We start from the raw sequence: 54,851 nt of genomic DNA, 5'->3' as shown, positions 1-54,851 counted from the left end.
GCTTCTTTCATGGGGTTGGCCGCCGGGTGATCGCGCTGGTCACGCTGGGCGGCAAGCGCATCCCTTCCTCGCTCCGCACCGTGCCCAAGGGCGTCCATGCACGGCCTCGCCGGTCGGACTGGCTGGCGCTCTGGATCGGCATCCTGTCCTGGATCGCCCTGTTCATGGGCATCGGCATCGGCGTCTCCCATTTTCTTTGAGGGCGAAAGCGCGTAGGGGCCGCTGATGCCCCGCCGCCCTGCCCCCCGTTCCGCCGCGCCCCGCGCCGACGATGTCCCCGGCTTTCCCGCGCGCCGCGCCGCTTTGCGGCTGCTGGACGCGGTGCTGCGCCGGGGCGATCCGCTGGAGCTGGCGCTGCATGGCGCCGCGCAGGGGCTGCCGCCCGCCGACCGCGCGCTGGTTCACGCGATCGCCGCCGAGGTGCTGCGGCACCTGCCCGATCTCGACGCGCTGATCGACGGCGCGACGAAGCAGGTGCTGCCCGACGATGCCAAGGCGCGGATGGTGCTGCGCATCGCGCTCGCGCAGGTGCTGCGGATGGACACCCCGCCCCATGCCGCGATCGCCACCGCCCTGCCCCTGGTCGATGGCGGCCCGCGCAAGCTGGTCCATGGCGTGTTCGGCACGGTGACGCGCAGTGCGCCCGCCCTCCCCGATCCGCCGACCCTGCCCGCACCGGTCGCCGAGCGCTGGGCGCGCCAATGGGGCGAGGCGATGCCGCAAGCGGCGGCGCGCGCCTACGCCGTGCGCCCGCCGGTCGACGTCAGCCTGCGCGATGCGAATGCGACAGCGACATGGACAGATGAACTGGGTGGCGTCTCCTTCGCGCCCGGCCATGTGCGCCTGCCCACCAATCCCGATCAGGGCGGCGCGGCCATCCCAGACCTGCCGGGCTTCGCCGAGGGCGCCTGGTGGGTGCAGGACATCGCCGCCGCCTGCGCCGCGCGCCTGCTGGGACCGGGCACCGGCGAAGATGGGCCGCGCCATGTGCTCGACCTGTGCGCCGCGCCCGGCGGCAAGACGATGCAGCTCGCCGCCGCAGGCTGGCGCGTTACCGCCGTCGACCAGTCGAAGAAAAGGCTGGAGCGGCTGGCCGAGAATCTCGCCCGCACCGGCCTGTCCGCCGACATCGTGCAGGCCGACCTGCGGCAGTGGCAACCCGACGCACCGGTGGACGCCATCCTGCTCGATGCGCCCTGTTCGGCGACCGGCATCTATCGCCGCCATCCCGACGTGCTGCACCGCATCGGTCCGCGCCAGATCGCGGAACTGGCGGAATTGCAGGGTGAGCTGCTTGCCCGCGCCGCGGCGTGGGTCAAGCCGGGCGGGCGCATCGTCTACGCCACCTGCTCGCTCGAACCGGCGGAGGGCGAGGAACAGGTCGAACGCTTCCTGGCCGCCCATCCCGATTTCACGCTGCTGCCGGCCGAAGCGGGCGAACTGCCAACAGGCATGGCGCCGACGCCGCAGGGCTGGCTGCGCAGCCTGCCCGACATGCTGGACGCCCAGGGCGGCGTCGACGGATTCTTCGTCGCGCGACTTGCAAAGCGGGCCAACTAAGCCTTAACCATAAGGGCTCAGAATGGATCGTCCGTTTCACAAGGTGCGCCGCCCATGCGTCCGACCGAGCCATTGCCGCTGAACCATAGCTGGCCGCTCTATGCGCTGCGCGACCATCTGTCGCCGGTGCTTCTCGATCCGACCATCGCCCGCAACGATATCGCGCTGGCCGAACGGGGCCTGGGCCTCTGGTTCTGCGACCTCCAGGACAACCGTCTGAGCTGGACCGCCGGCGTCTACGACATATTCGGACTGGAGCGGGATCTGGACGTGCCCCGCCCGCTCGCCGTGTCGCTCTACGCTCCGGATTCGCGCGAGCCGATGGAGCGGCTGCGCGCCTATGCGATCCGCCACAAGCGCGGCTTCACCCTGGACGTGGACATCCAACAGGCCGACGGCATGGGCGCCTGCGCGATGCGGCTGATCGCCGCGCCGGTGGTGGACCGCGAAGGGAGCGTGGTCGCGCTCCATGGCGTCAAGCAGTTGCTGCCCCAGGGCGCGGCATCCTCGCCCCGCCTGGACCCGACGATTTTCGTCATGCTTTGAAGGCGGTTGCGCGGGCGCTGGCGAACAATCGCGACTCGTCCCCAAATCCCCGTTGCCCTTGCCCCCGGTGGCGATTAAGGCGAACGGTTAATGACCCGTCCGATCCTCATCTCGCCCTCCATCCTCTCCGCCGACTTCGCCCGCCTGGGCGAGGAGGTACGCGCCATCGACGAAGCCGGCTGCGACTGGGTGCATATCGACGTCATGGACGGCCATTTCGTGCCCAACATCACGATCGGCCCGGCGGTGGTGAAGGCGCTGCGCCCGCATACGAAAAAGACCTTCGACGTCCATCTGATGATCTCGCCGGTCGATCAGTTTCTGGACGCCTTCGCGGCGGCCGGGTCCGACATCATCACCGTCCATCCGGAGGCGGGGCCTCATATCCACCGCACCGTCCAGCATATCAAGTCGCTGGGCGTGAAGGCGGGTGTGGTGCTCAACCCCGGCACACCGGCCAAGATGCTCGACTATCTGATGGATGATGTCGACCTGATCCTGGTGATGAGCGTCAACCCCGGATTCGGCGGCCAGAGCTTCATCGAGAACCAGCTGCGCAAGATCGAGGCGATCCGCAAGATGATCGACAAGTCGGGCCGCGACATCCATTTGCAGGTGGATGGCGGCATCGACTTCACCACGGCGCCCAGGGCGATCGAGGCCGGCGCCGACGTGCTGGTGGCCGGCACCGCCACCTTCCGCGGCGGCGCGCAAGCCTATGCCGACAATATCCGGAAGCTGCGGGGCGGGTGAGCGAGCCCCGGCGCATCTCGGCCCGTTCCCGGCCCGAAGCGCCGTCCGCCGATGCCGGCGCCGACGGCATCGAGCAGGGCAAGCGCCTGATCCGCGTTGCGGATGACAAGGGGCTGTCCCTGGCCCAGCGGATCGCCAATCATTTCTACCTGCTGAGCTGGAAGACGCCGATCCACGGCCGCAAGCTCAAGGGCAAATATCCGCTCAAATTGCTCGCCGTGCCCGATGACGAGGTGCCGGGGGACGGACGCGCCGGGGCGGCGATCCGGGCCGGCTATTTCCTGTTCCGGGGGCAGAAGCAGCCGATCGCCACGCTCGACTTCGCCCGGCTTTCGGCCAGCCCCGCCTTTGCCGACTATCTGCACGGCTTCCGCTGGCTGCGCGATCTCGCCGGCAGCGCGTCGCGGGAGCAGGGCGCCCCGATCGCCGAGGCGGTGATGCGCAAATGGCTGGACGCCCATGCCGAAACCCCCAGCGAACCGGCCTGGCGCGCCGACAATGCCGGCTGGCGCCTGCTCTTCTGGACCGCCCACGCGCCGCTGATCCTTTCCTCCAGCGACCTCGTCTACCGATCGCTGGTGCTCAACTGCATCGCGCGCACCGCCCGCCATCTCGACCGGAGCGCCGACAAGGCGCCGATGGGCCTGCCGCGCCTTGTCGCCTGGAGCGCGATCCTGGCCGCCGCGCTGCTGATCCCCGGCGGGGAAGCGCGACGGATCTTTGGCGAAGCGGGCCTCAAGCGCGCGATCGAGAGCAGCTTCCATCCCGATGGCGGCATCGTCTCGCGATCCCCGCTGGCGCAGCTGGAGGCGATCATGGCGCTGGCCATGCTGCGCGCCGTCTATGACGTGCGGCGGGAAAAGGCGCCCGCCTGCCTGACCGACGCCCTTACCCGCGCAGTGCCCGCGCTGCTGGCCCTCACCCATGGCGATGGCGGGCTGGGCAACTGGCAGGGCGCGGGCGCGATCGCGCCGCAGACGGTCGAGGCGGTGGTGCAGGCCAGCCGGGTGCGCGCCCGGCCGCTGCGTCAGGCCCGCGACTGGGGCTATCAGCGGATCGCCGCCGGCACGACCGTGATCCAGATCGACGGCGCCCCGCCGCCGGTCGCGCGCCTCGCCGAAGCGGGCTGCGCCTCCACCGGCGCGATTGAGATCAGCGACGGGCCGGCGCGCCTGATCGTCAATTGCGGCGGTGCCGGGCTGGAAGGCGCGTGGATTCCCCGCGACCTGGCGCAGGGGCTGCGCACCACCGCGGCGCACAGCACGCTCGTCCTCAAGGACAGCAATTCCACCGCCCTGCTGCCCGACGGCACGCTGGGCAAGGGCGTGACCGAAGTCGAGCTGAACCGGCAGGAACTGGACAATGGCAGCCGGCTGGACCTCTCCCATGACGGTTATGTCCGCCGACTGGGCTATATCCATCGCCGCCTGCTGTTGCTGAGCGGCGACGGCAAGGAAATCCGGGGCGAAGACATGCTGACCCCGGCCGAGCGACGGCGCAGGCCCGGCAAGCAGCCGGTGGAACTGCGCTTCCACCTCGCGCCCGGGGTGGAGCCGACGCTGACGGCGGACAATCAGGGCGCCCTGCTCCGCCTCGATCTCGGCGCACCCTGGCAGTTCCGCACCGGGACGGGCCTGCTCAGCGTCGAGGAAAGCCTCTGGGTCGATGGCGATGGCCGTCCCCATACCACCCGGCAGCTGGTCGTGACCAGCGAGGCGCTGCCCGGCGGCTCCAGCATCGGCTGGCTGCTCAAGCGGATGGCGTGAAGAGGGGCATCAGGCCGCCCGATCAGCCGCACAGATAGTCGCCGCTCTCGATCCGCGCCAGCCCGGCCGGATCGCGCGCATAGACATAGACCCAGGCCTCGACTGGCCCCGTCGGCCCCTCGACCACCATCCGCGCGCGCCGATATTCGTGCGGCGCGGGGGACAGCGGATCGCATTCCTCATAGCGATCCAGCCAGGCGAGGGTGGCATCGGCATCCTCCAGCGCCAACAGGTCGCCCGCCACCGGCCCGCCCGCGCCCGGCACGAAGCCCGGATAATCGGCGACCCGGTATAGCGCCCCGCCGATGCTGGCAGGCCCGACAAGCCGCGCCTCCGCCCATAGCCGCCGCGCCATCGCCCCGTCGAACCCGGCGCGAAGCGTCCCATAGACGAAGAGAAGGGGAGCACTCATGAAACCTCCGGAATTTTTCGCCACATTGCGGCAATTTTCCCCAAAAGGCAGAATTTTTTACACACGTCCAATTGGACTGGATCGAGGAAATGCGCGCAATTCCGCCAGAAACCGAAATTGGCACGCTCCCTGCAAAACTGCCGGCATCAAGGCCGGATGGTCCGGCCACTACATCAAGGAGTATCAGCCATGTCCATCGCCAAGTTCCAGAACGCCGCCCTCGCCCTCGTCGGCGCCGTCATGCTCGCCAGCCTGTTCGTCGGCGCAGCCGTCCCGGTGGTGCCGATCGCCTGATCGGCTCCGCCTCCCCATCCTAATATATCCAAGCAGAAGGCCAGACTCATGAACAACAGCTTCACCCTCGACCGCCGCAACGGCAAGATCATGGGCGTGTGCGCGGGCATCGCCAACCGCACCGGCATCGATGTCACATTGCTCCGCGTCGCGCTGGTCCTGCTGACGCTCTGCGCGCTGGGGCCGATTGGCGTCGTGGCCTATCTGCTCGCTGGCTGGCTGGCGGAGGGCTGATGCCTTCCCGGCCCGCGGTCGTCCCCATTCACAGTCGCTGCAAAGTAAAAAGGCCGCCCTGGTTCAACCCAGGAGCGGCCTTTTGGCATCCCGAACAGTCGGGATGAAGATCGCGGTCAGACCGCGATCAGGCATAAAGCACCGAATAGAAAGTCAGCATCTGCACGCCGACCGCAACGGCCAGCACAGCGCCTTGAAAAGCCTGACGCATATTTTGCTCCATAGTTACAAGACTCGACCCCCCGTCCTGAGGGATGCGGGCCATTACGCCCGTCATACTCCTGTAACAATCGCAAAGGACGGCTTTCCGATTGCATCAAATGCAACAGACCTGTTACCCTAAAGCCACCATCATCGCCTGGGCTGCGGCCGGATTGCGCGCCTTCGCGCCGCTGATGAAGAAGGTGAAGACGTCGCCCCGCTCCGCCTGCGCCTTCGCCCTGTCGGTCCAGCGGACAAGATCGTCGCGAGCATAGCCGGTCGGCTCGTCCTCGCTGGCGCGCATCAACCGCATGTAGGAAAAACCGACATCATGGCCGGTGATCGCGGGATATTCGTCATGGTCGGCCAGGACCACCGCCGCCCCGGCCTCGCGCGCCAGTGAGAGAAAGGCCGGATCGTCGAAACTCTCGTGCCGCACCTCCAGCGCGTGGCGCAGCGGAACGCCCGCGACGCTGGCGGGCAGCAGTTTGAGGAAAGCGCCGAAATCGTCGGGATCGAACCGCTTGGTCGCCATGAACTGCCACAGGATCGGGCCCAGCCGATCGCCCAGTTCGGCGATGCCCTGCTCGACGAACCTGGCGATGGACTCGCCGGCTTCGGCAAGGACTTTCCGGTTGGTGCAATAGCGCGACGCCTTGACCGCGAACTGGAAGCCGTCGGGCACCGCACCAGCCCAGCCGGCGAAGGTCGCGGGCTTCTGGCTGCTATAATAGGTCGCATTGATCTCGGTCGCGGTGAGATGCTGCCCGACATAGGCCAGTTCGTCCTTCTGCCGCAGCCCCTGCGGATAGAAGCTGCCGCGCCATGGCTCATAGACCCAGCCGCCGATCCCGACCCTGATCCGTCCCGCCATCGCGCCGCTCCTCTGCCGCCTGTCCGGTCTGCCCACTTCTGATCGCGCCAGCCGATCAGAGCCAGCGGAAAAAGCGGGTGGCAATTATTGCGAACGACTCTTATTTGCAAATCAACCAAGGAGACGCCACCATGTCGCTCGACCTCATCAAGACCGGGACTTACCTGACCATCCACCTGACCGTCGGCTTCACCGTCGCCTATCTCATGACGGGGTCGGTCGCGCTGGCGGGTGGCATCGCGCTGATCGAACCGGTGATCAACGCCGTCGCCTTCTTCTTCCACGAACAGGCTTGGAAGAAGATCCAGGCCCGGCCTCCCCGCGGCAGCGGGCGGGATTGGCTGCGCGGTCAGGCCGCCTTCGCCTGATATTGTCTATTTCGCTGTCTGCCGTTTCAGCCCGATCAGCCAGGGCTTGACGCCGCGCGTCGGCCGGGGCGTGCCATCCAGCCGGCGCGCGCGCAGGATCGCGATCGGCTTGACGATCATCTGCCCGCGCATCGGCCCCGACCCGCAACAAGTCGGAACGGCCAGTATCCGCCGCACCACGTCCATCCCGGCCACGACATGGCCGAAGGCGGCGTAGCCGATATAGTCGCCGCGCGCGTCCATGTTGGGCGTCGGGCCGATGGTGATGAAGAAATTGCCCATCGCCGAATTGGGCCGGTTGGGTCGCGCCATCGACAATGTGGCGTCGAGGTGGCGGATGCCCGTGCGGGTCGTCGGCTCGTGCGGGATCGGCGGCAGCGACCGGCGCGCATCGGTATCGATCCCGCCCTGGATGAGACCATATTTCGGATCGCTCTTGCGCCGCGCTGCCCGATAGAAGGTGACGCCGTCGAACCGCCCGTCGTCGACATAGGCCAGGAAATTGGCCGAGGTGCGCGGCGCACGCTTCTGGTCCAGCGCCACGATGATCCTGCCCACCGATGTCTCGATCGCGACGCGGGTAAAGCCGGGCGTGGGCCGGTTGGCGGGCAGCGCCGCCGCGGAAACCGGCGTTAGGCCCAGCAGCAGGACGAACAGGCAGAACAGGCGATGCATCGACGGACAGGCACTCGAAGCGGGCAAAAGGGAAGCCGCAGCCGTAGAGCCGCCGCAGGCGCCGCGCAACCGGCGCCACGCCCCCGCCCGGCGTCACCCGCCGTCGCGCGCCATCGCGTCCACGCGCGCCCCTGTGACATGCCCCTCGGCCCAGCGTGCGGAAATGGGCACCGGATCGAATATGTGCCGCCCCAGCGCAACCAGCCCGGCGCCCACGCTCAGACTCAGGAAGCCGGATGCCGCGAGCAGATATTCGACCGGCGTCGCGCCATGCCGATGCGGCATCGGAACCAGCCGGCATAGAAGATGCACTGCGACACCGCCGACGATGGCAAGCAGCAGCCCGCCCGTCCGCAGCCCCAGATCCTGACCCCGCTTTCCGTGATTCGACATGCCGCTCTCCCTTGGTAGCGGCCCTCCATCTATCCAGCGGCGCATAGGGATTCGAGACGGGGCTAGCGCCCATCCCATAGTGTTTTCATAGCGAAGGCGGGCGGCTCAGCCCTCGGCGATCAGCCGATAGCCGATGCCCAGCTCATTGACGATGAGCGCAGGCCGGGTCGGGTCCGCCTCAAGCTTCTGGCGCAGGTTGCGCACGACGATGCGCAGATAGTCGATGCGGCGGTCATGCTCCAGCGGCCAGGCTGCCTGCAATATCTTCTGGTGGGTCACGACCCGCCCCGGATGCAGCGCCATCTGGCCCAGAACGTCATATTCCTTGCGGGTCAGATGCACCTCCTCGCCGTCGCGGGTGACGGTCCGGTTCGCCAGGTCGATGACCACCGCGCCCGATCGCACCGCCGGCGGCGCGCCCTGCGCCTCGATGCGATCGCGGAGCGACGCGCGAAGCCGGGCGAGCACTTCCTCGCTGTCGAAGGGCTTGGTCACATAGTCGTGCGCGCCCAGGTCCAGCGCGGCGACCTTCTGGTCGGTCGCCTCGCGCGCCGACACGACGATGATCGGCGCGGGGCCGATGGCGCGGAGCAGCTGGATGATCTCCAGCCCGTCCCGGTCGGGCAGGCCAAGGTCGAGCAGGATCGCGTCCGGTTTCGCCCGCCGGGCCTCCTCCAGTGCCTGCGCGGCGCTGGTCGCCTCCACCATATGGTATCCCGCGCGCGCCAGCGTGCCCTGCAACAGCCGGCGGATATGGATTTCATCGTCGACGACAAGAATCTGCTGCCCGCTCATAGATCGCTTTCCATCGCTGTCGCGCTCACCAGCAGTTCCTCCGGGAAATGGATGCTGAACGCCGCGCCGCGCCTGTCCTCCCGGTTCGCCGCGCGCACGGTCATGCCCATGCCTTCGGCAAATCCCTTCACGATGGCAAGGCCAAGGCCCGTGCCGCTGATCGACCGGTCCGATCCTTCCAGTCGGCGGAACGTCTCGAACACCTCCTGCTCGCGCCCCGGCGGCAGGCCCGGCCCTTCGTCCAGCACCGACAGGATCAACTCGCCATAGACCCGCTCGGCGCGGATCGTGATCGGCGTGCCGGGGTCGGCGTAGCGGCCGGCATTGTCGAGCAGGTTGAGCAGGCAATGGTGGAACAGCTGCGGGTCGACATTGACCAGCGGCAGGCTGGGCAGCACGTCCAGCCGGATCGGATGTCCTTCCAGCGACCGGCGCGCATCATGCGCCGCCGCGCCGACCGCATCGGTCAGGTCGACCGGCTCGACATGCAGCCGCAGCGCCCCGGCTTCGACACGCGCCATGTCGAGCAGATTGGCGACGAAGCGGTTGAGCCGCATCGCCTCGCTCTCGATCGTGTCGAGCAGCGGGTCGTCGATTCGCTTGCGCAGTTCCGCCGCTGCCCCCAGCACCGACGTCAGCGGGGTGCGCAGGTCGTGGCTGACCGAGGATAGCAGCGCGGCGCGCAGCCGGTCGCGCTCGCGCACCTTGTCGAGGTCGCGCATCTCCGCCTCCAGCCGCAGCCGTTCCAGCGCCAGCGCCGTCTGTTCGAGCAGGCTGCCGAGCAGCGCGAGCTGGTCCGACCGGATGGGGTCTCGCCCGTCGTCGCGGGCCAGGCCCAGCACCGCCAGCACGCGATCCCCGGCCTTGAGCGGCTGGAACTGCCAGTCCGACGCGGTGAGGCTCCCGGTTCCCCGTCCGGCGGCCTGTCCCGTGTCCCATACCCATTGGGCGGCGGCCAGCTCCATCGTTTCCATCCGCGCGCCCGCTTCGCTGGTCGCCTGCACCGTCAGGCCGGTGGCACCCATCTCCAGGATCACCACGCGCAGATTCAGGAGATGCGCGATCTCATGGCAGGCCGCGCCCATCACCTCGTCCAGGCTGCCCCGCGCGGTCAACCGCCGCAGATAGCCGGCAAGCGCCGCATTCATCCGGGCGCTCGTCGCCGCCATGTCCGCCTGCGCCCGCACGCGCGAGGTCAGCTGGCTGGTGACGACCGCGACCCCCAGCAGCACGAAGATCGACACGATATTCTCGGGATTGCTGACCGTCAGCGTGCCGGTGGGCGGCAGGAAGAAGAAATTATAGGCGAGGCTGGACAGGATGCCCGCGAACAAGCCGGTGCGCAGGCCGAACAGGCTCGCCGCCACCATGACCGGCACCAGGTAGAGCAGGCCGACATTGCCCAGGTCGAGGACGTGGAACAGGCCCGTCCCGCCCATCGTCACCAGCGCGACGAGCAGGATCGTCCACGCATAGCCCGATGGCGCGCCCCAGTCGCCCCGCCGGATCGCCGACAACGGCCGGAAGCCGGGGCGCCTTCCGTCGAGCGGAAGGACATGGACGGCGACCCCCGGTGTCTCGCGCACCAGCCGGTCGACCACCGATCCATGCCGCCATTCGAACCAGCGCGATCGCATCGACTTGCCGACCACCAGCTGGGTGGCCCGCGCCTCGGCGGCATAGGCTTTCAGCCCCTCGACCACCGACGCGCCAGGCACCGTCGCCACAGTCGCGCCCAGGCTGGACGCCAGGTTGAGCGCGGACGCGATCCTGCGCCTGTCCTCTTCACCAAATTGCTGCGCGCGGGGCGTTTCAATGTGGATCGCGCTCCACTGCCCCCGCGCCGCGTCGGAAATCCGCTTGCCAGCGCGGACCAGCTCTTCCGCGCCCGACAATTCGCTGACCGCCACCAGGATGCGCTCGCCACCCGCCCAGGTGCCGCCCAGCGCCTGCGCGCGCAGATCCTCCAGCATCTGCGCGTCGACCGCCTGCGCGGCGCGGCGCAGCGCCAGTTCGCGCAGGGCCGACAGGTTGGTCTTGGAAAAAAAGTGAGCGAGCGCGCGCGTCGCCTCCTGGGGCAGATAGACCTTGCCCTCCTTCAGCCGCTCGATCAGTTCGGCGGGCGGAATATCGACGACTTCGATCTCGGCCTGTTCCAGGATGTTGTCGGGCACGGTTTCCCGCACCCGGACACGGGTGAAGGAGGCGACGACATCGTTCAGGCTCTCGACATGCTGGATGTTGAGCGTCGAATAGACGTCGATCCCCGCGTCGAGCAGTTCCTCAACATCCTGGTAGCGCTTGGGGTGGCGGCTTTCCGGCGCGTTCGTATGCGCCAGCTCATCCACCAGCGCCAGCGCCGGACGCCGCTCCAGCAGCGCGTCGATGTCCATTTCGGTGAGGACATGCCCCTGATAGGCAATCGACCGGCGCGGCAGTATTTCGAGCCCTTGGGTCAGCGCCTGGGTCTCGATCCGGCCGTGGGTCTCGACCACACCGACGACGACATCGGCGCCCGCTTTCTGTCGCGCGGCGCCCTGCACCAGCATTTCATAGGTTTTGCCGACCCCCGGCGCCGCCCCAAGGAAGATCTTGAGCCGGCCGCGGCCTTCCTGCGCGGCGGCGCGCATCAAGGCTTCGGGGTCGGGCCGGTCGCGCTCGTTCAACGCGACGCGCGCTCGGGCACTGGCGGCAGCCGGTCAAGCTCCCGGTTGAGCGCCAATATATTCACATGATCCTCGCCCAGAAAGCCCAGCATGGGATGTTCGATATGACGGCGCACCAGATCGCGCAACCGCAGTTGCGAAACGCCGCGCACGCGGGCGATGCGGTCGACCTGCGCCAGCGCGGCGGCGGGCGACAGGTCGGGATCGAGGCCCGATCCGCTCGCCGTCACCAGATCGGCGGGGACCGGGCCGGTCACGCCCTCGCCCCGCCGCTTGTCGACATCGGCCTTGACCCGGTCGGTCAGGGCCTGCGCCGCCGGGCCGAGGTTGGAACCGGCCGAGGCCAGCCCGTCATAGCCCTTGCCCGCCGCCGAGGGCCGGGTCTGGAAATAGCGGTCGGACGTGAAGGCCTGGCCGATCACGGTCGATCCGATGATCGTCCCGCGCTCGTCCCGGACAAGGCTGCCATTGGCCTGCGCGGGCAGGACGGCCTGGCCGATACCGGTCAAGGCCAGCGGATAGGCGATACCCAGCAGGATGGCGAACAGGATCGTCATGACGATCGCGGGCCGCAGCGAGGAGAGGAAGTCTTTGCTCATGTCATGGCCTCCTTCAGGCCAGACCCAGGCCGGTGACGGCCAGGTCGATGATCTTGATGCCGGCGAAGGGCGCGATCAGCCCGCCCAGGCCGTAGACGGCAAGGTTGCGGGCCAGCAGCGGCCCCGCGCCCATCGGCCGGTAGGCGACCCCCCTGAGCGCCAGCGGCACCAGCAGCGGGATGATCAGCGCATTGAAGATGATGGCCGAAAGGATCGCGCTCTGCGGCGTTCCCAGTCCCATCACGTTCAGCACCCCAAGGCCCGGATAGAGCGCCACGAACATGGCCGGGATGATCGCGAAATATTTGGCGACGTCATTGGCGACCGAGAAGGTGGTGAGCGCGCCGCGCGTCATCAGCATCTGCTTGCCCAGCCCCACCACCTCGATCAGCTTGGTCGGATCGCTGTCCAGGTCGACCATGTTGCCCGCCTCGCGCGCGGCCTGCGTGCCGGTGTTCATCGCAACGCCGACATCGGCCTGTGCCAGCGCGGGCGCGTCGTTGGTGCCATCGCCGCACATGGCGACCAGCCGCCCGCCCTGCTGCTCGCTGCGGATCAGCGCCAGCTTGTCCTCGGGCGTCGCCTGCGCCAGGAAGTCATCGACCCCTGCCTCGGCCGCGATCGCGGCGGCGGTCAGCGGATTGTCGCCGGTGATCATCACCGTGCGGATGCCCATGCGGCGCAGTTCGGCGAAACGTTCGCGCACCCCGGCCTTGACGATGTCCTTGAGCGCGATCGCGCCCAGCAGCCGGCCGTCCTGCGCGACCGCCAGCGGCGTCATGCCGGCGCGGGCGATCTCGTCGGTCATGCGGCGCAACTCGGTGGCGGCGGCCGTCTCGCCCAGGCCCGGATTGGCCCGCAGGATCGAATCGACCGCGCCCTTCTGGATCAGCCGGTCGCCGATCCGGACGCCGGAAATGCGCGTCTGGGCGGTGAAGGGGATGACTTCGGCGCCTTCGGGCAGGGCGGTGGCGGACACATGGAATCGCTCGCGCGCCAGCAGGACAACCGATCGCCCCTCGGGCGTCTCGTCGGCCAGGCTGGCCAGCAGGGCAGCTTCGGCCAGTTGCTCCGGCCGTGTGCCGCCGACCGCGCGGAACTCCGACGCCTGCCGGTCGCCGATGGTGATCGTCCCGGTCTTGTCGAGCAACAGCACGTCGACATCGCCCGCCGCCTCGACCGCGCGGCCCGACTTGGCCAGCACGTTGAAGCGCACCAGCCGGTCCATGCCGGCAATGCCGATCGCCGACAGCAGGGCGGCGATGGTGGTCGGGATCAGCGTGATCAGCAGCGCAGCCAGGATCGCGACGGGAATGGTCCCGCCGGCATAGGCCGCGAACGCCGGAATGGTGCCGACCGCGATCAGGAAGATGATGGTGAGGCCCACCAGCAGGATGGTCAGCGCGATCTCGTATGCCGTCTTCTGCCGTTCCGCTCCCTCCACCAGCGCGATCATGCGGTCGAGAAAGCCCTGCCCCGGATCGACCGTGACGCGCACCTTGATCTCGTCGGAAATGACGCGGGTGCCGGCCGTCACGGCGGAACGGTCGCCGCCCGCCTCGCGGATCACCGGCGCGGATTCGCCGGTGATCGCCGCCTCGTTCACCGACGCGACGCCCTCGATCACCTCGCCATCGGCGGGGATCAGGTCGCCCGTGGTGACGAGCACCAGGTCGCCCGCGCGCAACTGGCTGGCGGGCACGTCCTCCGTGCCGCCATTCTTCACCCGGCGGGCGGTCAGTTCCGCCTTGGTGGCGCGCAGCGACGCCGCCTGCGCCTTGCCGCGTCCTTCGGCCAGCGCCTCGGCGAAGGTGCCGAACAGCACCGTCAGCCACAGCCACAGCACCAGCTGAAGCTTGAAGCCGACCGCCAGCCCGTCGCCGCCGATGCCGAGCAGGACGGTCATCAGCAGCGCGACACAGGCGGTGACGAACATCACCGGGTTGCGGATCAGTTCCTTGGGATTGAGTTTCTTGACGGCGTCGCCGATCGCCGGAACGATCAGTTCGGCCGTGAACAGGGATTTACTGGTAGCGCGTGCCATCCGGCGCCCCTTCTCAGGAAAGTTGGCCATGGATCATCGCAAGATGATCGGCGATGGGACCGAGCGCGAGGCTCGGCAGGAAAGTGAGGCCGCCGACAATGAGCACGATGCCCACCAGCAGCCCGATCCACAGCGGACCCGTGGTCGGGAAGGAGCCGGCGCTTTCGGGCACATGCTTCTTGGCCGCCAGGCTGCCGGCGATCGCCAGCATCGGTACGATCACGAAGAAGCGGCCCAGCCACATCGCGATCCCCAGCAGGCTGTTGTAGAAGGGCGTGCCTGCGGTCAGCCCGGCGAAGGCGGAGCCGTTGTTGCCGGTGGCCGATGTGAAGGCGTAGAGTATCTCCGAAAAGCCGTGCGGTCCCTTGTTGAGCGGACCGGCGAGACCGGCGGGCAGCACTGCGGCGATGGCGGTGAAGCCAAGGATGCAGAGCGGCAGCACCGCGATCGCTAGCACCGCCAGCTTGACCTCGCGCGCCTCGATCTTCTTGCCGACATATTCGGGCGTGCGTCCGACCATCAGCCCCGCGACGAACACGGCGAGGATGGCGAACAGCAGGAAGCCGTATATGCCCGCGCCGACGCCGCCGACCACGACTTCGCCCAGCTGGATGTTGAACAGCGGGATCATGCCGCCCAGCGCGGTGAAGCTGTCATGCATGGCGTTGACCGCGCCGCAGGAGGCGGCGGTCGTGACGACGGCGAAAAGGGCGGATGCGGCGATGCCGAAGCGGACTTCCTTGCCCTCCATATTGCCGCCGGGCACGCCCAGACTGTGCAGGATCGGGTTGCCCGCCGCTTCCTGCCAGTAGGTGACGGTCACGCCCGCCAGGAACAGGACCAGCATGGCCGACAGGATCGCCCAGCCTTGCCGCGTGTTGCCGACCGCCTTGCCGAAACACCAGGTCAGGCCGAAGCCGATGACGAAGATCGACAGCATCTGCACCAGGTTGGTCAGGGCGGTCGGATTTTCGAACGGATGGGCGCTGTTGGCGTTGAAGAAGCCGCCGCCATTGGTGCCCAGCATCTTGATCGCTTCCTGGCTCGCGACCGGACCGAGCGCCAGCGTCTGCTTCGCGCCTTCCAGCGTGGTCAGGTCGACCGAGGCGGCCAGCGTCTGCGGCACGCCCGACGCGATCAGATAGACGCCATAGACGATGGAGATCGGCAGCAGCAGATAGAGCGTCACGCGGGTCACGTCGGCCCAGAAATTGCCGATCGTCTTCGCTTCCCGCCGCGCAAAGCCCCGGAAGAAGGCGAAGGCGAGCGCGATGCCCGTCGCAGCCGATAGGAAGTTTTGGATGGTCAGGCCCAGCATCTGGCTGAGGTTCGACAGTGCCGCCTCGCCCGAATACCATTGCCAGTTGGTGTTGGTGGTGAAGCTGATGGCGGTATTGAACGCGCCGTCGGCGCCCACGCCGCCATAGCCCAGGCCATTGAGCGGCAGCAGGCCCTGAAGCCGCAGCACCGCATAGGTGAAGAGCGTCAGGACGAAGTTGAACAGCAGCATGTGCACCGCATAGCGACGCCAGCTCTGTTCCTCGTCCGGGTCGATGCCGGCGAGGCGGTAGAAACCGCGCTCGACCGGCCCCAGCACGGCGTGCAGCGGCGTGCGCCGCCCTTCATACAGCGCGAACAGCCATGCGCCGACGGGCTTCGTCACGGCCAGCAACAAGCCGACGAAGAGAAGGATGAGAATCCAGCCCTGGATGGTCATCGGTCCGGGCTCCTTTCTAGAAGCGCTCGGGGCGGATCAGCACCGCCACCAGGTAGAGGAGGAGGCCAAGCGCGGTCAGCGCCGCGAGCCAGAGGTCAATCGTCATGGCCGCACCTCATGCGCCATCGCACAGACGGGCATAGGCCAGCGTCGCCGCCAGCAGCCCGGCCATGACCCCGATCCAGAGCAGATCCTGCATATGCGTCTCCCTAGAATGAAGCGGTCAGCGCCACGACCAGCGTGGGGTCGGCGATCGAGCCGGCGCCGTCCTGGCCCTTGCTGAAACTGGGTTGCAGATAGGCGGCCTCGCTGCGGCCGATGTCGGTGTCGACATAGGACAGGCCCAGTGTCAGGTTGCGCCAGGTCGCGTCCATGCCCAGCGACCAGTCCCAGTAGCTGCCGGTCGGCGCCACGCTGGTCGCATTGGGGCCAAGCCCACGATTGCCGTCGCTGTGGCCGACATGCGCCTTGGCGGTGAAGGGGGTGCCGGCGATCGCCATCGCCGCGTCGCCCCACAGATAGAGATTGTCGTCCTTCGCGCCCGGATCGGTATAGACGCCCGAAGCGGCGTCCGCGCCGGTCGCATACCAGCGGCCCAGCGCCTGTTGCCGGGGCGCATAGGCGACGCCCGCCGTCAGCGTCGCAGGACCGGCGGTGCCGCTGAGCTTGACATAGGGTTCGGCGAAGTCGGTCTTGTCGGCGCCCGACGGATACATGTACCAGGTCAGGCCGACGTCGATCGCCGCGCCGTCCGCCAGCGGCAGCTTGTAACCGGCGATCAGGTCCAGTTCCATGTTCGCCCCGCCGAACGTGCCCCAGCCCGCCAGGTTGGAGGCCCATGCGCCGGCATAAAGCCCGCTGCGATGCGCGACGGTCAGCCCGCCCTGCACCGCCATCGCCTTGTCGGTTTGGGAAATGCCGCGGAAGCGATAATCCGACGCCAGCGCCACCGATCCGCTGACGGTGACGTCGGACGGGCCGGGATCATCCTGCGCGAAGGCCAGAGGGGCATGGGCGGAAAGAAGAAGGACGGCCGCGAAGGCCGGTAGGCGTATCATGCAAATATCCCCCAACAGACGCGCCGCGAGGGTCCGGGCACGATTCGTGAGGCCATTCAGATATTGCCGACCGCCATTAAGTATCGAGATGGAGCCAGGGCGATCTCCATAGTATTTGCATATAGTCGGCACGCAGGCCGACGGATCGCCGACGCGTGCGGGTGAAAGCGCCGCGCACCCGCTGCAACAATCGACGCTCGCCCGCCCGCGCGGCAGCGCAGGGCATTGCGTCGGATCTGTAGATATCGGAGGATCTTGACTGCCACGCACTTCGCCATTGGAGACGAAGGTGGTGACCCCTACGGGAATCGAACCCGTGTTTCAGCCGTGAAAGGGCCGCGTCCTAACCGCTAGACGAAGGGGCCGTTCGTCGGCGCCGCCGTTGGGCAGCGCTGCGAAGCGAGGGCGCAATTAGGCGGCGACGGCAAAAGGGTCAACCCCCTAAAGACAAGAAAATGACAATCCCGCTCAATCGGCCCAGGCGGCGTCCTCCAGATGCAGCTCGGCGGCGGGGCGGCTGCCCCAGTCGTCGATCTTGGCCTTGCCCGCGACCCAGAGCCGCCGGTCGCGCGGCGCCCCCAATATCGCCTGGCCCAGGTCGGTTTCGGCCTGGCGGAAGGCGATGGTCTTGATCGAACGGCCATCCTCTCCGCTCATGATCGCGCGCAGGTGGCCATTGCCCACGACATCGGCCTTGATCACGCGCATAGGCCCGGCGGCGATCAGCGGCGCGGGCCAGCCGGCGCCATAGGGCCCGCCCTGTTCGATCGCGGCGACGAAGTCGGGATTGACCCCCGCCGGCGCCAGCACCGCGTCGATCAGCAGCGCCCGGTCGTCGCGCGCCCTGGCGACGGCGGCGGACAGGCGATCATCCAGATAGTCGGCCAGCGCGTCGATCCGGTCCGCCGCCACCGTCAGCCCGGCCGCCATGGCGTGGCCGCCGCCGGCAACCAGCAGGCCGCTGTCCTTGGCCGCCAGCACCGCCGCGCCCAGGTCCACGCCCGAAATGGAGCGGCCCGATCCCTTGCCCACGCCCGCTTCGTCGAGCGCGATGACGATGGCGGGCCGGCCCGCCTTTTCCTTGATGCGGCCAGCGACGATGCCGATCACGCCGGGGTGCCAGCCCTGGCCGGAGATCACCGCCACGGCGCGGTTGCCCTGGGCGGCGAGCAACGCCTCGGCCTGTTCCTGCACCGTCGATTCGATCGCTCGGCGCTCCTCATTATACTGGTCGAGCTGCGCCGCGATGCGCGCGGCTTCGGCCGGGTCTTCCGTCGTCAGCAGCCGCACGCCCAGGTCCGCCTGACCCACGCGCCCGCCCGCATTGATGCGCGGGCCAAGCGCGAAACCCAGATCATGGCACAGCGGCGCGCGGGTGAGGCGGCTGGCGTCGATCAGCGCCGCCAGGCCGATGTTGCGCCGCTTCGCCATCACCTTCAGCCCCTGCGCCACGAAGGCGCGGTTGAGGCCGCGCAGCTGCGCGACATCCGCCACGGTGCCCAGCGCGACGATGTCGAGCAGGTCCAGGATGTTCGGCTTGCCCCGGCTGGCGAACCAGCCCCTGGCATCCAGCAGCTTGAGCAGCCTGGCGCCCAGCAGAAAGGCTACGCCGACCGCCGCCAGATGGCCGTGGACGGCCGCGTCGGGATGTTCGTCCAACCGGTTGGGGTTCACCAGCGCAAAGGCTTCGGGCAGTTGGGTCGCGCATTTATGATGGTCGACCACCACCACGTCGACGCCGGTCGCCCGCGCCATGCTCAGCGCCTCGAACGCCTGCGCCCCGCAATCGACGGTGACGATCAGGGTCGCGCCCTCGCCCGCCAGCCGCACAAGCGCCTCGCCAGACGGGCCATAGCCTTCCATCAGGCGGTCGGGGATATAGGGCTTCGCCGCCAGGCCCAGGTCGCGCAGCAACCGGATCAGCAACGCCGCGCTGGTCGCGCCGTCGACGTCATAATCACCGAAGATGCGGACATCCTCGCCGCGCTGCACCGCGTCGGCTAGTCGCTCGGCCGCCGCGTCCATATCCCGGAACAGGCTGGGATCGGGCATGAACTGGCGAATGGTGGGGTTGCGATGCGCTTCCACCGCGTCGCGCGGGCAGCCGCGCGCCAGCAGCAATTGCGTCACCAGATCGTCGGGCAGATAGGCTGGGTCGCGCGCGTCGGCGCCGGCGCCCCGCCAGCGCCAGGGCTGGCCCGAAATGGATCGCGAGATATTGAGCGCAAATGTCATGCACCGGCTCTAGACGCTGGCGCGCGCGGAGGGAAGCATCCGCCCGCCGCGGCAAATCCCCTTCCGGCGGGAACCGCCGCAACCCCTTGAGCGTATTGCCAGTTTGCGAGCCTTCTATATGGCTGGCGGCGAAAGGGGCTTCGCAACCATATGAGCAGACGGCAGGCACATCATGTCCGGCGCATGTTGAGCCTGATCCTCCTGACGGGCTCGCCCCTGCCGCTGGTCGCGCAGACACCGCCCGCCCCATCCCCGCCGGCCCAATCCGAACCCGAAGAGCCGATCCTGCCCGACGACCAGTTCGAGGCGCGCCTGCCCGGCGTCGAAGGCGCCGACCCGAACGCCCCCCTGCCCTCGATCGACAGCTGGATCGACCAGCAGATGCCGCAGGCCTCGACCGCGCCCGCTGACCTGCCTCCGGCGACCGAGCCGGCCGAGGAACGGGAACTGGCCCAGCCGCTACCGCCGCTCGACAGCGTCACCGTGCCGGCCAATGCGGCGGCGAATGACGATCCCGCCGCCAAATTGCCCGACATCCGCTACGCGACCAGCATCGAGGGCTTCGGCAAGACCGGGCTGGGCGACGAGTTTCGCGCCGAATCCGCGCTGATCGACGGCGATGGCAAGGCCGACACCGCCGCCATGGTCCAGGCGCGGGCGCAGGAGGACGAGAAGCTGGCGGTGCGCCTGCTCCAGTCGGAAGGCTATTATGACGCGACCGCGCTCGCCAGCCTCGACCAGACGGGCGACGGCACGCTCAAGGCGGTGATCTCCGTCACGCCGGGCCAGCGCTACCGGATCGGCGACATCGTCGTCACCGCAACCCCCACCGTCCCGCCGACGCTGGTGCGCGACAGCCTGCCGCTCCAGACCGGCGACCCCATCATCGCCGCCAATGTCGAGGGCGCGGAAGCCAATGTCGCGCTGAAACTCCCCGAAAATGGCTATCCCTTCGCGACAGTGGGCCAGCGCGACATATTGCTCGATCCCGCGACGGTGACCGGCGCCTATACGCTCCCGGTGGAGGTCGGCCCGCGCGGCAGCTTCCGCCGGATCACCACCAGCGGCGCGAAACAGGCGTTCGGCGCCGACCATATGGAGGTGATCCGCCGCTACCGGCCCGGCGACCTCTATGACAGCCGCAAGGTCGATGATCTGCGCAAGGCGCTGGTCGCGACCGGCCTGTTCGCCAGCGTCGCGGTCGATCCGGTCCGCACCAACGAAGCCGCGCCGGACGGCACCGAATATGTCGACCTCCATGTCGAGCAGGAGGCCGGGCCGCCCCGCACCCTTGCGGGCGAGGCAGGCTATGGCACCGGCCAGGGCTTCCGCGCCGAAGGGACATGGACCCATCGCAATCTGTTCCCGCCCGAAGGCGCGCTGATCCTGGGCGCGGTCGCGGGCACGCAGGAGCAGGGCGCGTCGGCAACCTTCCGCCGCTCCAACGCAGGCAAGCGCGACAAGACATTCCAGACCGGCATCACGCTCAACCACCAGAATTACGACGCCTATGAAGCCTATACCGCAGGCCTCAACATCGGCTGGTCGCGCCAGTCGACGCCGATCTTCCAGAAACGCTGGACCTACAGCTATGGCGCGGAAATATTGCTGACCAACGAACAGGTCGTGACCGATCTGCTGACGGCGGACAAAACGCGGCGGACCTATTTCATCGGCGCACTGCCGGTGCAGGTCGGCTATGACCGCTCCAACGACCTGCTCAACCCCACCAGCGGCTTCCGCGCCAGCCTGCGCGTATCGCCGGAAGGATCGTTGCAGGGCAATTTCTCGCCCTATGTGCGCAGCACCTTCGACCTCAGCGGCTATTATCCCGTGTCCGACAGCCTGGTGATCGCGACGCGCACGCGGCTCGGCACGATCAACGGCGTGGACCGCGACGATGTCGCCCCGTCGCGGCGCATCTATGCCGGCGGCGGCGGATCGGTGCGCGGGTTCGGCTATCAGGAACTGGGGCCGAAGGATGTCAACGCCGACCCGATCGGCGGCCGGTCGGTCAATGAATTCGCGGTCGAGGGCCGCTATCGCTTCGGCAATTATGGCGTCGTCGCCTTCGTCGATGCGGGGCAGGTCTATGAAAGCCAGATCCCGCAATTTTCCGACATGCGCTATGGCGTCGGGCTGGGCGGCCGCTTCTACACCAATTTCGGACCCTTCCGCGCCGACATCGCCATGCCGATCAACCGGCAACCGGGCGAATCCAAATTCGCGCTCTATATCGGCATCGGACAGGCCTTCTGATGGCGCAGGACGACACCCCTCCCCCCGCTTCCGACACCGTGGTGATCCGCGAGAAGCGCCCACTGTGGCGGGCGATCGCGATCGGCGCGGTCGGGCTGGTGGTCGCTCTGGTCGTACTGGCGGCGGGCCTGCTGTTCGGCCTCGACACCCAGCCCGGCAAGCGTTTCCTGATCCGCCAGATCGCGGCGCTCCAGCTCGAATCGGGGATGAACATCGAGGTCGGCCGGATCGACGGGTCGATCTACAGCGACATGGTGATCCACGACCTCGTGCTGCGCGACCCCAAGGGCGTGTTCGCGGTCAGCCCGCAGGTGCATGTCGTCTGGCGGCCCTTCCGCTACGTCAACAACCACATCTCGGTCAGCCTGCTGGAAACGCCGCTGGTCGTGCTGGCGCGTAGTCCGCAGTTCAATGTGGTGGAGAGCGATCCCAACGCGCCGATCCTGCCGGACCTCGACATCGACGTCGACCGCATGAAGATCGGCAATTTCGTCCTTGCAAAGCCCGTGATCGGCCAGAAGCGCGCCATCGCGATCGACGGCGTCACCCATATTTCGGACGGCCGCGCCATCCTGTCCGCCGACGCCGTGGTCGACAGCGGCGACCGGTTGCAAGCCCGGCTGGACGCGGTGCCCGCGCAGAATCGCCTGGCCATGAGCGGCACCTTGACCGCGCCCAAGGGCGGGGTGATCGCCGCCATGTCGGGCCTGACCGACGGGTTCAGCGCCACGCTGGACGGCAAGGGCAGCTGGCAGGCGTGGGATGGCCGCATCGTCGCGACATCCCCCAGGGGTGAGCTGGCGAACATCGCGCTCGCCGCGCGCGACGGCAATTTCACGGCGAAAGGCCCGGTCCGCCCCGGTCTTGTCCTTGCCGGCACGGTCGACCGCCTGACCGCGCCGCAACTGGACGTCGACCTGTTCGCCGGTCTCAACGAGCGGCGCGTGAACCTGAAAGGCACGCTGCGTTCGCCCGCCATGGCCGCCGACGCGCAGGGGCTGATCGACCTTGGCAAGAGTCGGTTCAGCGCCTTGAAGATCAACGCCGCGCTGCTGACGCCCGGCGCGATCATGGAGAAGGTGAAGGGCAATGACGTGCGCGCCTCCGTCATCCTCGACGGCCCAATGGCGACGCCCTTCATCGATTATGACATCAGCGCGAAAAGCATCGCCTTCGACGCGACCGGCATCGAAAATCTGAAAGCCAGCGGCCGGGCGGTGATCGACGCGGACCGCATCCGCATCCCGGTGAACGCCACCGCGACCCGCGTGACGGGCCTCAATGCGGCGGCGGGCGGCCTGCTCCGCAATCTCCGCGTGAAGGGCGACTTCGCCTATGCGGCGGGCAAGCTCATCAGCGACAATCTGAAGATCGACAGCGACAAGATCGACGCCACCGCCATCGTCCTGGCCGACATCGACAACGCCCTCTATCGCGGCGCGCTGAAAGGGCGGGTCAACGACTACCGGATCGACGGCGTAGGCATCGTCAACCTCAACACCGACGTCGAACTGATCCCCGGACCCAAAGGCGGATTCGGCCTTGGCGGGCGCTTTGGCGTGCGAACGGCGCGTTGGGACAATGCCTCGGTCCGCGATTTCCTCGGCGGCAATGCGGTCATGTCCGGCCGCATCGGGATGACGCCGGAAGGCAAGTTCACGCTCGCCAGCCTCAAGGGCGCCGCGCCCAACTTCACGATTCACAGCGGCTCGGGCAGCTATGACACGGACGGGCAGGTCGCCTTCGACGCCACGGCGTCCTCCCGCCAATATGGCCCGCTGGCGCTCACCGTGCGCGGCACGATGGAGCGGCCGCAAGCGGTGTTGCGCGCGGCGCGGCCCAATGTCGGCGTGCAGCTGACCGACGTGGTCGCGAAACTGAATGGCGAGGCGGCGGGCTACCGGCTCGAAGCGACCGGCGGATCGCCCTATGGTCCCTTCTTCGCCAATCTGCTGATCCGCACCGCAAGAGGGCCGCTGACCATCGACGTGACGAAGGCGCGCTTCGCCGGGGTCGACATGAACGGCCGCATCCAGCAGAGCGCCGCCGGTCCCTATACCGGGCAGCTGGCGATGAACGGCTCCGGCATCACCGGGGCGGTCCGGCTGGCGGCGGTGGGCAAGGTGCAGGGCGTGGACGTCAACGCCACCGCCAGCAACGCGAAGCTACCGGGTGCGGCCGATATCGTCATCGGCCGCGCGATCGTGAACGCCTCCATGCTGCTGACCGATCAGCCGCAGATCAGGGCCGATGCCCAGATCGCCAACGCCGCCTATGGCGCCTATGTGGTGCGAAAGGCGCGGGCGCGCGTCGACTATCAGGGCGGGCGTGGCCGCGCCCAGCTGGTCGCCGACGGCTCCAGCGGCGTGCCCTTCTCGATCGCCGCCAATGCCGCGCTGCGTCCGACCCTCTATGCCGTGGCGTTGCAGGGTAAGGCCGCCAATATCGACTTCAAACTGGCCCAGCCCGCCATCATCCGCGTCGAACAGGCCGGCTACCGCCTCGACCCCGCAACCCTCGTGCTGCCGCAGGGCAAGGTCGATCTCGCCGGCCGCTTCGGCGACACGACCAGCGCGCAGGCGCGGTTCAAGGATTTCGACCTCGCCATCGCCAACATCGCCGCGCCGGGCCTCGGCATCGGCGGGCGCGCGACCGGCACGCTCGACTATCGACAGACCGGCAACGCCTTCCCGACCGCGACCACGCGCCTCGCGATCCGCGACTTCCGCCGATCCAGCCTGACCGCCGTGTCCGACCCGGTGTCGATGAGCGTCGAGGGCAAGCTGTCCCCGGCGGGCGGCGACCTGCGCGGCCTGATCCGCGAGGGCGACACGATGCTCGGCCGGTTCGTCGCCACGCTGGCCCCTCCGGGCGCGGGCGCGACCTGGGCCGGGCAGTTGCAGAACGCCCCGCTCGGCGGCGGCATCCGCTATGCCGGGCCGGCCGATGTCCTCTTCTCCTTCGCCGGCCTCGCCGACCAGCAGCTGACGGGCGGCCTCGCCGTCGCCGCCGACTTCAGCGGGCGGTTGAGCGATCCGCGCCTCAACGGCGTGGTCCGCGCCAATGCCCTCACCTATGAAAATGAAACGTTCGGCACCCGCCTGACGCGGATGAAGCTGGATGGCCGCTTCACCAACGATCATCTGGAAATCCGCGACTTCTCCGGCCGCGCCGGGGACGGCACGGTGCAGGCCTCGGGCAATGTCGGGCTGGCGGCGGACAGCGGCTTCCCGATGGACATCGCCGTGAAGCTCGACCGCGCCCGCCTCGCCCGCAGCGAGGCGATCACCAGCGTGGTCAGCGGCACGCTCAACATCACCAACAGCGCCGCAAGTGGCGGCCTCATCCGGGGCGACCTGTCGCTGCCGGAAACCCGCTATCGCGTCGCCTGGCAGGGTGGCACCGAAATCCGCCAGCTGACCGGCGTCCGCCGCAAGGGCGCGGGCGGCGACGCGCTCGACCAGCGACTCGCCGCGCGGCAGGCCGCCGCCAGGCCCGCCGACTGGAAGCTCGACATTCGCGTGCGCGCCGACAATGAAATCTACGTGACCGGCATGGGCCTCGATTCCGAATGGAAGACCAACATGCGAGTCACCGGCACCACCGCAGCCCCGCGTGTGGTCGGCAAGATCGAGGTGATCCGCGGCCGCTACAGCTTCTCGGGCCACCAGTTCGACCTGTCGCAGGGCGTCATCAGCTTCAACGGGCCGATGATGAACCCCACGCTGGCGATCAAGGCGGAAACCCGGATCGACACGGTCACGGCGGGAATCCAGGTCGCCGGCAGCGCGCAGCAGCCCGACATCAGCTTCATCTCCACGCCCACCCTGCCGCAGGACGAAATCCTCGCCCGCATCCTGTTCGGCGACAATGTCGCCAACCTGTCTGCGACCCAGGCGATCCAGCTGGCGGCGGCCCTCAACGGCCTGCGCGGCGGCAGCGGCGGCCTCAATCCGATGGGCAAACTGCAAGGCGCGTCGGGCCTCGACCGGATCGGCATCGTCGGCGGCGACGAGGCGACGGGGCGCGGCACCAGCCTCGCGGTCGGCCAGCATATCTCCAACAATATCTATGTGGAGGTCATCACCGACTCCAAGGGCTTCACCGCCACCCAGCTGGAAATCGCCCTGTCCAAGACGCTCAGTCTGCTGTCGAAGACCGGCACCAATGCGGGGTCGTCGGCGAATCTGCGCTATTCGAAGGATTATTGATCCGTCGCGCTCACCGGCGCAGCAGGAACACCGCATGTTCGGCAAACAGGTTCGCATTGGCGTGGGTGGTTTCCCGGTCGCCCTTCAGGAACCACTGCCCGTCGATATGCCAGCCGCGCTCCTTCACCAGCGCGCGGAAATCGTCGACCGTCACATGGTGGATGTTGAGCGTGTCATACCAGGTATCGGGCAGCAGCCGCGTCACCGGCATCCGCCCGCCCCACATCAGCGACAGCCGCCCCCGCCAATGCGCGAAATTGGGGAAGGACACGAACGCCTGCCCCCCGATGCGCAGCAATTCCTCCACCACCTTGTCCGGCCGCCGCGTCGTCTGGAGCGTCTGGCTCAATATCGCATAGTCGAAACTGGCGTCGGGATAGTAGATGAGGTCGGTGTCCGCGTCGCCCTGCACCACGGACAGCCCGCGCCCCACGGCGGCGGCGACGTTGGACCCGTCAATCTCCAGCCCGCGCGCGTCGACCTGTGCCCGGTCGCGCAGCACCGCCATCAGCGCGCCGTCGCCACAGCCCACGTCAAGCACGCGCGCGCCCGGCCGCACCGTCCGCGCGATCAGGGCCAGGTCCGGCCTTAGCGTCTCGCTCATGCCCGCCCGCCCCGCAGGAATCCGTCGACCACCCGGTTGAGTTCGGGACATTCCAGCAGGAAGGCGTCATGGCCGAACGGGCTGGACAGTTCGACGAAGCTGGCCTGCGCGCCGCTGGCGTTCAGCGCATGGACGATGATCCGCGATTCCGCCGTGGGATAAAGCCAGTCGGTGTCGAAGCTCACCAGGCAGAAACGCGCCTTGCTCGCGGAGAAGGCCCGCGCCAGCGACCCGCCATGATCCTCGGCAATGTCATAATAGTCCATGGCGCGGGTGATGTAGAGATAGGAGTTCGCATCGAACCGCTCGACGAAGCTCAGCCCCTGGTGGCGCAGATAGCTTTCCACCTGGAAATCCGCGTCGAAGCCGAAGGTCTTGGCGTCCCGCCCCTGCAAGCGCCGCCCGAATTTCTCCGTTAGCCCTGCTTCGGACAGATAGGTGATGTGCGCCGCCATGCGCGCCACCGCCAGGCCCGCGCTCGGCACCTGTCCGTCGGCATAATAATCGCCACCGCGCCAGTTGGGATCGGCCATGATCGCCTGCCGCCCGACCTCGTGAAAGGCGATATTCTGCGCGCTGTGCCGCGCCGTGGAGGCGATGACGACACAGCTTTCGACCCGCTCGGGGAAGAGCGTGGGCCAGGTCAGCGCCTGCATCCCGCCCATCGACCCGCCGATGACGGCGGAGAGGCGATCGACGCCCAGATGATCGAGCAGCGCGGCTTGCGCCCGCACCATGTCGGCGATGGTCAGCACCGGGAAGCGCATGGCGTGCGGCTCGCCGGTCACAGGATCGACGCTCGCCGGCCCGGACGATCCCATGCAGCTGCCGATGACGTTCGAACAGACGATGAAATGGCGCGCCGGATCGACCGGCCTGCCCTCGCCCACCAGCCGCCACCACCATCCGGGCTTGCCGGTGACGGGATGGTCGGACGCCACATATTGGTCGCCGGTCAGCGCATGGCAGATCAGGATGACGTTGGACTTGTCCGCATTCATCGCGCCATAGGTTTCATAGGCGATGTCGACCGGACCCAGGCTCGCGCCGCTCGACAGGCGCAATGGTCCGGTCAGGCGGGCCTGCCGACGCAGGCCGAAACGGCTGTCTTCGCTCAAGGGGACGCTGGCCATGGTGGAGCGGGGCTAGGACCGCTGTCCCACTCTGTCAATCTGGCGCATCAGCGGCATCGTCCCTAGATGGGCGGCATGACCCATGCTGAACGCCCGCCGATCGTCGCCTATGGCCCCCTCTACCCCTATCTGGACGATGAACTGGAGCGTCGCTTCACCGTTCATGCCGTAGCGGCCGACGCCGATCCGGCCGCCCTGCCGCCGGCCGTGCGCGATGCGCGGGCGCTGGTCAGCTTCGGATCGGTCGGCGCACCGGCCGACATCATGGACGCATTGCCAGGGCTGGAGATCATCGGCCTTTTCTCGGTCGGCTATGACAAGGTCGATGTCGATCATGCCCGCATGAAGGGCATCCGCGTCACCAACACGCCCGACGTGCTGACCGACGATGTCGCCGATCTCGCCGTCGGCCTGCTCTATGCCACGGTCCGCAACATTGCTGCCAATGACGCGCTGGTGCGCTCGGGCGGCTGGGCGCGTGGCGAAAAGCCGCCCCTGTCGGGCCGGGTGACGGGATCGCGCATCGGCATATTGGGCCTCGGCCGCATCGGCCGCGCCATCGCGGAGCGGCTGGAGCGGCAGGCGGGCGAAATCCTCTACCACAACCGGCGGCAGGCGCAGGATGCGCCGTATCGCTATGTCGCCGACCCGCTCGATTTCGCCCGGCAAAGCGATGTCATCATCGTCGCCACCTCGGGCGGGCCGGAGGCGGCGAAACTGGTCGACGCCGCCATGCTCGACGCGCTGGGACCGCAGGGCGTCATCGTCAACATCAGCCGGGGCAGCGTGATCGACGAAGAGGCGCTGGTCGCCGCGCTGGCCGACCGGCGCATCGCCGGCGCCGGCCTCGACGTGTTCGCCCACGAACCCCATGTGCCGGAAGCGCTGCTGACCATGGACCATGTCGTGCTCCAACCCCATCAGGGCAGCGCGACCGTCCACACGCGCAAGGCGATGGCCGACCTGGTGCTGGCCAATCTCGACGCCTGGTTCGCAGGTAAACCAGTGCTGACGCCGGTGGTATAGAGCGCCGACGAACCTCCCCAATACCGTCATTCCGCGGAGGCGGGGATCCATCTCCTCAACGAGACACTAGGCGCAAGGTCTGGAGATGGGTTCCCGCCTTTGCAGCGAATGACGGAAAGGGGTGGATTGCGGACCGTCTGTTCTCCAGCCAAGGTTGGCGGAAAGCTGACATTGCCGACGTGCCCGGCAAGGCGCTATGGCGAACGCATGAACTTACTTTTTACCGCTGTAGCTATCGCCCAAATCGCTGCTGTCGCAGTGATGCTATTGCGCGGTCAGACTATCCGCCTGCCGATTGCAGGCGGCGCGGCGACCCAGATAAGTAGATCAGAAAGCAGCGTCGCTTTCTACGCGTTGGTCGTTGTCTGGACAGGCTTATTTGCCTTGCTGGATTTCCTTATTTGGGCATGAGGCGCGGAAGACTGGGCGTCCAGAGTTGATCGTTAGCCGATCAGCTTGATAGCGCAACAAAGCTATTTCGAAGACGCATTCCTTCGCATGCGCAATGTGAGAATGACAGCGGTCCAGAAACTGACCATGCACAGCGCGGCTGCTGCCGCAACGAACCATTCGAATCCGCTAGTCTGCCAACGCCAGCCAGATAGGCTCGTCAACCACAAGCAGGCACTGAAAGCTATTGTGATGGCAATCGCCCAGCGCCGCACCTGAGCCATTCTTTCATGCGTCATAGCGCAGTCCAACTCCCTCCATGAACGTCCGCTTGTGGCATCATGGAGTTCCGCCGTAAATGCCCGCGAGTGGTCGCTTCCGGACACACAAACCGCCCCCCGCCCCCGCTTCCGATCGCTCCCGCCCGATCCCCCTGTCCTATTCAGAAATTTCCTGATCTATCCTGCATGATGGATCACACCGCCCTTCCTTCGCGCCGGCCTCCGTTCACGCTGCTTCCGCGCCCTTACGTCCCTGTCCCAGTTGGAACCCGACCGACGCGTGGCGCGCGCACGACCGTGACCCACATGACGCGCCGGCGTGACCCAAGGGGCGCGTCGCGGGCGCTTCGGGGACGCGTCGCGGCCGAAAATCCGCACTTATGCGTCGCGACACGCGACGACGGTGTGAACTTCGACGCTGTGACCCTGCCGGTCGGCACTACCGCCCCGCACCGGCCGAACCATCGACCGCGTCCCGCCGCTTTGCCTTTGCCGCCAAAGCCGCTAAAGCCCCCCGCCATGACACAGATCGCTGCAAAACCCGCACCCAAGGACTGGATTCTCGGCATTCATGCCTATGTGCCGGGCAAGTCGGCGGCCGATGACGGCCGCCCGCTCATCAAGCTCAGCGCCAACGAAAATCCGCTCGGCACCGGGCAGGCGGCGCGCGCGGCGCTGATCGCCGCCACCGCCGACCTTGCCACCTATCCCGATCCGGGCGCGGCGAAGCTGCGGGAGGCGATCGGCGCGGCCCATGGCCTCGATCCCGCGCGGATCATCTATGGCACCGGCTCGGACGAACTGCTCCACATCGCCGCCAGCGCCTATGCCGGGCCGGGCGACGAGGTGCTTTACGTCCGCTACGGCTTTTCCGTCTATGACATCGCCGCCCGGCGCGTGGGCGCGACCCCGGTGGAGGCGCCGGACGCCGACTATGCGACCGACGTCGACGCGCTGCTCGCAGCCGTGACCGAAAAGACCAAGGTCGTGTTCCTCGCCAACCCCAACAATCCGACCGGCACCATGACCAGCCGTGCGGAGATCGCACGGCTCCACGCCGGGCTGCGCCCGGACATCCTCTTCGTCCTCGACCAGGCCTATGCCGAATATCTCGACGCGGATGAGGATGATGGCGGCCTCGAACTGGCCCGCACCGCCAGCAACGTCCTGGTCACGCGCACCTTCTCCAAAATCTACGGCCTCGCCGCCGAACGGATCGGCTGGGGCTATGCCAGTCAGGACGTCATCGACATCCTCCACCGCATCCGCGCGCCGTTCAACGTGACGACGGCGGGCCAGGCGGCGGCGATCGCGGCGATCGGCGATACGGCATGGGTGGAACAGAGCCGGGCGCACAACGCGCAGTGGCGCGAATGGCTGGCGGGCGAGGTCGCCTCCCTTTCCAACCACGGCCTGCGCGCGGTGCCGAGCCGGACCAACTTCCTCCTCATCTTGTTCGACGGCAGGCTGACCGCCGAAGCGGCGATGAAGGGGCTGTGGGACGAAGGCTTCGCCACCCGCTGGCTGCCGGGGCAGGGGCTGCCCAACGGCCTGCGCATCACCATCGGCACCGAAGCGCAGACCCGCGCCGTCGCGGCCAAGCTGCGCGCCATGGCGGAGGCGGCCTGACGCCATGCTGCCCTTCGCCCGCGTCACCATCATCGGCCTGGGCCTGATCGGCTCCTCGCTGGCCCGCGCGATCCGGGCCGAAATGCCGACCGTGCGCGTCACCGGCCATGATGCCGATCCGGCGGTGCGCGACACCGCCCGGCGCATCGACCTGTGCGACGACATCACCGACACGGCGGGCGCGTCCGTCACCGACGCCGATCTGGTAATCCTCTGCGTCCCCGTCCGCGCCATGGGCGCCGCGGCAACGGAGATCGCCGACGATCTGCCGGCCGACGCCATCGTCAGCGATGTGGGTTCGTGCAAGGCGGACGTGCTGGCGCAGCTCACCGCCGCACTGCCCGGCCGCACCGTCATCCCGGCGCATCCGGTGGCGGGCACCGAAAATAGCGGGCCGGAGGCGGGCTTCGCGACCCTGTTCAAGGGCCGCTGGTGCATCGTCACCCCGCCTGCGGGCGCCGATCCCGCCGCTGTCGAACGCGTCGCCGAACTGTGGCGGCGCGTGGGCGCCAATGTCGACACGATGGACCCGGCGCATCATGACATGGTGCTGGCGGTGACGAGCCACTTGCCCCACCTGATCGCCTATACCATCGTCGGCACCGCCAGCGATCTGGAGGATGTGACCCAGAGCGAGGTCATCAAATATTCCGCCGGCGGCTTCCGCGACTTCACCCGCATCGCCGCGTCGGACCCGACCATGTGGCGCGACGTGTTCCTGGCTAACAAGGATGCGGTGCTGGACATGCTCCAGCGCTTTTCGGAGGATCTGTCGGCCTTGCAGCGAGCGATCCGCTGGAATGACGGCGACGCTTTGTTCAACCTCTTCACCCGCACCCGCGCGATCCGCCGGTCGATCATCGAACAGGGTCAGGACGACGCCAAGCCCGATTTCGGCCGGTCGCACTGATTGAGCGCATTGATCGCCGCATGGACCTTGGCTTCGGCCTCCTTGCGGTCGAGGCCGGTGGGGATGATCTCGCCCACCTTGTAGGTGATGGTGCCGGCGCGCTTCAGGAAGCGGCCGCGTGGCGACACCCGGCCGCTGTCCACGGCGATCGGCACCACCGGCAGGCCGAGCAGGCTGTAGAGACCGGCAAAGCCGGATTTGAGCGGCGGGGACTCGCCATGGGGCACGCGGGTGCCTTCGGGGAAGAGGCAGACCGCCCGCCCCGCCGCCGCCGCCGCCCTGGCCGAGGCGCGCAGCGCGCGTAGCGCGCTGGCCCCGGCAGTGCGCTCGATCGGGATGAGGCCATAGCGGCGGGCGATGACGCCCCACAGCGGAATGTCGAGCAATTCGCGCTTCGCCCCGATCGCCGGCCGATCGAACAGGCACAGCAGGTCGATGGTCTCGAACATCGACTCATGCTTGAGGATGTAGAGATAGGGTCCATGGGGCAGGTCGCCCTGCACCACCACCCTCTGCCCCAGCAGCCAGCGCGCGCTCGCGCGGTGGAAGCGGCTCCAGCCGGTGGCCACGCCCTGCACCGACGCCGGCGCGACCCAGCTCGACAGCAGCGCCCACAGGACGAAGCCCAGGCTGCCGCTGTAGAAGACGAGCATGAAGAGGAGGGAGCGGATGGCCGTTATCATGGGAATGGATTGTCAGATGCCGATCAGCGCGGCCACCCGCCGCAGCAGATATTTATTATATTCCCGCAGCAGCACCGTCAGGCTGGGGCGACTGGGCACCGCGTCATAGACGATGCTGACGCGACCGGGCAGCGCCTGGCGCAATTCCAGCGCGGATCGGCGCATATGCCAGTCGGTGGTGATCAGCCGCACGGTCTTGTAATCGCGCCGCTCCAGCCAGCGGGCGGTCTCGATCGCATTGGACCGGGTGTCGATCGCCTCGCGACCCAGCGTGATGCAGCAGGCGAAGAGCTGTTCGGGCGTCTGATATTGCGCCGCCAGCTCCACCGGACGGACCGAGCGGTCGACGCCGGAAATCAGCATCCGCTTGGCCGCGCCATCCTCCAGCAGGGCAATGCCCCGGTCGATCCGCCCCGCGCCGCCGGTCAGCACGACGATGGCATCGGTCTGCCGCCCGTCGAGCGGCTGGGGCAGGAAGATGGCGAACCAGGCGAAGCCCAGCATCCAGGCGAGCAGGGCTACGGCGACGAGACGGACGATCACAGCGATCGCCCCAGCGCGCGCAGCACCGTCCAGCGCGCGGTAAGCGTCGCCAGCGTGACGCCCATGACGGGCAGCATGGCGAGCACGACCCAGCCGCCTGGGGATATCTCCACCGCGCCCAGAAGGTCCGATCCCGCGGCCGAGAGGCGCAGGCCAATGAGGATGATGACCAGCACGGCAAAGGCGAAGCCCAGCGCGCTGCCGAGAAAGGCGTCCAGCCCGATGCGCCGCTGGAACAGGCGGGCGATCTGCACGTCGGTCGAACCCATGAGATGCAAAACGTCGATCGTGCCGCGATGGCTGTCATGCGCCCCGCGCGCCGCCAGCACGACAACCGCCCCGGTGGCCAGCGCCATGAGCGCCACGACCCCGACCGCCAGCCAGCCCAGCGCCGCCAGCAGGCCCGCAAGCGGCGCCAGGAAGGCGGCATGGGGTTCGATCCGCAGCCCCGGCGACAGGCGCGCCAGCAGGGTCCGCAGGCGACCGACTTTGGCATCCGCCTCGCCGGGCGTCAGCGTCACGTCGATCAAGGCCGGCACCGGCACGTCGCCGCTGCTCACCCCGTCGCCCAGCCAGGGACGGAGTTGGTCAGCCAGCCGCGCCGGGTCGACGGGATCGGCCGCCCGGACATCCTGCGCGCTTCGGAGCGCCTGGAGCGTGCGCGCCGAGAGCCGGTCGCGCACCAGTGCGTCGGCCTCGACCACCTGCACGCTGGCGCGCCCCGCAAGGTCCGCGCTCATCGCGCGAACCGCGGCGCCCAGCCCCAGTCCCGCAGCAGCAGCCAGCACCGTGAGGAACATCATGATCGCGATGATCCACGGCATCGGTCCCGCAACCCGGCCGCCCGGCAGCAGGCGATGGCGCGCGGCGGCCGCAGCCTTGCGGTTGGCATGGCCCGCCATCAGTGCCGGTCCTGCGGCCGCGGCGGATAGCGCAGCATCCCGGTGGGGTCGGCGAGCCGGCCCTTGTCCAGCTTCATCATCTGCGCGCCCTTGACCTGGGCGATCAGCGGCAGGTCGTGGGTAGCCACGACGATGGTCGTCCCCAGCCGGTTGAGCGCTTCGAACAGGGTCATCAGGCGGCTGGCCATGTCGGCATCGACATTGCCCGTCGGTTCGTCCGCCACCAATATCTCCGGACGGCCGATCACCGCGCGGGCGATAGCGACGCGCTGCTGCTCCCCGCCCGACAGCGTCGCCGGGCGCGCCTGCCCGCGATCGCCGAGGCCGACCCAGTTGAGCATCTCGGCCACCGGGGCGTCGATCTCGCTCTCCTCCATGCCCGCGACGCGCAGCGGCAGCGCGATATTGTCATAAGCGGACAGATGCGGGACCAGCCGGAAATCCTGGAACACCACGCCGATGCGGCGGCGGAAGCCGGGCAGTCTTTTCCGGGGAAGCGTGACCACATCCTCACCGAACAGGCGGATGACGCCACGGCTGGGCCGCTGGGCAAGGTAGAGCAATTTGAGCAGCGACGTCTTGCCCGCACCCGAAGCGCCGGTCAGGAAATAGAATCCGCCGCTGGCCAGGGAGAAACTCACATCGGACAGCGTCTCGCTGTCCAGACCATAGCGCAGACCGACATTTTCGAACTGGACGATAGCCGTCATGTCTTGAGATCTGGCGCTGTCGCGCTCCCTGCTGCCCCGAAGCCCAGCCATGGCACAGCCGGCAGGCCGCCGTAAAGCCCGCGCCGCGCGATCGCGCGAGTCGCGCCATGATTGTTGCCGCTTGCGCGCGAGTCCCTGCCATGCCTATGAAGCGACATGATCCTGGTGTGCCCCAATTGTGCGACGCGCTATGTCGTACCCGACAGCGCCGTAGGTCCCGATGGCCGCCAGGTCCGCTGCGCGGCGTGCAAGCATAGCTGGTTCCAGGAACCCGCTGCGCTGGTTGTGCGGGAGGAAGCCCCGGCCGCTCCCCCGCCCGTCGCTCCACCGGCGCAAGCGCCCGAACCGCCGCCGCCAGCCTATGCCCCGGCGGCGGCGCAATCCACCATGTTCCAGGGCGAAGCGGGAACGCCACCGCCCGCCATGGCCGACACCGGTGCACCTGTGCCCGCTGCCGCGCCCGCACCGCAGGAGGAGGCTGCTTCCCCACCGGACGAACCGGCTGACCATCGGTTCGACGACATCTACGCCGGCGCGCCGGTCGATCCGGTGGAGGAAAGCCGCTTCGCCCCACCCGCCCCCGCCAAGCCCCGGCGCAACGTGCTGAAGCTTTGGACCTATGCCGCCGCAGGCTTTTTCCTGCTCGTCGCGGCGGCCGGCGGCGCGCTCCATTATTTCGGGCCGCCCGCCTGGATGGTGGGCCTGGGCATCGTGCCGGAGGAGGGCGATCCCGACCTGCTCTTCTACCTGTCGAAGCCGGCAGAAAGACGCAAGCTGCCCACGGGCGAGGAATATTTCGCCTTCGGCGCGCGGATCGTGAACAGCGGCGCGCAGGCGCTGCCGGTGCCGCCGGTGCTGGTGCAGTTGCGCGACCGGCAGAACCGGCTGGTCTTCAGCTGGACCACCAAGGCCGACAAGACGCGGCTGAAGCCCGGCGAGGAAGCGTCGATCAACGAAAGCCGGATCGACATTCCGAAAAATGCCGAGAATCTGTCGCTGACCTTCGTGCAGTGATGCTTCCCTTCAGGGGGAGGCTTCAGGGATAGCTGACCGTCTTGGGCCGGCCTTGCGGGATGGGGATAAATTCCCGATCGTCGCCGGGAATGAGCGGAAAGCGCATCGCTTCCCAATCCTCGCGCGCCTGCATCAGCCGTTCCTGGGTCGACGAGACGAAATTCCACCAGACATGGCGGGGCGAGGTGAAGGCTTCGCCGCCGCAAAGAACGACGCGGCCGCCATCGACGCTCATCAGCGTGGCGGACGTGCCGGGGCGCAGGACATAGAGTGTCTGCGGCGCCAGCAGCAGGCCGTCCAGCGCGGCATCGCCGCCCGACACATAGAGGGCGCGCTCGTCCGCAGAGGGGTCGATGGCGATGCGGCCGCCCGGCGCGAGCTGGATATCGGCATAGACGGTCTGCGCATAGGTGGTGACGGGCGAGGTTTCGCCCCAGAGCGATCCCATGATGACGCGGGCGCGCACCGCGCCATCGTCTATCACCGGCAGGCCGCCCTCGCCGACATGCTCGAAGGCTGGGTCCATTTCCTCGAACCGGTCGGGCAGCGCCAGCCAGGTCTGGATGGCCGAAAGCTTGGATGCCTTGACGCGGTCCTCCTCCGGCGAGCGTTCCGAATGAACGATGCCCTTGCCCGCCGTCATCAGATTGACCGCGCCCGGCTCGATCAACTGCTCCGTGCCGAGCGAATCGCGGTGAAGAAAGGCCCCTTCATACATGTAGGTGACAGTGGCGAGGTTGATATGCGGATGCGGTCGGACGTCCACCCCCTGGCCCGGCGCGATCAGGGCCGGCCCCGCCTGGTCGAAGAAGATGAACGGACCGACCATGGTGCGCCCCTTCACGGGCAGCGAGCGATGCACCTTGAAATCGCCCAGGTCATGGGTCGTCGGGGTGATCGTCTGGACGATCAGGTCCGTCACCATCAAGCGTCGCCCGGCGCGCGGGCCTTGATGGCGAGGGCATGGACCTTGTCGCGCAGCAGGTCGGCGAGCGCGGCGTTGACCAGTCGCTGGCGCGCGACGCGGTTCTGGCCGGTGAAGCTGTCCGATATGATGTCGACCGTGAAATGGCTTTCCCCCGACCCATCATGTCCTGCATGGCCGCGATGCTTTTCGCTGTCGTCGATGACGGCGAGATGCTGCGGGGACAGGGCGGCGCGCAGCCGCGCTTCGATTTCGGTGGCGATCGGTCCCGCCATTGGGCCTTTGAGGTCGGTGGTCATGTCGCCTATATAGGCTGCTTTGCCGACAGTTTCATCAGGACAATCTTGAGCAGCGAATCCTTCTCGACCCGTCGATTCAACCGTTTTCACGGCCGCGTGGAAAGCGACCGCCCCTGCGCGGTCGAGGGCTGCCCGGAGCCGGGCGAATTCCGCGCGCCACCGCTGGAGAATGGGCGCTCCAGTCAGGACGGCCCGCGCTGGCGTTGGCTGTGCTTGGAGCATGTGCGCCAGTTCAACCAGGGATATAATTTCTTCACCGGCATGTCCCCGGAGGAGATCGCCGCCGCGCAGCGCCCTTATGCGGGCTGGGAACGGGAGACGCGCGCCTTCTCCTCCAACGCCGCCAGTCCGCCGCCCAAATGGTCGGACTTCCAGGATCCGCTCGACGCGATCGGGGCGAGGTTCAGGGAACGGGTCGCCAAGGCGCGGGCCGACAATCAGATGCGGCAGGACGGCAAGTTCCTGTCGAACGAGGATCGTCGGGCGCTCTCGGTGATGGGCCTGCCGATCGACGCGGACCGCAGGGCGCTGCGGACGCGCTACACCGAATTGCTCCGCCGCTATCATCCCGATCATAATGGTGGCGACCGCAGCCATGAAGGCGCGCTTCAAGGCGTGATCGAGGCCTATGGCCACCTGAAGAAGGCCACTGTGTTCGCCTGATCAGATCAGGAACCAGCCGATCGCAAGGCCCGCCTGGCTGACGACGATCAGCTGCAACCAGGCGGAAAAGGGTTGCTTGCGCGTCTTGTGACGAAAGAGCCGGCGCGCCAGCAGAGCCCCCGGAGAGCCGCCCAGCAGCGCCAGGGTTAGCAAATTCGCCTCGGATATGCGCCGCCGGCCGGCGATCGCGCATCTCTTGTCCCATCCAAAGCAGAACAGGGTGCAGCCGTTGAGCAGCAGAAACGGGATGGCGAGGAAATAGGCTTCATTGCTCCAGTCCATCGTCCTTGGTTAGCGACACATGACCTGAAAATACATGGATCCTGTCGGCAGCGCCGCGCCGATCCCGGACGTGTGCCACCCAGCCATCCCGACCGGCGAGGATGCCAATTTGGCTGAAAGGGCAACTTGATCGCCGCGCATCAAGGCCCCACTCTATCGACATGGCCCGAAAATATCGGTTAGGGGCTGAATGACTCGCAGAAAGATTGAAGACGCCATGACCGAGATTTCGAACGTCCAGCCCGACACCCGCGCCGAAACGCTGCTCGACGCGCCCGACCGGGAGGTGGATGCGCGCGACGTCTTCGGCATCGATGTCGATATGAAGATCCCGGCCTTTTCCCAGGCGGACGAGCGCGTGCCGGACCTCGATCCCGCCTATGTGTTCGATCCCGACACCACGCTCGCGATCCTGGCGGGCTTTGCCTATAATCGCCGCGTCATGGTGCAGGGCTATCATGGCACCGGCAAGTCGAGCCATATCGAGCAGGTCGCCGCCCGCCTGAAATGGCCGTGCATCCGCATCAACCTGGATGCGCATATCAGCCGTATCGACCTGGTCGGGCGCGACGCCATCGTGCTCAAGGACGGCCAGCAGGTAACGGAGTTCCGTGAGGGGCTGCTCCCCTGGGCGTTGCAGCGGCCGGTGGCGCTGGTGTTCGACGAATATGACGCCGGCCGTCCCGACGTGATGTTCGTGATCCAGCGCGTGCTGGAAACGGACGGCAAGATGACGCTCCTCGACCAGAACCGGGTCATCCGGCCGAACCCGCATTTCCGCCTATTCGCGACCGCCAATACGGTGGGCCTGGGCGACACGACCGGCCTTTATCATGGCACGCAGCAGATCAACCAGGGCCAGATGGACCGCTGGAACCTGGTGGTGGCGCTGAACTATCTGCCCGCCGCCACCGAGGCGCAGGTGGTGCTGGCCAAGTCCGGCGAATATGATCATGAAGGCGGCCGCAAGGAAGTCGAGAGCATGATCAAGGTGGCGGAACTCACCCGCCAGGGCTTCATCAACGGCGACATTTCGACCGTGATGTCGCCGCGCACCGTGATCAGCTGGGCGCAGAATGCCCTGATCTTCAAGAATGTGGGCTTCGCCTTCCGCCTGTCCTTCCTCAATAAGTGCGACGAGGCGGAGCGGGCGCTGGTGGCGGAATATTATCAGCGCGTGTTCGGGAAGGATCTTCCCGAGAGCGTGGCGACGCGGGCGAACTGACGTTCGCCCTGTCCGACGGCAGGGAGACAAGGCATGATCGTCGTCGAACGGATCGACCCCAATGGCGGCACCGCGCACCGGATCAGCATCCGGGGGCATGAGTTGGTGGCGGACATGTCCGCTCCCGATGGCAATGATGCCGGCCCGGACCCGCATGACCTCTATGATTCGGCTTTGGGCGCGTGCAAGGCGATGACCATGCTCTGGTATGCGCAGAGGAACGGCATTCCGGTGGAGAATATCCATGTCGGCATCGTTCGCGACGCCAGCGAGGAGCGCAAGGGTATCTACAAGCTGACCACGCGGATCGCGCTGACCGGGCCGATGAGCGACGAGCAGCATGACAAGCTCATCGCCGTCGCCGCCAAATGCCCGGTCCACAAGCTGATGAGCGAGGTCGAGACGCAGATCGAGACGGTTGCCGTCCCGCGCATCGGCGAACCGGAACGGCCATGAGCGGCGAAGTCGTAATGGCCGGCGACCGGCTGCCACTGGCAAGCGCGTTCAATCTGCGCGATTTCGGCGGCCATGCGACCGCGGACGGGCGGACCGTGCGTCGGAAAATGCTCTATCGGTCGGGCACGATGGCGCTGCTGACCGACCGGGACGCAACCCAGTTGCGCGCCTTTGGCATCCGGGCGATCTGCGATTTCCGGCGCCCCAATGAACGCGAGGCGGAACCGACATCCTGGCATGGCGCGGACGTCGATTATTATTGCCGCGACTATCGCGAGACCAGCGGCGTGTTGGGCGAAGTCTTGCGCGCCGGCGCGGCTACAGCCGAGGATATGCGCGCGGCGATGATCGCGCTGTACCGCTCGATCGCGATCGATCATGCCGAATCCTATCGGGCGATGTTCCGTCAGATGCTGGCAGGACGACTGCCGATCCTTATCAACTGCGCGGCAGGTAAGGACCGCACCGGGGTCGGCGCGGCGCTGATCCTGGCGGCGCTTGGCGTACCGCGCGCAGCCATAGTGAAAGATTATCTGCTGACCAACGATCATGCCGACTGGGATTGGCGCCTCGCGCAAGGCGAATCGCGGCTGGCAGCCGCACGACGGGACCGCGCCGATGTGATCGCGCCGGTGCTGCACGCGGATGCCGCCTATCTGGATGCGCTGTTCGAGACGCTGGACGCCGACCATGGCGGAATCGATTGCTACATGGAGGATGTGCTGGGCGTTGACGCGCCGGCGCGCGAGGCGCTGCGCGAGGCATTGCTGATTCCATGATCGAACGTTCCCCCATCGACGCCTTCAAGGATGTGCTGTCCGGCGCGGCGCGTGCGATCACCCGCGACGCAGAAGTGGAGGTCGGCTTCACCGCCGATACCCCCCATGCCGCCGGCAAGGCGATCAAGGTGCCGACGCCCGGCCGTGCCCTGCCGGCCGATCAGGTGGCGCTGGCGCGCGGTTTTGCCGATGCCTATGCGCTGAAGCTGCGCCACCACAGCGCGAAGATACACGCCGCCTCGGCGCCGGGGGAAGCCGTGGCGCGCGCCGTGTTCGACGCGGTCGAGCAGGCGCGGGTCGAGGCGATCGGATCGCGCGCAATGGAGGGGGTGCGCGCCAACCTCAACCATGCGCTCGACCTGCGGCTCAAATCCGATGCGATCCGCCGGGCGCGATCCGCCGACGAGGTGCCGCTGTCGACCGCGCTGGCGCTCAAGGTGCGCGAGCGGCTGACCGGGCAGGCCATCCCCAAGGATGTCGCGCCGGGCGTCGCCATGGTCGACCAGTGGATCGAGGACAAGGCCGGCAGCGATCTCGACGCGCTGGCGCTGGCGATCGACGATCAGCGCGCTTTCCAGAAGCTGACCACCGCCATGCTGGAGCATCTCCAGTTGATCGACGCCGATGTCCCGCCCGACGCCGATGAACCCGAATCGCAGGATGAGGGCGAGGACGAGGAAGAGCAGCAGGAGGAAGGCGACAGCGGCCAGGACGAGGCCGGCGACAGCGACATGAACGCCGAGGCGCGCGCCGAGGACCAGGGCGGCGACACAGAGGACGGCGAGACCGACTATAGCGACGAGTTCGATGCCGACAGCGATGAAGGCGCGGACGATATGGGCGAGGAAGGCATGATGCCGGTCCGCCCCAACCGGCCCATGTCCGACCTGCCGCCCGGTTTCGACTATAAGGCATATACGCTCAAATATGACGAGGTCGTCAGTCCCGATGAACTGTGCGACGAGGATGAGCTGGTGCGGCTGCGCGGCTTCCTCGACCAGCAGCTGGTAAGTTTGCAAGGGGCGGTGACGAAGCTCGCCAACCGGCTCCAGCGACGCTTGATGGCGCAGCAGTCGCGCAGCTGGGACTTCGATCAGGAAGAAGGGCTGCTCGACGCGGCGCGACTGGCGCGGATCGTGATCGATCCCACCCGATCGCTGTCCTACAAGATCGAACGGGATACCGAGTTTCGCGACACGGTGGTGACGCTGCTGATCGACAATAGCGGCTCCATGCGCGGGCGCCCGATCAGCATCGCGGCGATCAGCGCCGACATCATGGCGCGCACGCTGGAGCGTTGCGGGGTCAAGACCGAGATATTGGGCTTCACCACGCGGGCATGGAAGGGAGGCCAGGCGCGCGAGGAATGGCTGGCCGCCGGGCGTCCGCCGATGCCGGGACGGCTGAACGACCTGCGCCACATCGTCTACAAGAAGGCCGACGATCCCTGGCGGCGCGCGCGCAAGAATCTGGGACTGATGATGCGCGAAGGGCTGCTCAAGGAAAATATCGACGGCGAGGCGCTGCTATGGGCTCATGCCCGGCTGATCGCGCGTCCCGAGGAACGCCGCATCCTGATGGTGATCTCCGACGGCGCGCCAGTGGATGACAGCACCCTGTCGGTGAACAGCGGTACCTATCTGGAGCGGCATCTGCGTCAGGTGATCGACTGGATCGAGAACCGGTCGCCGGTGCAGCTGGTGGCGATCGGCATCGGCCATGACGTCACCCGCTATTATCGCCGCGCCGTCACCATCATGGACGCGGAGCAGCTGGGCGGGACGATGGTGGAACAGCTTGCCGGGCTGTTCGACGAGGATTGAACCGCCGTTCGCGCTGATCTTGGCGAAGACGGGTGTGCGGGCTTCGGCCGGCTCGACCCGGACATTTATATTCAGGAGAGAGATGACGTGAGTGTCGCCTTTCGTCGCGAAAGCGATGACGAGCATATGGAGCCGAAGTTCGAGCTGCCGATCCCGCCCGGTCCCAATTGGGTGACGGCGCGGGGGTTGCGACTGACGCGGGAGAAGGTGGAGGCGCTGGAGAGCGTCGATACCGCCGCGATGGACGAAGAGGCGACCAAGAAGCACAAGCGCGAACTACGCTACTGGCGGACGCGGCTGGCAACGGCCGAATTGCGGCCGGTGCCCGATAGCGACAGTGTCGCCTTCGGCACGCGCATCACCTACCGGTTGAACAAACAGGAAAAGACGGTGGCGATCGTCGGCGACGACGAGGCCGATCCGCATCAGGGGCGAATCAGCTTCTCCTCCCCCCTCGCCCGCGCGGTGATGGATGCGGAAGTCGGCGAGAAGGTCGATTTTGCCGGGAAGGCAGAGGCTGTGGAAATCATGGCGATAACGGTGATCGGGGAGGACTGACCTTCCCCCGGGCGTGAAAAACCCGCCGGTTCGCACCAGCGGGTTTTCATCGCCATCGCGACGGCTTACGCCCCGCGCGCGGCCTCGAACAGGAACCAGGCGCGCTGCTCGGCCTGGTCGGTCCAGTCGTCGACAATGCCTTCTGTCGCATTGTCGCCGGCTTCGGTCGCGGCAGCCTTCACCGCGCGGAAGGTTTCGACCAGCGCCAGATTGTCGTCGCGCAGTTCCTTCAGCATGTCGGCCGGGCTGACGAAATCGGCGTCATTGTCGGTGACGCTCTGGCGCCGGGCGATGTCGCCGATGGACCGCAGCGTCGTATTGCCGGTCTTGCGCACACGCTCGGCGATAAGGTCGGTGACCGCCAGAATCTCTGCGGCCTGCTCATCGAACATGAGATGATAGTCGCGGAAATGCGGACCCGAAACGTGCCAGTGGAAATTCTTGGTCTTGAGGTAAAGCGCATAGCTGTCCGCCAGAGCGCCGTTCAGCGCGTCGGCGACCGACTTGACGGCGTTGCTCTTGAGGTCGGTCGGGGTCTTCAGATCGGGGGCGGTCATCCAATATCCTCCTGTTCGCGGATTTGATTTCGGACATATAATGATCGCGCGCCGAATAGGTGCCATTTTTTCGAATCGCAAATGCCGATCAGGCTGATGAAACGGATCGATCAGAGCAGGCTGGTCGCCGACAAGGCCAGCATCGCACCGGTCACGAGCAGCACCACCCCGCCCGTCCGGCGAATCGCGCGCAGCGGCAGGAGGGCGAGCAATTGCCCGCGCAGCAGCACGACCGGCACCAGCGCCGCGATCACGCCGATGGCGCCCCCGATCCCGGCCAGCGCCGGGTCGCCGGTGCGGGTGGCGATCCCCAGGATCAGGAATTGCGGGCCATCGCCGAACCCCAGGATGAAAAGGCCGAGCGCCGTGGTCAGGAAGGCGCCTGTCGGCCAGCCGTCCAGCATGTCGGGCGTGGAAACCCGCCAGAGCAGGCCGACGCCCAGAAACAGGATGGCGAGCGCCAGGAAAAGCAGTCGCGCGTCTGCGCCCAGCATCGGGCCGATCCAGCCGCCGGCGCAGGCCGATATGGCGGCATTGGCGATGGCGGCGGCGATGATGCCGACGATCACCGCACCGTCACGGTCATAGCGGGTCGCGAGCGCGAGGACGAGCAACTGGCTCTTGTCTCCCATCTCGCCGAGCAGGCAGCCGAGCAGGGCGATCAGCAGGGCGTCCATTAGGCGAGCGAAACGATCAGGCGCGGAGCGGGACGATGGCGGGCGATGCCGCGCGCGGGATCATCGGGACGATCAGGCTGACCGGCATCTCCGCGCCGATAGCCTCACGCAGCAGGTCGAGATAGGACAGCACCACCGGGCCGAGGCCATGCAGCGAGAGCGCCGATTCGAGCGTGCCCGCCAATCCCTCCACCGTATCGAGATGGAAGGCGCGCGCGATATGACGGATCTGGTCCACCTCATCATGGAGGCGCATCAGGGAGAGATGACCGCGCTGCCCCGCCAGCGCGTCGACCCGACGCAGGAGGTCCGTCAAAATGGCCGAAATCGGGTCATGCCGCATGGAGAAGCCCTCCTGTCCGTGATCCTCGCAGGCTAGGCGCAGGACGGTTAAAGCTACGTAAAGCCTAGGCCGAGCCTTGACAGGAAACCGAATCTGCCCCATGGGCCGCTGCTGAAACGGGGCGGTCCGCCACTCACCAATGGCGAGCCGCTTTTCTTTTTACGCAATTTACGACCAGGGAATAGGGCCATGGCCAAGCCGGCAACCGTCAAGATCCGTCTCGTCAGCTCGGCTGACACTGGCTTCTTCTACGTCACGAAGAAGAATCCGCGCACCAAGACCGAGAAGCTGAGCTTCCGCAAATATGATCCGGTCGCGCGCAAGCATGTCGAATTCAAGGAAGCCAAGATCAAGTAAGCCGCTGCGGGCTTTTCGCCCGCGCGCCTGATCATCCGGCTTTCGGAACATGCAAAAGGCCCGTCCCTCCGGGGAACGGGCCTTTTGCTGTTGGTCCCGATTTGCCAGCATGGCGGCCCCAACGAAAATGGGGCGCCCCCTTACAGGAGCGCCCCATTCCGCCCCCTTTCGCCAAGGAAGGGGGGTTATCAGTGCGGTCAGTTGCCGACCGGCTGGGCGTCGGTGCGGCGCACGACGATGGTCGAGGAACGCGGCTGCTGGCCCGCCACCGGCCAGTTGCCCGTGGGATGCTGGATATTGACGAAGAAGGTCTTGAGGTCGGGCGTGTAGGCAAGCCCGGTGATCTCGCAGCCCAGCGGCCCGACCAGGAAGCGCTTTGATTGCTTGGTCGTCTGGTCGATATGGAACATCGCATTATGGCCGAAGGCCTGATCGATGGTGGTGCCGGTCACGCCCGAATTGCCGGGGACGCTATGGTCGGTCTGGACCCACAGGCGCCCCTTGGGGTCGATGCGGATGCCATCGGGGCTGGAGAAGGTATCGCCCTTGATATCGCCTACCAGATTGGCGCCACCCGGAGCCAGCTTCGGATCGCCCGCCTGCAGGAAGATTTCCCAGCTGAACTTCATGGCCAGCGGCGAATTGCCGTCTTCCTTGAACTTGATGATGTGACCGTGAAGATTGGTGACGCGCGGGTTGGCAGGGTTGGTGACGCGACGGCCGCTATTGTTGGTCAGCGTCACGAAGATCGCGCTGTTGTCGGGCGCGACCGTGATCCATTCCGGGCGGTCCATGACGGTGCCGCCGGCGACGCGCGCCGCCGAGATGCAGTTGACCAGCACTTCGGCCTGGTTGTTGAAGTCGACCGGGGTCGGCGCCAGCGGCGTGGTACTCTGGCTGGTATTGCCCGGATCGGAGGCGCCGACGGTCAGGCCGTTCTGGCCATGCACCATCGCGCGCCATTCGCCGGTGCCGTCCGCATTGAAGCGGGCGACATAGAGGGTGCCATGGTCGAGCATGTCGATGTTCGCGGCGCGATTGCTGGCGCTGTAGGCGCGGTCGCACACGAACTTGTAGATGCAGCCCGGCGTGCCGTCATGGCCCATGTAGATGGCGACGCGATGGTCGCTGTTCGCCATATAGGCGGTGTTTTCATGATCGAAGCGGCCGAGCGCGGTGCGCTTGGTGGGAACGGCCAGTTCCTGATAGGGGTCGATTTCGACCACCCAGCCGTAATTTTCCTCCGGCTGGGTCGGATCGAGATAATTGTCGGTCGATTCCTCGCAGGTCAGATATGTGCCCCAGGGGGTGCGGCCGGACGCGCAGTTGTTGAGCATCCCCTTGATCGTGGGCGACAGCAGACCCGACGCCGGGCCGCTCGCCTTGTAGCTGCTGTTGCCGGTGTAGCGCTTGTTGAAGCGCGACCCGGCCTTGACCGCCCATTTGCCGTCCGTGCCCTTGGCGATTTCGACCACGCCAATGCCGACAGCCGACAGTGCCAGCGCCTTCTGGCTGGCGGTGGCAGTGGCGGCGTTGTAGCTGCCCGCCATCAGGATGTTGAAATCGGGATATTCGAAATTGATCGCGAGCAGGCCGCCACTGTTGGCATCGGTGCCCGACAGTTCGAAAAATTCCATGCCGTCATGATTGCCGCCGGCCCATTTCTCGGCGTCTGCCGGCGTCGGGTAGCTACCCGAATAGGGCGTGCCGGCCTCGATCGAATCACCCGCCTTCAGCAGCACGTCGACGGTATAGCCCGACGGCACCGTAACGGTGTCGTTCTGGTTGGCGGCGACCGACGCGAAGTTGATCGCATAGCTGTCCGTCGGCGTCGGGGTAGGCGTCGGAGTGGGCGTGGGGCTGCTCGAATCGTCATCGTCGCCGCAGGCCGCGAGCGCGCCCAGCATCGGCAGGATGGACAGGCCAAGGAGGCCGTTCTTCAGCACCGTGCGGCGCGCCGGATTGGCGGCGACGATCGCTTCCAGGCTGTTGTCGCCGAGTTCGATGCTGGACTGCGCGTCGCGATAGGGCGCGCGCGCCTCGTCGGTCAGATGAGACATGGATGATTACCCCTGTATGATCCGGCTGTCGGCGGAGCGCCGCGCCTTGGCGCAGGGGGTTGGCAGAGGGGAATGACGGCCACGCTTCCGAATGAAGGCGTCGCGATGAAAGCTGCATGACAGACCGGTGACCAAACTGTCGCCTTCGTTACGATCGCTACAGCAGCGCGTTCACCTGCTCGATGAAGCGCAGCACGGAAATCGGCTTCGACACATAGGCGTCGGCACCGGCGCCGCGGATCCGCTCCTCGTCGCCCTTCCCCGCATAGGCGGTGACGGCCATGATCGGCACGGTCGAAAGCCGCTCGTCGGCCTTGAGCGACAGGATGAGGTCATAGCCGCTGACATGGGGCAGATGGATGTCGGTGATGACCAGGTCGGGCAGGAAGTCGCGCGCCTGTGCCAGCACGTCGCGACCGTCGCGCAGCGGCAGCACGTCATGCCCATGGGCGCGCAGCAGGTCGCAAAAAAGTTTGAGATTAAGTTCGTTGTCCTCGACAACGAGCACACGCTTTGCCACCAGTCACCCGCAATTCCATATGAAGCGAGCCCCCGACCGCTTCCCCGCCAAAGGCCCATCATGCGACCCGACAGCCCGAATCGCAAGCCGGATAGCAGCGAAGACCCTGCGATGCTCGCCCTGCTGGCGCTGGGATGGACGCTGGCCGACGGCGCGCGGGCCGACCGGCTGCTGGCGCTGACCGGACTCGACGCCGGCGCGCTACGCGCCGGCGTGAGCGACCGGGCGATACTGGGCGCGGTGCTCAATTTTCTGGCCGACCATGAGCCGGACCTGATCGCCTGCGCCGAAGCGATCGACACCACGCCCGCCGCGCTGATCGCGGCGCAGGAGACATTGAGTCAATGACCCGCCCCCTCATCATCACCGACTGCGACGAGGTGCTGCTGCACATGGTCGTGCCGTTCCGCCAGTGGCTGGACGAGACGCACGCGGTCCATTTCGACATGCACGATCGCGGCTTCGCCGAAGCGTTGCGGCACAAGGACAGCGGCGAGGTGCTGGAACGCGAACGGGTCTGGTCGCTGCTGGTCGGCTTCTTCGACACGGAAATGCACCGGCAGGCGCCGATTTCCGGCGCGGTCGAGGCACTGGGGCGGCTGTCGCGGATCGCCGACATCGTCGTGCTGACCAATATCGGCGAGCGACATCATGGCGCGCGCGTCGCGCAACTTTCGGCCCATGGGCTGGATCTGCCCGTGCATTGGAACCAGGGCGGCAAGGGCCGACCGCTCGCCCGCATCGTGGCGGAACGGCAACCGAGCGTAGCATTATTCATCGACGATCTGGCCGAACATCATGACTCCGTCGCCCGCCACGCCCCCGACGTATGGCGACTGCACATGGTGGGCGAACCGGAAATCGCGCCCGGCGTGCCCGCCGCGCCCCAGGCTCATGCCCGGATCGACAATTGGGTCGACGCAGAGCGCTGGATCGTCGCGCGGCTCGCCGAAGGCCCCGCCCCTTTTCCCCTTCTTCCCCTTGATGGAGCCACAATATGAGCATCGAAGCCCGTCTCGCCGAACTCGGCATCACGCTGCCCCAGCCCGCTGCGCCCGTCGCCGCCTATGTTCCGACGGTAGAGGCCAATGGCCTGCTGCACATCAGCGGGCAAATCGCGCTGGCACCCGATGGCCTGATGACAGGCCGCCTGGGCGAGGATCGCGACCTCGACTATGGCGTCACCGCTGCGCGCGTGTGCGGCCTCAACCTGATCGCGCAGATGAAGGCCGCGCTCGGCACTCTCGACCGGGTCGAGCGGATCGTGAAGCTGGGCGCGTTCATTTCGAGCGCACCGACCTTCACCGACCAGCCGAAGGTCGCCAATGGCGCATCCGAACTGATGGTTGAGGTGTTCGGCGACGCGGGCAAGCACGCCCGCAGCGCCGTGGGCGTGCCGGTGCTGCCTCTGGGCGCGGTGGTCGAAATCGACGCGATCGTTCAGGTCGGGGCGCAGGCCTGACGATTTGCGCGCGTCCGGCCGCAGGCTCGACTTTCTCACCGCCCGCCCCTTTGCCCATCGCGGGCTGCACGGGCCGGAAGCGAGCGAAAATGGCATGGCGGCGTTCGACGCCGCCATCGCCGCCGGTCTCGGCATCGAATGTGACGTGCGGACAAGCCGGGACGGCGTCGCTTTCGTCTTTCACGACGCCAGGCTGGAGCGGATGGCCGGGCTTCAGGAGAACGTCGATTCGCTGGATGCTGTCCTTCTTGACGCGATCGCGCTGCCCGATGCCGGTTCGATCCCGCGGCTGTCCACGCTGCTGGAGCGGTGCAGCGGCCAAGTGCCGCTCCTTGTCGAGATCAAGGCGGACAAGCGACATGTGGCCGATCTTTGCGAATCGGTCGCGCGCGAACTTGCAGGTACGGATGCCGGACTGGCGGCCGTCATGTCCTTCAATCCCCATGCAGTCCGATGGTTCGCCCGTCACCGGCCGGAGACGGTCCGCGGGCTGGTGGTCACGCAGCAGGGCAAGGGTCGACTGCGGGGCCGGTTCGAGCGCACCCTTGCACTTTGGCTGGCGAGACCCGATTTCATCGCCTGTGACATTCGCGACCTGCCATCGCCCTTCGCGACCCGCGCCCGCAGAGGGGGACTGCCTGTGCTGACATGGACCGTGCGCAGCGACGAAGAGCGTACCCGCGCGGCGCGCCATGCGGATCAGATCATTTTCGAGCGCCCGCATGACTGAAGTTGTCGCGCGCGTTGCCGCCGGGGTTGCCGACCTGCCCAGGGATCAATGGGACGCCTGTGCCGGAACGGGCAATCCCTTCGTCAGTTGGGACTTCCTGACCGCACTCGAACGATCGGGCAGCGTTGGGACGACAAGCGGCTGGCAGCCGCTGCCGCTCGTCATAGAGGGGCCGGATGGGCGGATCGCTGCCGCCGCGCCGCTCTATGCCAAAAGCCACAGCCAGGGCGAATATGTGTTCGACCATGGCTGGGCCGATGCCTGGGAACGGGCAGGCGGGCGCTATTATCCCAAGATTCAGATCGCCGCCCCCTTTTCCCCGGTACCTGGTCCGCGCCTGTTGTTGCGTGATCCCGATGCCGCGCCTGCGCTGATCGCGGGAATAGAGACATTGGTGGAGCGCAACGGGCTGTCGTCAGCCCATGCGACCTTCATCGCGCCGGGCCAGTTGGCGCTGTTCGAGGCGGCCGGCTGGCTGGTCCGCGAGGACAGCCAGTTTCACTGGACCAACCGGGGCTATGCCGGCTTCGACGATTTTCTGGCGGACCTGTCCAGCGAAAAGCGCAAGAATATCCGCAAGGAGCGTCGGCGCGCGGTCGACGGGCTGGAGATCGTCCATCTGACGGGCGGCGACCTGACCGAAGCCCATTGGGACATGTTCTGGCATTTCTACCAGGATACCGGCGCGCGCAAATGGGGGCGGCCCTATCTGACCCGCGCCTTCTTCTCGATCCTGGGCGAGACGATGGCCGACAAGGTGCTGCTCATGCTCGCGCTGCGGGAAGGGCAGCCGATCGCAGGCGCGCTCAACCTGATCGGCGCGGACACGCTTTATGGCCGCTACTGGGGCTGCTCCGAAGACGTCCCCAACCTGCATTTCGAGCTATGCTATTATCAGGCGATCGACGCCGCCATCGCACGCGGGCTGCACAAGGTGGAGGCGGGCGCTCAGGGCGGGCACAAGCTGGCGCGGGGCTATGCGCCGGAACCGACATGGTCCGCGCATTATATTCCCGATGCGGGCTTCCGACGCGCAGTAGCCGAGTTTCTGGCGGCCGAGCGAACCGATGTGCAACGCGACCGGCAATGGCTGGCCGGACGAACGCCGTTCCGAAAGGGTAATTAGCTCAGGCAGCGCGCAACTGCGTCGCGGCGAGGACGGCACGCGCCTGGCGCTGGGCCTCGGCAATCTCGCGCGCGGTCATTTCCTCGGCGATCTCGGCGCGCATCGACTGACCTTCCTCGCTGCCGCGCAGCGCGGCCAGGTTGAACCATTTATGTGCCTCGATCAGGTCGATCGGCAGGCCGCTGGTGCCGCAGCTATAGGCAACGCCCAGGTCGAAACAGTCGTCCGCCGATCCGCCCGCAGCCCGCGACCGGCGGGCCTCCATCAGAAATTGCGCGCTCTTGATACTGTTGCCCATGATACCGATCCCCTGACTTCCGACTAACTCAATGGATGACCCTTTGGTTTTTCATGAAATGCAGCTTGGCCCGGCAGGCGATAAAAAATGGTTAACGTCTCGCTAGGCATATTGGGGACTGGATATGGTCGGTCGGGAGGGCGTCATGCGCCGCGCAGCGGCCGCGATAAAGACTGGCATCGCTGCGCCTTAGACCGCATAGGCTCTGCATGTCCCAGATCCCTACCCCCGGCGCGGCGCCGCGCGCCAAGGATATCGGCTTCCGCGAATTCGTGCTGCTGTGCGCCTGTCTGATGGCGATGAACGCGCTGTCGATCGATCCGATGCTGCCCGCACTGCCAGAGATCGGCCGCGATCTGGCCATCCCCTATCCCAATGACCGGCAACTCGTCATCAGCGTCTATTTCATGGGACTGGGGGTCGGCTCCCTGCTGTTCGGCATATTGTCTGACAGGTACGGGCGAAAGCGGGTTCTGGGCAGCGCCATGGCGCTGTTCATCGTCTCTTCCATCGCTTGCGCCAGCGCCCGGAGTTTCGAGATGATGCTGGCCGGTCGCGCCTGCGCCGGATTCTTCGCGGGCGCCAGCCGCGTGATCACCGTCGGCATCATCCGCGACCAGTTCAGGGGCGACGCCATGGCGCGCGTCATGTCGCTGATCTTCGCCGTGTTCATGCTGATTCCGGTCATAGCGCCCAGCTTCGGCCAGGCGATCCTTTGGGTCGCCCCGTGGCGCTGGATCTTCTGGGTTCTCGTCATTCTCGCCAGCCTGATCCTCTGCTGGATGCTGGCACGGATGCCCGAAACATTGCGCCCGGAAAACCGCGTCCAGATTACGCCAGGCGCGCTGCTCCATACGATCGGCACCGTCGTCCGTACGCGCAGCTCGATCGGCTACATGCTGGCGAGCGGCGTGGTGATGGGTGGTCTGATCGGCTTCATCCTGTCCATCCAGCAGATATTCTTCGATGTCTTCGACGCGCAGCATATCTTTCCGATCGGCTTCGCGATGATCGCCGGCTGCATGGGCATCGGCAGTCTCATCAACAGCCGCCTCGTGTCCCGCTTCGGCGCCCGCCGCATGAGCCAGAGCGCGCTGCTCGCCTTCATCCTCATCGCGGCGGTCCATCTGGCGGTGATCCTGGCCGGACAGGAGACGCTGACCACCTTCATGGCCTTGCAGGCGATGACCATGATGACGGTCGCATTCACCGCATCCAATTTCAGCGCGATTTCGATGGAGCCCTTCCACAAGGGCGCGGGCGCAGCTTCTTCCTTCCAGGCATTTCTGACGACTGCCGTGTCGAGCCTGCTCGGCAGCATCGTCGGCCGCGCCTTCGACGGCACCACCCTGCCCTTCACTGTCGGATTGCTGGTCTTCGGCTCGCTGTCCTTCCTGATTGTCGTCTGGGCGGAGCGGGGAAAATTGTTCACCCGGCCGCACCATGGTGCGCTCCGCGAATCCGACATCGACTTTCACTGACATAAAAAAAAACGGGGCGGTTTCCCGCCCCGTTCGATCCAGGAAGCTCAGGCGTCCTGTCCGCCCGGCGTATGCGCGCCCGGCATCGGCGGGACCGGCTGCGGCGGGATGCCCGCATCGTCTTCCGGCACATCCACCACGCCGCGGCCGACATGGCTGCGCTTGCGGCTATAGGCAAAATAGACGACGAGCCCGACGGTCGCCCAGCCCACGAACATCAGCTTGGTTTCGACGCCCAGGCTCCAGAACAGATAGGCGCAGCCCGCAATCGCGATCGGCGCGGTGACGTTGACCGCAGGCGTGCGGAACGGACGGGCCCGGCCTGCATCCGTCTTGCGCAGGACCATCACCGCGATCGACACCGCCGCGAAGGCGAAGAGCGTGCCCGAGTTGGAGATGTCAGCCAGGATGCCGACCGGGAAGAAGGCTGCGAACAGCGCGACGAAGATGCCGGTCAGGACGGTGATGACATGCGGGGTCTTGTAGGTCGGATGGACCTTAGAGAACATCGCGGGCAACAGGCCGTCGCGGCTCATGACGAAGAAGATGCGGGTCTGGCCGAACATCATCATCAGGATGACTGACGGCAGGGCAAGACCGGCTGCCAGGCCGAGCAGGTTGCCGATCTGCGGCCAGCCGATTTCACGCAGGGTCCAGGCCAGCGCCTCCTTCGAGCAGGTAACGGCTTCCGTGCCGGCGGCAGCCAGCGCCGCGCACTGCTGCGACAATTCGACCGAACCCGGGGCCAGTGCGATGCCACCTTGCGCGATCGGAATGCCGCCACCCGTCACCGGCTGCGCGCCGACGGTGCCGATCACGCCGGCCGCGACCAGCATGTAGAAGACGGTGCAGATACCGAGCGAGCCGATCAGGCCGATCGGCATGTTGCGCTGCGGGTTCTTGGTTTCCTCGGCCGCGGTCGAAACGGCGTCGAAGCCGACATAGGCGAAGAAGATCGAGGCCGCTGCCGCCGAGATGCCGGAGAAGCCGAGCGGGGCGAAGGGGGTGAAGCCATCCATGTTCATCACCGGCACCGACAGCACGATGAACAGCGACAGCGCCGCCACCTTGATCGCGACCAGCACCGCGTTGACGGTGGCGCTTTCCTTGGTGCCGATGACGAGGAGCCAGGTGACGAGCGCGGCGATGAGCATCGCCGGCAGATTGACCATGCCGCCGTCGAACGGGCCGCGTGTCAGCAGGTCGGGTATGTCGAGATGGAATGTGTGCTCGATTAGCCCCACCACATAGCCAGACCAGCCGACCGAAACCGCGCCGGCAGCCACCGCATATTCCAGGATCAGTGCCCAGCCGACCATCCAGGCGATCAACTCACCCATGACTGCATAGCTGTACGTATAGGCCGACCCGGAAACCGGGACCATCGCGGCCATTTCCGCATAGCAGAGCGCCGCCACGGCGCAGACGAAGCCGGCGATGACGAAGGAGAGCATCATGCCCGGCCCCGCCTTTTGCGCGGCTTCGGCCGTCAGGACGAAGATGCCGGTACCGATCACGGCGCCGATGCCCAGCATGGTGAGCTGGAATGCCCCCAGCGAGCGATGCAGCGATTTCTTCTCTGCCGTCGCCAGGATGGCGTCCAGAGGCTTAACGCGCCCGAATATCATGAAGACCTCTTGTTTCCCTAGTCCGGCACGTCACCGGACGTACCCCTTTTGCTTATGGGAAGCGGAGACTATCGCCTAATCCGGCGCGCGCAAGTATGTTGCGCGGCCATGACATGAAAGTGGAAAGGGTCGACGTGGTCGAACTGCTGAAGGCACGGGCGTTTGGGAATTTGCCGCACGGTTTTGCGGGACGGACGGGCGGCGTGTCGACCGGTCTCTACGCGGGGCTCAATGTCGGACTTGGCTCGGATGACGATCGGGGCGCGGTCCGGCGCAATCGGGATCTGGCGCGAGATGCTGTTTTGCCTGGCGTGGAGCTGGTTACGGTCCGCCAGATCCATTCCGCTGACGTCGTGCGGGTGAGCCACGGCTTTGCGGACGATGCAAGACCGGCGGCGGACGCACTGGTGACCGACCAGCCTGGCCTGTTGCTCGGAATATTGACCGCCGACTGCGTACCGGTGCTGTTCGCCGATGTGGAGGCGGGCGTCGTGGGGGCGGCCCACGCAGGGTGGAAGGGCGCGATCGGAGGGGTGACCGACGCGACGCTGGCTGCGATGGTGTCGCTGGGCGCGCAGCGGGAACGGATAGGTTGTGCGATCGGTCCTTGCATCGGCCGGCCATCCTACGAAGTGACAATGGATTTCGCGCATCGCTTCACCGACGCCGATGCGGAGAATGATCGCTTTTTTTCCGAAGGGCGGCCCGGGCATCTTCAATTCGACATAGCGGGCTATGTTGCCGCGCGCCTTGCGGCGTCGGGCGTAGGGCGGGTGGAAATGCTGGACGAAGATACCTACAGCCAGCCGGACCGCTTCTTCAGCTATCGGCGCTCCTGCCGTCTGGGCGAGCCGGGTTATGGTCGTCAGATATCGATGATCGGTTTGCCACGCTGAATTGCGCGGGTCGAGTGCTCCTGGTGGCGGGCAATAAAAAACCCGCCACTGGGGCGGGTCCTTTCAAGATTGCAACTCTCTGCGGAGATCTGCAATTTCATTTTGGTTGCGGGGGCAGGATTTGAACCTGCGACCTTCAGGTTATGAGCCTGACGAGCTACCGGGCTGCTCCACCCCGCGACGTTGTTCTGCCTGAGGAGGCAGTTTTTTGCAGCAAAAAG

57 protein-coding genes and 2 tRNA genes (1 of these 59 running past the window's edge) are annotated in these 54,851 nt (G+C 66.9%); 28 read left to right on the top strand and 31 right to left on the bottom strand.

Translation table 11 applies throughout. The features are described 5' to 3' along the window. The 5 genes from A7Q26_RS14410 to A7Q26_RS14390 all read left to right on the top strand — a co-directional run. Positions 1-200: the 3' portion of a hypothetical protein gene (locus A7Q26_RS14410; RefSeq protein WP_066860953.1), read on the top strand. It extends 115 nt beyond the left edge of the window; only the last 200 of its 315 coding nucleotides appear in the window; its start codon lies beyond the left edge, outside the window; its stop codon occupies positions 198-200. A 25-nt stretch (positions 201-225) separates the two neighbouring features. Then, on the top strand, positions 226-1,560 hold the full coding sequence (locus A7Q26_RS14405; protein ID WP_066860950.1) for an RsmB/NOP family class I SAM-dependent RNA methyltransferase: 1,335 nt from the start codon (positions 226-228) through the stop codon (positions 1,558-1,560). Between the two features lie 54 nt (positions 1,561-1,614). Next, positions 1,615-2,106, top strand: coding sequence for a diguanylate cyclase (locus A7Q26_RS14400; protein WP_066860947.1), 492 nt, complete (start codon positions 1,615-1,617; stop codon positions 2,104-2,106). A gap of 90 nt (positions 2,107-2,196) precedes the next feature. Then, positions 2,197-2,859: a ribulose-phosphate 3-epimerase gene (gene rpe / locus A7Q26_RS14395; protein ID WP_066860944.1), complete on the top strand. Its 663-nt coding sequence runs from the start codon at positions 2,197-2,199 to the stop codon at positions 2,857-2,859. A gap of 14 nt (positions 2,860-2,873) precedes the next feature. Continuing rightward, positions 2,874-4,625, top strand: a complete 1,752-nt coding sequence (locus A7Q26_RS14390) for a heparinase II/III family protein (protein WP_066861082.1) — start codon at positions 2,874-2,876, stop codon at positions 4,623-4,625. 22 nt (positions 4,626-4,647) lie between these two features. On the opposite strand, the gene A7Q26_RS14385 is transcribed toward A7Q26_RS14390, so the two are convergent. Then, a complete protein-coding gene (locus A7Q26_RS14385) occupies positions 4,648-5,037 on the bottom strand; it encodes a gamma-glutamylcyclotransferase family protein (RefSeq protein WP_066860940.1) in 390 nt (129 codons plus the stop codon). 342 nt (positions 5,038-5,379) lie between these two features. Between A7Q26_RS14385 and A7Q26_RS14380 the strand changes: the two genes are divergently transcribed. Further along, positions 5,380-5,565: a PspC domain-containing protein gene (locus tag A7Q26_RS14380; protein WP_066860937.1), complete on the top strand. Its 186-nt coding sequence runs from the start codon at positions 5,380-5,382 to the stop codon at positions 5,563-5,565. A 127-nt stretch (positions 5,566-5,692) separates the two neighbouring features. Here the strand turns inward: A7Q26_RS14380 and A7Q26_RS25215 are convergent, their stop codons facing one another. Next, positions 5,693-5,830, bottom strand: coding sequence for a hypothetical protein (locus A7Q26_RS25215; RefSeq protein ID WP_198162945.1), 138 nt, complete (start codon positions 5,828-5,830; stop codon positions 5,693-5,695). A gap of 69 nt (positions 5,831-5,899) precedes the next feature. Next, complete coding sequence (locus tag A7Q26_RS14375) at positions 5,900-6,640, bottom strand: DUF72 domain-containing protein (RefSeq protein ID WP_066860934.1); 741 nt, start codon at positions 6,638-6,640, stop codon at positions 5,900-5,902. 131 nt (positions 6,641-6,771) lie between these two features. On the opposite strand from A7Q26_RS14375, the gene A7Q26_RS14370 reads away from it, so the two are divergent. Then, on the top strand, positions 6,772-7,008 hold the full coding sequence (locus A7Q26_RS14370) for a DUF2061 domain-containing protein (protein WP_066860931.1): 237 nt from the start codon (positions 6,772-6,774) through the stop codon (positions 7,006-7,008). 6 nt (positions 7,009-7,014) lie between these two features. Here the strand turns inward: A7Q26_RS14370 and A7Q26_RS14365 are convergent, their stop codons facing one another. The 11 genes from A7Q26_RS14365 to recJ all read right to left on the bottom strand — a co-directional run bounded on the left by A7Q26_RS14365 (position 7,015) and on the right by recJ (position 19,190). Next, entirely contained in the window at positions 7,015-7,683 is a 669-nt protein-coding gene (locus A7Q26_RS14365) for a peptidylprolyl isomerase (protein WP_066860928.1), read from the bottom strand. 93 nt (positions 7,684-7,776) lie between these two features. Further along, positions 7,777-8,076: a hypothetical protein gene (locus A7Q26_RS14360; RefSeq protein WP_066860925.1), complete on the bottom strand. Its 300-nt coding sequence runs from the start codon at positions 8,074-8,076 to the stop codon at positions 7,777-7,779. Between the two features lie 105 nt (positions 8,077-8,181). After that, positions 8,182-8,871 (bottom strand): response regulator, encoded by a 690-nt coding sequence (locus tag A7Q26_RS14355; RefSeq protein ID WP_066860922.1) that lies wholly within the window; start codon positions 8,869-8,871, stop codon positions 8,182-8,184. Next, a complete protein-coding gene (locus A7Q26_RS14350) occupies positions 8,868-11,537 on the bottom strand; it encodes a sensor histidine kinase (RefSeq protein ID WP_066860919.1) in 2,670 nt (889 codons plus the stop codon). The genes A7Q26_RS14355 and A7Q26_RS14350 overlap by 4 nt, the downstream gene beginning before the upstream one ends. Beyond that, positions 11,534-12,136 carry a potassium-transporting ATPase subunit KdpC gene (gene kdpC, locus A7Q26_RS14345; RefSeq protein ID WP_066860916.1) on the bottom strand — a complete coding sequence of 201 codons (603 nt, stop codon included), beginning with the start codon at positions 12,134-12,136 and terminating at the stop codon, positions 11,534-11,536. The genes A7Q26_RS14350 and kdpC overlap by 4 nt, the downstream gene beginning before the upstream one ends. 13 nt (positions 12,137-12,149) lie before the next feature. Beyond that, on the bottom strand, positions 12,150-14,180 hold the full coding sequence (kdpB, locus tag A7Q26_RS14340) for a potassium-transporting ATPase subunit KdpB (RefSeq protein ID WP_066861078.1): 2,031 nt from the start codon (positions 14,178-14,180) through the stop codon (positions 12,150-12,152). Positions 14,181-14,193: 13 nt separating this feature from the next. Continuing rightward, positions 14,194-15,897, bottom strand: a complete 1,704-nt coding sequence (gene kdpA / locus A7Q26_RS14335; protein WP_066860914.1) for a potassium-transporting ATPase subunit KdpA — start codon at positions 15,895-15,897, stop codon at positions 14,194-14,196. 16 nt (positions 15,898-15,913) lie between these two features. Next, complete coding sequence (kdpF, locus tag A7Q26_RS14330) at positions 15,914-16,003, bottom strand: K(+)-transporting ATPase subunit F (RefSeq protein WP_066860912.1); 90 nt, start codon at positions 16,001-16,003, stop codon at positions 15,914-15,916. Positions 16,004-16,106: 103 nt separating this feature from the next. Next, positions 16,107-16,955, bottom strand: a complete 849-nt coding sequence (locus tag A7Q26_RS14325) for a TorF family putative porin (RefSeq protein WP_066860910.1) — start codon at positions 16,953-16,955, stop codon at positions 16,107-16,109. 290 nt (positions 16,956-17,245) lie between these two features. Further along, positions 17,246-17,320 (bottom strand) — tRNA-Glu (locus A7Q26_RS14320). 103 nt (positions 17,321-17,423) lie between these two features. After that, on the bottom strand, positions 17,424-19,190 hold the full coding sequence (gene recJ, locus A7Q26_RS14315) for a single-stranded-DNA-specific exonuclease RecJ (RefSeq protein WP_066860907.1): 1,767 nt from the start codon (positions 19,188-19,190) through the stop codon (positions 17,424-17,426). Between the two features lie 150 nt (positions 19,191-19,340). On the opposite strand from recJ, the gene A7Q26_RS14310 reads away from it, so the two are divergent. Continuing rightward, positions 19,341-21,449: an autotransporter assembly complex protein TamA gene (locus tag A7Q26_RS14310; protein WP_066860904.1), complete on the top strand. Its 2,109-nt coding sequence runs from the start codon at positions 19,341-19,343 to the stop codon at positions 21,447-21,449. Then, a complete protein-coding gene (locus A7Q26_RS14305) occupies positions 21,449-25,660 on the top strand; it encodes a translocation/assembly module TamB domain-containing protein (protein ID WP_066860902.1) in 4,212 nt (1,403 codons plus the stop codon). The genes A7Q26_RS14310 and A7Q26_RS14305 overlap by 1 nt, the downstream gene beginning before the upstream one ends. A gap of 10 nt (positions 25,661-25,670) precedes the next feature. On the opposite strand, the gene metW is transcribed toward A7Q26_RS14305, so the two are convergent. Beyond that, complete coding sequence (metW, locus tag A7Q26_RS14300; protein WP_066860899.1) at positions 25,671-26,264, bottom strand: methionine biosynthesis protein MetW; 594 nt, start codon at positions 26,262-26,264, stop codon at positions 25,671-25,673. Beyond that, complete coding sequence (gene metX, locus A7Q26_RS14295) at positions 26,261-27,397, bottom strand: homoserine O-acetyltransferase MetX (protein WP_066860896.1); 1,137 nt, start codon at positions 27,395-27,397, stop codon at positions 26,261-26,263. Before metX ends, metW begins: the two co-directional genes overlap by 4 nt. Positions 27,398-27,463: 66 nt before the next feature. Here metX and A7Q26_RS14290 point away from each other — a divergent pair, with 66 nt between their 5' ends. The 4 genes from A7Q26_RS14290 to A7Q26_RS14275 all read left to right on the top strand — a co-directional run bounded on the left by A7Q26_RS14290 (position 27,464) and on the right by A7Q26_RS14275 (position 31,633). Beyond that, positions 27,464-28,423 carry a 2-hydroxyacid dehydrogenase gene (locus A7Q26_RS14290; RefSeq protein WP_066860892.1) on the top strand — a complete coding sequence of 320 codons (960 nt, stop codon included), beginning with the start codon at positions 27,464-27,466 and terminating at the stop codon, positions 28,421-28,423. 207 nt (positions 28,424-28,630) lie between these two features. Then, positions 28,631-28,834 (top strand): hypothetical protein, encoded by a 204-nt coding sequence (locus tag A7Q26_RS14285; RefSeq protein ID WP_066860889.1) that lies wholly within the window; start codon positions 28,631-28,633, stop codon positions 28,832-28,834. Between the two features lie 779 nt (positions 28,835-29,613). Next, the gene (gene hisC, locus A7Q26_RS14280; RefSeq protein ID WP_066860886.1) at positions 29,614-30,723 is read left to right on the top strand and encodes a histidinol-phosphate transaminase; all 1,110 of its coding nucleotides are present in this window, start codon (positions 29,614-29,616) and stop codon (positions 30,721-30,723) included. Positions 30,724-30,727: 4 nt separating this feature from the next. Then, positions 30,728-31,633, top strand: a complete 906-nt coding sequence (locus A7Q26_RS14275; protein ID WP_066860883.1) for a prephenate/arogenate dehydrogenase family protein — start codon at positions 30,728-30,730, stop codon at positions 31,631-31,633. On the opposite strand, the gene A7Q26_RS14270 is transcribed toward A7Q26_RS14275, so the two are convergent. The 4 genes from A7Q26_RS14270 to ftsE are packed head-to-tail and all read right to left on the bottom strand — an operon-like array spanning position 31,594 to position 34,471. Next, positions 31,594-32,316 (bottom strand): lysophospholipid acyltransferase family protein, encoded by a 723-nt coding sequence (locus tag A7Q26_RS14270; RefSeq protein ID WP_066860879.1) that lies wholly within the window; start codon positions 32,314-32,316, stop codon positions 31,594-31,596. The genes A7Q26_RS14275 and A7Q26_RS14270 overlap by 40 nt on opposite strands. 12 nt (positions 32,317-32,328) lie before the next feature. Next, the gene (locus A7Q26_RS14265; protein WP_066860875.1) at positions 32,329-32,859 is read right to left on the bottom strand and encodes a YdcF family protein; all 531 of its coding nucleotides are present in this window, start codon (positions 32,857-32,859) and stop codon (positions 32,329-32,331) included. Further along, positions 32,856-33,761, bottom strand: a complete 906-nt coding sequence (locus A7Q26_RS14260; RefSeq protein ID WP_066860873.1) for a cell division protein FtsX — start codon at positions 33,759-33,761, stop codon at positions 32,856-32,858. The genes A7Q26_RS14265 and A7Q26_RS14260 overlap by 4 nt, the downstream gene beginning before the upstream one ends. Next, complete coding sequence (gene ftsE, locus A7Q26_RS14255) at positions 33,761-34,471, bottom strand: cell division ATP-binding protein FtsE (protein WP_066860870.1); 711 nt, start codon at positions 34,469-34,471, stop codon at positions 33,761-33,763. The genes A7Q26_RS14260 and ftsE overlap by 1 nt, the downstream gene beginning before the upstream one ends. A gap of 156 nt (positions 34,472-34,627) precedes the next feature. Here ftsE and A7Q26_RS14250 point away from each other — a divergent pair, with 156 nt between their 5' ends. Continuing rightward, positions 34,628-35,485 (top strand): zinc-ribbon domain-containing protein, encoded by an 858-nt coding sequence (locus A7Q26_RS14250; RefSeq protein ID WP_066860867.1) that lies wholly within the window; start codon positions 34,628-34,630, stop codon positions 35,483-35,485. Between the two features lie 22 nt (positions 35,486-35,507). On the opposite strand, the gene A7Q26_RS14245 is transcribed toward A7Q26_RS14250, so the two are convergent. Both A7Q26_RS14245 and A7Q26_RS14240 read right to left on the bottom strand, forming a co-directional pair. Next, a complete protein-coding gene (locus tag A7Q26_RS14245; protein ID WP_066860864.1) occupies positions 35,508-36,410 on the bottom strand; it encodes a pirin family protein in 903 nt (300 codons plus the stop codon). Further along, complete coding sequence (locus A7Q26_RS14240) at positions 36,410-36,709, bottom strand: BolA family protein (protein WP_066860861.1); 300 nt, start codon at positions 36,707-36,709, stop codon at positions 36,410-36,412. Before A7Q26_RS14240 ends, A7Q26_RS14245 begins: the two co-directional genes overlap by 1 nt. Positions 36,710-36,754: 45 nt before the next feature. Between A7Q26_RS14240 and A7Q26_RS14235 the strand changes: the two genes are divergently transcribed. Then, on the top strand, positions 36,755-37,372 hold the full coding sequence (locus tag A7Q26_RS14235) for a J domain-containing protein (protein WP_066860858.1): 618 nt from the start codon (positions 36,755-36,757) through the stop codon (positions 37,370-37,372). Here A7Q26_RS14235 and A7Q26_RS14230 read toward each other — a convergent pair whose 3' ends face one another. Continuing rightward, entirely contained in the window at positions 37,373-37,654 is a 282-nt protein-coding gene (locus tag A7Q26_RS14230) for a DUF1294 domain-containing protein (RefSeq protein ID WP_066860855.1), read from the bottom strand. It abuts the gene before it with no gap. Between the two features lie 217 nt (positions 37,655-37,871). Between A7Q26_RS14230 and cobS the strand changes: the two genes are divergently transcribed. The 5 genes from cobS (at position 37,872) to A7Q26_RS14205 (ending at position 42,495) form a co-directional block, all read left to right on the top strand. Continuing rightward, positions 37,872-38,879, top strand: a complete 1,008-nt coding sequence (cobS, locus tag A7Q26_RS14225) for a cobaltochelatase subunit CobS (protein WP_066860852.1) — start codon at positions 37,872-37,874, stop codon at positions 38,877-38,879. Positions 38,880-38,912: 33 nt separating this feature from the next. Beyond that, on the top strand, positions 38,913-39,335 hold the full coding sequence (locus A7Q26_RS14220; RefSeq protein ID WP_066860849.1) for an OsmC family protein: 423 nt from the start codon (positions 38,913-38,915) through the stop codon (positions 39,333-39,335). Beyond that, the gene (locus tag A7Q26_RS14215; protein WP_066860846.1) at positions 39,332-40,114 is read left to right on the top strand and encodes a tyrosine-protein phosphatase; all 783 of its coding nucleotides are present in this window, start codon (positions 39,332-39,334) and stop codon (positions 40,112-40,114) included. The genes A7Q26_RS14220 and A7Q26_RS14215 overlap by 4 nt, the downstream gene beginning before the upstream one ends. After that, entirely contained in the window at positions 40,111-41,937 is a 1,827-nt protein-coding gene (gene cobT, locus A7Q26_RS14210; protein WP_066860843.1) for a cobaltochelatase subunit CobT, read from the top strand. Before A7Q26_RS14215 ends, cobT begins: the two co-directional genes overlap by 4 nt. Positions 41,938-42,024: 87 nt before the next feature. Next, entirely contained in the window at positions 42,025-42,495 is a 471-nt protein-coding gene (locus tag A7Q26_RS14205) for a GreA/GreB family elongation factor (RefSeq protein WP_066860841.1), read from the top strand. Between the two features lie 65 nt (positions 42,496-42,560). On the opposite strand, the gene A7Q26_RS14200 is transcribed toward A7Q26_RS14205, so the two are convergent. From A7Q26_RS14200 to A7Q26_RS14190, 3 genes are all read right to left on the bottom strand, one after another. Beyond that, positions 42,561-43,052, bottom strand: a complete 492-nt coding sequence (locus tag A7Q26_RS14200; protein WP_066860839.1) for a Dps family protein — start codon at positions 43,050-43,052, stop codon at positions 42,561-42,563. Between the two features lie 110 nt (positions 43,053-43,162). Continuing rightward, positions 43,163-43,729: a TMEM165/GDT1 family protein gene (locus A7Q26_RS14195; protein ID WP_066860836.1), complete on the bottom strand. Its 567-nt coding sequence runs from the start codon at positions 43,727-43,729 to the stop codon at positions 43,163-43,165. Positions 43,730-43,745: 16 nt separating this feature from the next. Next, the gene (locus A7Q26_RS14190) at positions 43,746-44,072 is read right to left on the bottom strand and encodes a hypothetical protein (RefSeq protein ID WP_066860833.1); all 327 of its coding nucleotides are present in this window, start codon (positions 44,070-44,072) and stop codon (positions 43,746-43,748) included. Between the two features lie 189 nt (positions 44,073-44,261). On the opposite strand from A7Q26_RS14190, the gene rpmG reads away from it, so the two are divergent. Continuing rightward, on the top strand, positions 44,262-44,429 hold the full coding sequence (gene rpmG / locus A7Q26_RS14185) for a 50S ribosomal protein L33 (RefSeq protein WP_021226203.1): 168 nt from the start codon (positions 44,262-44,264) through the stop codon (positions 44,427-44,429). Between the two features lie 197 nt (positions 44,430-44,626). Here the strand turns inward: rpmG and A7Q26_RS14180 are convergent, their stop codons facing one another. Together A7Q26_RS14180 and A7Q26_RS14175 are read right to left on the bottom strand one after the other, a co-directional pair. Continuing rightward, positions 44,627-46,489 (bottom strand): PhoX family protein, encoded by a 1,863-nt coding sequence (locus A7Q26_RS14180; protein WP_066860830.1) that lies wholly within the window; start codon positions 46,487-46,489, stop codon positions 44,627-44,629. A gap of 157 nt (positions 46,490-46,646) precedes the next feature. Further along, complete coding sequence (locus A7Q26_RS14175) at positions 46,647-47,009, bottom strand: response regulator (protein WP_198162944.1); 363 nt, start codon at positions 47,007-47,009, stop codon at positions 46,647-46,649. 60 nt (positions 47,010-47,069) lie between these two features. Here A7Q26_RS14175 and A7Q26_RS14170 point away from each other — a divergent pair, with 60 nt between their 5' ends. Genes A7Q26_RS14170 through A7Q26_RS14150 form a run of 5 tightly spaced genes read left to right on the top strand, consistent with a single transcriptional unit; the run spans position 47,070 to position 50,327 of the window. Next, positions 47,070-47,357 carry a DUF3572 family protein gene (locus A7Q26_RS14170; RefSeq protein WP_066860824.1) on the top strand — a complete coding sequence of 96 codons (288 nt, stop codon included), beginning with the start codon at positions 47,070-47,072 and terminating at the stop codon, positions 47,355-47,357. Beyond that, the gene (locus A7Q26_RS14165) at positions 47,354-48,010 is read left to right on the top strand and encodes a hypothetical protein (RefSeq protein ID WP_066860821.1); all 657 of its coding nucleotides are present in this window, start codon (positions 47,354-47,356) and stop codon (positions 48,008-48,010) included. Before A7Q26_RS14170 ends, A7Q26_RS14165 begins: the two co-directional genes overlap by 4 nt. After that, positions 48,007-48,471 carry a RidA family protein gene (locus tag A7Q26_RS14160; protein ID WP_066860818.1) on the top strand — a complete coding sequence of 155 codons (465 nt, stop codon included), beginning with the start codon at positions 48,007-48,009 and terminating at the stop codon, positions 48,469-48,471. The genes A7Q26_RS14165 and A7Q26_RS14160 overlap by 4 nt, the downstream gene beginning before the upstream one ends. Positions 48,472-48,475: 4 nt before the next feature. Further along, positions 48,476-49,201 (top strand): glycerophosphodiester phosphodiesterase family protein, encoded by a 726-nt coding sequence (locus A7Q26_RS14155; RefSeq protein ID WP_066860815.1) that lies wholly within the window; start codon positions 48,476-48,478, stop codon positions 49,199-49,201. Further along, complete coding sequence (locus tag A7Q26_RS14150; protein WP_066860812.1) at positions 49,194-50,327, top strand: GNAT family N-acetyltransferase; 1,134 nt, start codon at positions 49,194-49,196, stop codon at positions 50,325-50,327. Before A7Q26_RS14155 ends, A7Q26_RS14150 begins: the two co-directional genes overlap by 8 nt. A gap of 1 nt (position 50,328) precedes the next feature. Here A7Q26_RS14150 and A7Q26_RS14145 read toward each other — a convergent pair whose 3' ends face one another. Further along, the gene (locus A7Q26_RS14145) at positions 50,329-50,625 is read right to left on the bottom strand and encodes a hypothetical protein (protein ID WP_066860809.1); all 297 of its coding nucleotides are present in this window, start codon (positions 50,623-50,625) and stop codon (positions 50,329-50,331) included. Between the two features lie 209 nt (positions 50,626-50,834). Here A7Q26_RS14145 and A7Q26_RS14140 point away from each other — a divergent pair, with 209 nt between their 5' ends. Then, the gene (locus A7Q26_RS14140; RefSeq protein ID WP_066860806.1) at positions 50,835-52,106 is read left to right on the top strand and encodes a multidrug effflux MFS transporter; all 1,272 of its coding nucleotides are present in this window, start codon (positions 50,835-50,837) and stop codon (positions 52,104-52,106) included. Between the two features lie 47 nt (positions 52,107-52,153). Here A7Q26_RS14140 and A7Q26_RS14135 read toward each other — a convergent pair whose 3' ends face one another. Beyond that, a complete protein-coding gene (locus A7Q26_RS14135) occupies positions 52,154-53,734 on the bottom strand; it encodes an amino acid permease (RefSeq protein WP_066860803.1) in 1,581 nt (526 codons plus the stop codon). Between the two features lie 134 nt (positions 53,735-53,868). On the opposite strand from A7Q26_RS14135, the gene pgeF reads away from it, so the two are divergent. Beyond that, a complete protein-coding gene (pgeF, locus tag A7Q26_RS14130; protein ID WP_066861075.1) occupies positions 53,869-54,630 on the top strand; it encodes a peptidoglycan editing factor PgeF in 762 nt (253 codons plus the stop codon). Positions 54,631-54,733: 103 nt separating this feature from the next. On the opposite strand, the gene A7Q26_RS14125 is transcribed toward pgeF, so the two are convergent. After that, positions 54,734-54,810, bottom strand: a tRNA-Met gene (locus A7Q26_RS14125). Positions 54,811-54,851 lie beyond the last annotated feature (41 nt).

It is taken from the genome of Sphingobium sp. TCM1 (assembly GCF_001650725.1).
GTDB lineage: Bacteria > Pseudomonadota > Alphaproteobacteria > Sphingomonadales > Sphingomonadaceae > Sphingobium.
The sequence above is the reverse complement of the archived record's forward strand: the minus strand, read 5'-3'. Positions and strand labels throughout refer to the sequence as shown.

Excerpts from the sequence above, each read along its gene's own strand:
- A7Q26_RS14290 (WP_066860892.1), top strand. The coding sequence starts at position 27,464 with ATGGGCGGCATGACCCATGCTGAACGCCCGCCGATCGTCGCCTATGGC.
- metX (WP_066860896.1), bottom strand. The coding sequence starts at position 27,397 with ATGGCCAGCGTCCCCTTGAGCGAAGACAGCCGTTTCGGCCTGCGTCGG.
- A7Q26_RS14160 (WP_066860818.1), top strand. The coding sequence starts at position 48,007 with ATGAGCATCGAAGCCCGTCTCGCCGAACTCGGCATCACGCTGCCCCAG.
- A7Q26_RS14215 (WP_066860846.1), top strand. The coding sequence starts at position 39,332 with ATGAGCGGCGAAGTCGTAATGGCCGGCGACCGGCTGCCACTGGCAAGC.
- A7Q26_RS14165 (WP_066860821.1), top strand. The coding sequence starts at position 47,354 with ATGACCCGCCCCCTCATCATCACCGACTGCGACGAGGTGCTGCTGCAC.
- kdpB (WP_066861078.1), bottom strand. The coding sequence starts at position 14,180 with ATGGCACGCGCTACCAGTAAATCCCTGTTCACGGCCGAACTGATCGTT.
- A7Q26_RS14385 (WP_066860940.1), bottom strand. The coding sequence starts at position 5,037 with ATGAGTGCTCCCCTTCTCTTCGTCTATGGGACGCTTCGCGCCGGGTTC.
- A7Q26_RS14270 (WP_066860879.1), bottom strand. The coding sequence starts at position 32,316 with ATGATAACGGCCATCCGCTCCCTCCTCTTCATGCTCGTCTTCTACAGC.
- kdpF (WP_066860912.1), bottom strand. The coding sequence starts at position 16,003 with ATGACGATTGACCTCTGGCTCGCGGCGCTGACCGCGCTTGGCCTCCTC.
- A7Q26_RS14370 (WP_066860931.1), top strand. The coding sequence starts at position 6,772 with ATGTCGCTCGACCTCATCAAGACCGGGACTTACCTGACCATCCACCTG.
- A7Q26_RS14275 (WP_066860883.1), top strand. The coding sequence starts at position 30,728 with ATGCTGCCCTTCGCCCGCGTCACCATCATCGGCCTGGGCCTGATCGGC.
- A7Q26_RS14375 (WP_066860934.1), bottom strand. The coding sequence starts at position 6,640 with ATGGCGGGACGGATCAGGGTCGGGATCGGCGGCTGGGTCTATGAGCCA.
- A7Q26_RS14355 (WP_066860922.1), bottom strand. The coding sequence starts at position 8,871 with ATGAGCGGGCAGCAGATTCTTGTCGTCGACGATGAAATCCATATCCGC.
- A7Q26_RS14405 (WP_066860950.1), top strand. The coding sequence starts at position 226 with ATGCCCCGCCGCCCTGCCCCCCGTTCCGCCGCGCCCCGCGCCGACGAT.
- A7Q26_RS14240 (WP_066860861.1), bottom strand. The coding sequence starts at position 36,709 with ATGACCACCGACCTCAAAGGCCCAATGGCGGGACCGATCGCCACCGAA.
- metW (WP_066860899.1), bottom strand. The coding sequence starts at position 26,264 with ATGAGCGAGACGCTAAGGCCGGACCTGGCCCTGATCGCGCGGACGGTG.
- A7Q26_RS14260 (WP_066860873.1), bottom strand. The coding sequence starts at position 33,761 with ATGGCGGGCCATGCCAACCGCAAGGCTGCGGCCGCCGCGCGCCATCGC.
- A7Q26_RS14145 (WP_066860809.1), bottom strand. The coding sequence starts at position 50,625 with ATGGGCAACAGTATCAAGAGCGCGCAATTTCTGATGGAGGCCCGCCGG.
- A7Q26_RS14135 (WP_066860803.1), bottom strand. The coding sequence starts at position 53,734 with ATGATATTCGGGCGCGTTAAGCCTCTGGACGCCATCCTGGCGACGGCA.
- A7Q26_RS14400 (WP_066860947.1), top strand. The coding sequence starts at position 1,615 with ATGCGTCCGACCGAGCCATTGCCGCTGAACCATAGCTGGCCGCTCTAT.
- A7Q26_RS14190 (WP_066860833.1), bottom strand. The coding sequence starts at position 44,072 with ATGCGGCATGACCCGATTTCGGCCATTTTGACGGACCTCCTGCGTCGG.
- A7Q26_RS14245 (WP_066860864.1), bottom strand. The coding sequence starts at position 36,410 with ATGGTGACGGACCTGATCGTCCAGACGATCACCCCGACGACCCATGAC.
- A7Q26_RS14380 (WP_066860937.1), top strand. The coding sequence starts at position 5,380 with ATGAACAACAGCTTCACCCTCGACCGCCGCAACGGCAAGATCATGGGC.
- A7Q26_RS14195 (WP_066860836.1), bottom strand. The coding sequence starts at position 43,729 with ATGGACGCCCTGCTGATCGCCCTGCTCGGCTGCCTGCTCGGCGAGATG.
- A7Q26_RS14220 (WP_066860849.1), top strand. The coding sequence starts at position 38,913 with ATGATCGTCGTCGAACGGATCGACCCCAATGGCGGCACCGCGCACCGG.
- rpmG (WP_021226203.1), top strand. The coding sequence starts at position 44,262 with ATGGCCAAGCCGGCAACCGTCAAGATCCGTCTCGTCAGCTCGGCTGAC.
- ftsE (WP_066860870.1), bottom strand. The coding sequence starts at position 34,471 with ATGACGGCTATCGTCCAGTTCGAAAATGTCGGTCTGCGCTATGGTCTG.
- cobT (WP_066860843.1), top strand. The coding sequence starts at position 40,111 with ATGATCGAACGTTCCCCCATCGACGCCTTCAAGGATGTGCTGTCCGGC.
- kdpA (WP_066860914.1), bottom strand. The coding sequence starts at position 15,897 with ATGACCATCCAGGGCTGGATTCTCATCCTTCTCTTCGTCGGCTTGTTG.
- A7Q26_RS14200 (WP_066860839.1), bottom strand. The coding sequence starts at position 43,052 with ATGACCGCCCCCGATCTGAAGACCCCGACCGACCTCAAGAGCAACGCC.
- A7Q26_RS14365 (WP_066860928.1), bottom strand. The coding sequence starts at position 7,683 with ATGCATCGCCTGTTCTGCCTGTTCGTCCTGCTGCTGGGCCTAACGCCG.
- rpe (WP_066860944.1), top strand. The coding sequence starts at position 2,197 with ATGACCCGTCCGATCCTCATCTCGCCCTCCATCCTCTCCGCCGACTTC.
- kdpC (WP_066860916.1), bottom strand. The coding sequence starts at position 12,136 with ATGAGCAAAGACTTCCTCTCCTCGCTGCGGCCCGCGATCGTCATGACG.
- A7Q26_RS14230 (WP_066860855.1), bottom strand. The coding sequence starts at position 37,654 with ATGGACTGGAGCAATGAAGCCTATTTCCTCGCCATCCCGTTTCTGCTG.
- A7Q26_RS14140 (WP_066860806.1), top strand. The coding sequence starts at position 50,835 with ATGTCCCAGATCCCTACCCCCGGCGCGGCGCCGCGCGCCAAGGATATC.
- A7Q26_RS14325 (WP_066860910.1), bottom strand. The coding sequence starts at position 16,955 with ATGATACGCCTACCGGCCTTCGCGGCCGTCCTTCTTCTTTCCGCCCAT.
- A7Q26_RS25215 (WP_198162945.1), bottom strand. The coding sequence starts at position 5,830 with ATGGCCCGCATCCCTCAGGACGGGGGGTCGAGTCTTGTAACTATGGAG.
- A7Q26_RS14180 (WP_066860830.1), bottom strand. The coding sequence starts at position 46,489 with ATGTCTCATCTGACCGACGAGGCGCGCGCGCCCTATCGCGACGCGCAG.
- A7Q26_RS14285 (WP_066860889.1), top strand. The coding sequence starts at position 28,631 with ATGAACTTACTTTTTACCGCTGTAGCTATCGCCCAAATCGCTGCTGTC.
- A7Q26_RS14305 (WP_066860902.1), top strand. The coding sequence starts at position 21,449 with ATGGCGCAGGACGACACCCCTCCCCCCGCTTCCGACACCGTGGTGATC.
- hisC (WP_066860886.1), top strand. The coding sequence starts at position 29,614 with ATGACACAGATCGCTGCAAAACCCGCACCCAAGGACTGGATTCTCGGC.
- A7Q26_RS14150 (WP_066860812.1), top strand. The coding sequence starts at position 49,194 with ATGACTGAAGTTGTCGCGCGCGTTGCCGCCGGGGTTGCCGACCTGCCC.
- A7Q26_RS14310 (WP_066860904.1), top strand. The coding sequence starts at position 19,341 with ATGAGCAGACGGCAGGCACATCATGTCCGGCGCATGTTGAGCCTGATC.
- A7Q26_RS14170 (WP_066860824.1), top strand. The coding sequence starts at position 47,070 with ATGCGACCCGACAGCCCGAATCGCAAGCCGGATAGCAGCGAAGACCCT.
- A7Q26_RS14250 (WP_066860867.1), top strand. The coding sequence starts at position 34,628 with ATGATCCTGGTGTGCCCCAATTGTGCGACGCGCTATGTCGTACCCGAC.
- cobS (WP_066860852.1), top strand. The coding sequence starts at position 37,872 with ATGACCGAGATTTCGAACGTCCAGCCCGACACCCGCGCCGAAACGCTG.
- A7Q26_RS14360 (WP_066860925.1), bottom strand. The coding sequence starts at position 8,076 with ATGTCGAATCACGGAAAGCGGGGTCAGGATCTGGGGCTGCGGACGGGC.
- recJ (WP_066860907.1), bottom strand. The coding sequence starts at position 19,190 with ATGACATTTGCGCTCAATATCTCGCGATCCATTTCGGGCCAGCCCTGG.